Annotated in this window: 49 protein-coding genes (1 of these 49 running past the window's edge); 34 read left to right on the forward strand and 15 right to left on the reverse strand. The window is 68.0% G+C overall.

What is annotated here, in order from left to right; all coding sequences use genetic code 11:
• Positions 1-197: 197 nt before the first annotated feature.
• Positions 198-827 (reverse strand): hypothetical protein, encoded by a 630-nt coding sequence (locus DB354_RS15610; RefSeq protein ID WP_107836581.1) that lies wholly within the window; start codon positions 825-827, stop codon positions 198-200.
• A gap of 68 nt (positions 828-895) precedes the next feature.
• On the opposite strand from DB354_RS15610, the gene DB354_RS15615 reads away from it, so the two are divergent.
• Positions 896-1,891 (forward strand): WYL domain-containing protein, encoded by a 996-nt coding sequence (locus DB354_RS15615; protein ID WP_107836582.1) that lies wholly within the window; start codon positions 896-898, stop codon positions 1,889-1,891.
• Between the two features lie 294 nt (positions 1,892-2,185).
• Positions 2,186-3,100, forward strand: coding sequence for a site-2 protease family protein (locus tag DB354_RS15620; protein WP_107836583.1), 915 nt, complete (start codon positions 2,186-2,188; stop codon positions 3,098-3,100).
• A gap of 635 nt (positions 3,101-3,735) precedes the next feature.
• Here DB354_RS15620 and DB354_RS15625 read toward each other — a convergent pair.
• The 3 genes from DB354_RS15625 to DB354_RS15635 all read right to left on the reverse strand — a co-directional run bounded on the left by DB354_RS15625 (position 3,736) and on the right by DB354_RS15635 (position 7,748).
• A complete protein-coding gene (locus DB354_RS15625) occupies positions 3,736-5,337 on the reverse strand; it encodes a TolC family protein (protein WP_107836584.1) in 1,602 nt (533 codons plus the stop codon).
• A 20-nt stretch (positions 5,338-5,357) separates the two neighbouring features.
• Positions 5,358-6,023, reverse strand: coding sequence for an ABC transporter ATP-binding protein (locus tag DB354_RS15630; protein ID WP_107836585.1), 666 nt, complete (start codon positions 6,021-6,023; stop codon positions 5,358-5,360).
• Between the two features lie 294 nt (positions 6,024-6,317).
• The gene (locus tag DB354_RS15635; RefSeq protein WP_107836586.1) at positions 6,318-7,748 is read right to left on the reverse strand and encodes a mechanosensitive ion channel domain-containing protein; all 1,431 of its coding nucleotides are present in this window, start codon (positions 7,746-7,748) and stop codon (positions 6,318-6,320) included.
• A 211-nt stretch (positions 7,749-7,959) separates the two neighbouring features.
• Between DB354_RS15635 and DB354_RS15640 the strand changes: the two genes are divergently transcribed.
• The 21 genes from DB354_RS15640 to DB354_RS15735 all read left to right on the forward strand — a co-directional run bounded on the left by DB354_RS15640 (position 7,960) and on the right by DB354_RS15735 (position 30,919).
• Positions 7,960-8,472, forward strand: a complete 513-nt coding sequence (locus DB354_RS15640; RefSeq protein ID WP_107836587.1) for a hypothetical protein — start codon at positions 7,960-7,962, stop codon at positions 8,470-8,472.
• A 9-nt stretch (positions 8,473-8,481) separates the two neighbouring features.
• A complete protein-coding gene (locus DB354_RS15645) occupies positions 8,482-8,847 on the forward strand; it encodes a hypothetical protein (protein ID WP_146180279.1) in 366 nt (121 codons plus the stop codon).
• The gene (locus DB354_RS15650; protein WP_146180280.1) at positions 8,844-11,642 is read left to right on the forward strand and encodes a hypothetical protein; all 2,799 of its coding nucleotides are present in this window, start codon (positions 8,844-8,846) and stop codon (positions 11,640-11,642) included. The genes DB354_RS15645 and DB354_RS15650 overlap by 4 nt, the downstream gene beginning before the upstream one ends.
• Entirely contained in the window at positions 11,626-12,078 is a 453-nt protein-coding gene (locus DB354_RS15655; RefSeq protein WP_146180281.1) for a hypothetical protein, read from the forward strand. Before DB354_RS15650 ends, DB354_RS15655 begins: the two co-directional genes overlap by 17 nt.
• Positions 12,079-12,215: 137 nt before the next feature.
• The gene (locus DB354_RS15660; RefSeq protein WP_146180282.1) at positions 12,216-13,016 is read left to right on the forward strand and encodes a hypothetical protein; all 801 of its coding nucleotides are present in this window, start codon (positions 12,216-12,218) and stop codon (positions 13,014-13,016) included.
• Between the two features lie 25 nt (positions 13,017-13,041).
• Positions 13,042-14,427 carry a hypothetical protein gene (locus DB354_RS15665; protein WP_146180283.1) on the forward strand — a complete coding sequence of 462 codons (1,386 nt, stop codon included), beginning with the start codon at positions 13,042-13,044 and terminating at the stop codon, positions 14,425-14,427.
• 183 nt (positions 14,428-14,610) lie between these two features.
• Positions 14,611-15,864 (forward strand): efflux RND transporter periplasmic adaptor subunit, encoded by a 1,254-nt coding sequence (locus tag DB354_RS15670; protein ID WP_107836593.1) that lies wholly within the window; start codon positions 14,611-14,613, stop codon positions 15,862-15,864.
• Between the two features lie 18 nt (positions 15,865-15,882).
• Positions 15,883-16,008: a hypothetical protein gene (locus tag DB354_RS22835; RefSeq protein WP_255420793.1), complete on the forward strand. Its 126-nt coding sequence runs from the start codon at positions 15,883-15,885 to the stop codon at positions 16,006-16,008.
• Between the two features lie 62 nt (positions 16,009-16,070).
• Entirely contained in the window at positions 16,071-16,769 is a 699-nt protein-coding gene (locus DB354_RS15675; protein ID WP_107836594.1) for an ABC transporter ATP-binding protein, read from the forward strand.
• A 316-nt stretch (positions 16,770-17,085) separates the two neighbouring features.
• Positions 17,086-19,515, forward strand: coding sequence for an ABC transporter permease (locus DB354_RS15680; protein ID WP_107836595.1), 2,430 nt, complete (start codon positions 17,086-17,088; stop codon positions 19,513-19,515).
• Between the two features lie 83 nt (positions 19,516-19,598).
• Positions 19,599-22,145 (forward strand): ABC transporter permease, encoded by a 2,547-nt coding sequence (locus tag DB354_RS15685; protein WP_107836596.1) that lies wholly within the window; start codon positions 19,599-19,601, stop codon positions 22,143-22,145.
• Between the two features lie 445 nt (positions 22,146-22,590).
• Positions 22,591-23,130, forward strand: coding sequence for a hypothetical protein (locus DB354_RS15690; protein ID WP_107836597.1), 540 nt, complete (start codon positions 22,591-22,593; stop codon positions 23,128-23,130).
• A 28-nt stretch (positions 23,131-23,158) separates the two neighbouring features.
• Positions 23,159-24,268: an AAA family ATPase gene (locus DB354_RS15695; protein WP_107836598.1), complete on the forward strand. Its 1,110-nt coding sequence runs from the start codon at positions 23,159-23,161 to the stop codon at positions 24,266-24,268.
• Positions 24,234-24,794 (forward strand): hypothetical protein, encoded by a 561-nt coding sequence (locus tag DB354_RS15700; protein ID WP_107836599.1) that lies wholly within the window; start codon positions 24,234-24,236, stop codon positions 24,792-24,794. Before DB354_RS15695 ends, DB354_RS15700 begins: the two co-directional genes overlap by 35 nt.
• Positions 24,795-24,823: 29 nt before the next feature.
• Positions 24,824-25,534, forward strand: a complete 711-nt coding sequence (locus DB354_RS15705; RefSeq protein ID WP_146180284.1) for a hypothetical protein — start codon at positions 24,824-24,826, stop codon at positions 25,532-25,534.
• On the forward strand, positions 25,531-26,562 hold the full coding sequence (locus DB354_RS15710) for a hypothetical protein (protein ID WP_107836601.1): 1,032 nt from the start codon (positions 25,531-25,533) through the stop codon (positions 26,560-26,562). Before DB354_RS15705 ends, DB354_RS15710 begins: the two co-directional genes overlap by 4 nt.
• Complete coding sequence (locus DB354_RS15715; RefSeq protein WP_107836602.1) at positions 26,559-27,764, forward strand: TrbI/VirB10 family protein; 1,206 nt, start codon at positions 26,559-26,561, stop codon at positions 27,762-27,764. The genes DB354_RS15710 and DB354_RS15715 overlap by 4 nt, the downstream gene beginning before the upstream one ends.
• Positions 27,761-28,363 (forward strand): hypothetical protein, encoded by a 603-nt coding sequence (locus DB354_RS15720; RefSeq protein WP_107836603.1) that lies wholly within the window; start codon positions 27,761-27,763, stop codon positions 28,361-28,363. Before DB354_RS15715 ends, DB354_RS15720 begins: the two co-directional genes overlap by 4 nt.
• 110 nt (positions 28,364-28,473) lie before the next feature.
• The gene (locus DB354_RS15725; protein WP_107836604.1) at positions 28,474-29,757 is read left to right on the forward strand and encodes a hypothetical protein; all 1,284 of its coding nucleotides are present in this window, start codon (positions 28,474-28,476) and stop codon (positions 29,755-29,757) included.
• Positions 29,758-29,792: 35 nt separating this feature from the next.
• Positions 29,793-30,344, forward strand: coding sequence for a hypothetical protein (locus DB354_RS15730; RefSeq protein ID WP_107836605.1), 552 nt, complete (start codon positions 29,793-29,795; stop codon positions 30,342-30,344).
• Complete coding sequence (locus tag DB354_RS15735; protein ID WP_107836606.1) at positions 30,341-30,919, forward strand: hypothetical protein; 579 nt, start codon at positions 30,341-30,343, stop codon at positions 30,917-30,919. The genes DB354_RS15730 and DB354_RS15735 overlap by 4 nt, the downstream gene beginning before the upstream one ends.
• 17 nt (positions 30,920-30,936) lie before the next feature.
• Here the strand turns inward: DB354_RS15735 and DB354_RS15740 are convergent, their stop codons facing one another.
• Positions 30,937-31,944: a type II asparaginase gene (locus DB354_RS15740; RefSeq protein ID WP_107836607.1), complete on the reverse strand. Its 1,008-nt coding sequence runs from the start codon at positions 31,942-31,944 to the stop codon at positions 30,937-30,939.
• A 338-nt stretch (positions 31,945-32,282) separates the two neighbouring features.
• On the opposite strand from DB354_RS15740, the gene DB354_RS15745 reads away from it, so the two are divergent.
• On the forward strand, positions 32,283-33,293 hold the full coding sequence (locus DB354_RS15745) for a threonine/serine dehydratase (RefSeq protein WP_107836608.1): 1,011 nt from the start codon (positions 32,283-32,285) through the stop codon (positions 33,291-33,293).
• Positions 33,294-33,308: 15 nt separating this feature from the next.
• Here the strand turns inward: DB354_RS15745 and DB354_RS15750 are convergent, their stop codons facing one another.
• The 7 genes from DB354_RS15750 to DB354_RS15780 all read right to left on the reverse strand — a co-directional run bounded on the left by DB354_RS15750 (position 33,309) and on the right by DB354_RS15780 (position 41,637).
• Positions 33,309-35,789, reverse strand: a complete 2,481-nt coding sequence (locus DB354_RS15750; protein WP_146180285.1) for a LysM peptidoglycan-binding domain-containing protein — start codon at positions 35,787-35,789, stop codon at positions 33,309-33,311.
• 68 nt (positions 35,790-35,857) lie between these two features.
• Complete coding sequence (locus DB354_RS15755) at positions 35,858-36,757, reverse strand: energy transducer TonB (protein ID WP_107836610.1); 900 nt, start codon at positions 36,755-36,757, stop codon at positions 35,858-35,860.
• 40 nt (positions 36,758-36,797) lie between these two features.
• Positions 36,798-37,661, reverse strand: coding sequence for an energy transducer TonB (locus DB354_RS15760; protein WP_107836611.1), 864 nt, complete (start codon positions 37,659-37,661; stop codon positions 36,798-36,800).
• Between the two features lie 86 nt (positions 37,662-37,747).
• Positions 37,748-38,662, reverse strand: coding sequence for an A24 family peptidase (locus tag DB354_RS15765; RefSeq protein WP_107836612.1), 915 nt, complete (start codon positions 38,660-38,662; stop codon positions 37,748-37,750).
• Between the two features lie 58 nt (positions 38,663-38,720).
• The gene (aroE, locus tag DB354_RS15770; protein WP_107836613.1) at positions 38,721-39,728 is read right to left on the reverse strand and encodes a shikimate dehydrogenase; all 1,008 of its coding nucleotides are present in this window, start codon (positions 39,726-39,728) and stop codon (positions 38,721-38,723) included.
• A 92-nt stretch (positions 39,729-39,820) separates the two neighbouring features.
• The gene (locus DB354_RS15775; RefSeq protein WP_158277564.1) at positions 39,821-40,690 is read right to left on the reverse strand and encodes a transglutaminase-like domain-containing protein; all 870 of its coding nucleotides are present in this window, start codon (positions 40,688-40,690) and stop codon (positions 39,821-39,823) included.
• Positions 40,691-40,905: 215 nt separating this feature from the next.
• Positions 40,906-41,637: a YggS family pyridoxal phosphate-dependent enzyme gene (locus DB354_RS15780; protein ID WP_255420796.1), complete on the reverse strand. Its 732-nt coding sequence runs from the start codon at positions 41,635-41,637 to the stop codon at positions 40,906-40,908.
• A gap of 73 nt (positions 41,638-41,710) precedes the next feature.
• Between DB354_RS15780 and DB354_RS15785 the strand changes: the two genes are divergently transcribed.
• Both DB354_RS15785 and DB354_RS15790 read left to right on the forward strand, forming a co-directional pair.
• Positions 41,711-42,610, forward strand: coding sequence for a LysR family transcriptional regulator (locus DB354_RS15785; RefSeq protein ID WP_107836615.1), 900 nt, complete (start codon positions 41,711-41,713; stop codon positions 42,608-42,610).
• A gap of 106 nt (positions 42,611-42,716) precedes the next feature.
• Complete coding sequence (locus DB354_RS15790; protein ID WP_107836616.1) at positions 42,717-43,349, forward strand: TlpA disulfide reductase family protein; 633 nt, start codon at positions 42,717-42,719, stop codon at positions 43,347-43,349.
• Positions 43,350-43,399: 50 nt separating this feature from the next.
• On the opposite strand, the gene DB354_RS15795 is transcribed toward DB354_RS15790, so the two are convergent.
• Positions 43,400-44,347 carry an AEC family transporter gene (locus tag DB354_RS15795; RefSeq protein WP_107836617.1) on the reverse strand — a complete coding sequence of 316 codons (948 nt, stop codon included), beginning with the start codon at positions 44,345-44,347 and terminating at the stop codon, positions 43,400-43,402.
• Positions 44,348-44,511: 164 nt separating this feature from the next.
• Between DB354_RS15795 and DB354_RS15800 the strand changes: the two genes are divergently transcribed.
• Together DB354_RS15800 and DB354_RS15805 are read left to right on the forward strand one after the other, a co-directional pair.
• Positions 44,512-45,081, forward strand: coding sequence for a glycerol-3-phosphate acyltransferase (locus tag DB354_RS15800; RefSeq protein WP_107836618.1), 570 nt, complete (start codon positions 44,512-44,514; stop codon positions 45,079-45,081).
• A 13-nt stretch (positions 45,082-45,094) separates the two neighbouring features.
• A complete protein-coding gene (locus DB354_RS15805; protein ID WP_107836619.1) occupies positions 45,095-46,753 on the forward strand; it encodes a GNAT family N-acetyltransferase in 1,659 nt (552 codons plus the stop codon).
• Positions 46,754-46,810: 57 nt separating this feature from the next.
• On the opposite strand, the gene DB354_RS15810 is transcribed toward DB354_RS15805, so the two are convergent.
• Positions 46,811-48,082 carry an NAD(P)/FAD-dependent oxidoreductase gene (locus DB354_RS15810; protein ID WP_107836620.1) on the reverse strand — a complete coding sequence of 424 codons (1,272 nt, stop codon included), beginning with the start codon at positions 48,080-48,082 and terminating at the stop codon, positions 46,811-46,813.
• A gap of 171 nt (positions 48,083-48,253) precedes the next feature.
• Here DB354_RS15810 and DB354_RS15815 point away from each other — a divergent pair, with 171 nt between their 5' ends.
• The 6 genes from DB354_RS15815 to DB354_RS15840 all read left to right on the forward strand — a co-directional run bounded on the left by DB354_RS15815 (position 48,254) and on the right by DB354_RS15840 (position 55,630).
• Complete coding sequence (locus DB354_RS15815) at positions 48,254-48,643, forward strand: hypothetical protein (protein ID WP_107836621.1); 390 nt, start codon at positions 48,254-48,256, stop codon at positions 48,641-48,643.
• A gap of 114 nt (positions 48,644-48,757) precedes the next feature.
• Positions 48,758-50,029 (forward strand): TolC family protein, encoded by a 1,272-nt coding sequence (locus tag DB354_RS15820; protein WP_107836622.1) that lies wholly within the window; start codon positions 48,758-48,760, stop codon positions 50,027-50,029.
• Positions 50,030-50,046: 17 nt separating this feature from the next.
• A complete protein-coding gene (locus DB354_RS15825; protein WP_107836623.1) occupies positions 50,047-50,787 on the forward strand; it encodes a hypothetical protein in 741 nt (246 codons plus the stop codon).
• The gene (locus tag DB354_RS15830) at positions 50,784-53,954 is read left to right on the forward strand and encodes a CusA/CzcA family heavy metal efflux RND transporter (RefSeq protein WP_107836624.1); all 3,171 of its coding nucleotides are present in this window, start codon (positions 50,784-50,786) and stop codon (positions 53,952-53,954) included. The genes DB354_RS15825 and DB354_RS15830 overlap by 4 nt, the downstream gene beginning before the upstream one ends.
• A 33-nt stretch (positions 53,955-53,987) precedes the next feature.
• The gene (locus tag DB354_RS15835) at positions 53,988-54,425 is read left to right on the forward strand and encodes a hypothetical protein (RefSeq protein ID WP_107836625.1); all 438 of its coding nucleotides are present in this window, start codon (positions 53,988-53,990) and stop codon (positions 54,423-54,425) included.
• 83 nt (positions 54,426-54,508) lie between these two features.
• A complete protein-coding gene (locus DB354_RS15840; protein WP_107836626.1) occupies positions 54,509-55,630 on the forward strand; it encodes a four-carbon acid sugar kinase family protein in 1,122 nt (373 codons plus the stop codon).
• A gap of 279 nt (positions 55,631-55,909) precedes the next feature.
• Here DB354_RS15840 and DB354_RS15845 read toward each other — a convergent pair whose 3' ends face one another.
• Positions 55,910-57,671, reverse strand: partial view of a carbon starvation CstA family protein gene (locus DB354_RS15845; protein WP_107836627.1) — the 3' portion only. 335 nt of this gene lie beyond the right edge of the window; 1,762 of the gene's 2,097 nt are visible here — the last part of the coding sequence; its start codon lies off the right edge, out of view — the gene reads right to left on this strand; its stop codon occupies positions 55,910-55,912.

Consider the following 57,671-nt stretch of genomic DNA (forward strand, 5'->3'; position numbering starts at 1 on the left):
GCCCCCGAACGGTTAATTTTCATCCTCGCTCCTCGGTTTTCGAGAACCACATCCCTTCACGAAAAGAACGCGAAAACCGGAGGTGGCCCGCGCCTGGCCCACAGTCGGATCACGGTGGTCGGTCTCCCCGGACTTTCGCGTCATTTCGCGTAAGTTCGCGGTTCCCTCCTCTCCGGGACCTGTCGCTTCGCGGTTTCTCACGCGGCCAGGCGGTGGCAGTGGCGGGCGAGGTCGAGGTCGGTGACGACGGGGGTCTGCTCCAGGCGGCTGGCAAGCGAGGCGTCCCAGAGCAGGGTGCGGAGCGGAGCGAGGAAACGCCGCGGCACTTCGGGGTCGGCGAGGTTGCGCAACGCGGCGAGGGCGTGGCGGGTGGCGGGAAGGCCAAGCCACTCCAGAACGCCGAAGAGTCCGGCGCGCTCGAAGATGGCGGCAATTTCGTCCCAGCCGGGCCGCTCGGCGCCACGGAGCGCGACATGCGCCGCCACAAACACGGTGAGCGCGGGCACTTCGGAGAGAACGGGCAGCAGCTCCGGGCAACGGGAGATCACCTGCAGCGCCTCGAGTCGGCTGAACCGAAAGCCGGCGACGAAGGCGCGCTCGGTCGCGGGCATGAACTCAAGGTAACGGCGCCACATCGGCTCGCGGACGTAGGCGGCGGCGGCGGCAAACGCGCCTTCGGTCGGCTGCTCGGGCAGCCACGCGTCGCCACAGCGGCGCTGGAAGGCGACTTCGGGCCAGGCGGTGACGCGCCAGGCGATGCCCGCGTGGGACCAGCTGATTTCAACCGCGGCGGTTTCGGTCGGACGGCGACGACGGAGCGTTTTCATGAATGAAAGCTTAGCAGGACCCCTGAGACATTCCTTGTCCCACGGGCGAAAAAAGCCTTCCTTTCGGCATGACCTCACGCGTCCAGCTCTCCCGTCCCCCGCTCGAGCGCATGCTGCGGATTCACGACGAGCTCCGGCGCGGAACGCTCACGAACTGCAGCAAGCTCGTGAAGATCCTGAGCGTTTGCCGGAAGACGGTGTTGCGCGACCTGGCCTTCATGCGCGACCGGCTCGACCTGCCGATCGAGTTCGACCCGCTGATCCAGGCGTATCGCTACACGCATCCCGTGAGCGCGTTTCCGACGGTGCACGTGACGGAGGGTGAGTTGCTGGCGCTGCTGGTGGCGCAGCGGGCGCTGGAGCAGTACCGCGGGACGCCCTTTCATCGCTCGCTGGAGATCGCGTTCGAGAAGCTCGCGGGCGGGCTGCGGGACAAGATCTCGTTTTCGCCGGCGGACGAACTGAAGGCGGTGTCCTTCAAGAACGTCGGCCTCGGCAAGACGGACCTCGCGATCTTCAATGCGCTGAGCGGCGCGGTGCTGCGGCAGGAGGAGGTGGAGTTCGACTACCGCAAGCCGGGAGAGTCCGCGCGCTCACACCGGCGCGTGCGGCCCTACCACCTGGCGCACCGGGAGAACCTCTGGTACCTCGTGGCGTTCGATGTGGAGCGCGGCGGGTTGCGGACCTTCGCGGTACCGCGCATCGCGGGCGTGCAGGTGCTGAAGCAGAAGTTCGAGAAACCGGCGGACTTCTCGCCCGATGCCTTCTTTGCCGATGCGCTCGGCGTGCTTGGCGGGCGCGGCGATGCACACGACGTCGTGATCCGGTTCGCCGCCGGAGCGGCGGATCGCGTGCGCGAGCGCGAGTGGCATGAATCGCAAGAGCTGCGTGACCTGCCGGATGGCCGGGTGGAATTGAAGCTGAAGCTCGGCGCGTTGCCGGAAGTCGAGCGCTGGGTGCTCGGCTGGGGCGCGGCCGCAGAGGTCATCGGCCCGAGGGAGCTCCGGCAACGCGTGGCCGAGACGGCAGCGAGCATCGCGGCGAAGTATGGAAAAAGGGAATGAGGGAGTAAGGGGACAAAGGCGTGCGCCAGATTTCACGTGGCACCGGTAAGCGCTCTGGTCTCCAGAGGGCGCCGGCCTCTCAAAACACCGTCGGTCCCTCGTCCCTTCACCCCTGTCGTTCCGCCCCTCCGACCTCGCCCCGTCCTTTTCTTCCGCGTCATTCCGTCCACTCATTCCCTCACTCCCCCACTCCCTTACTCCCTTTTCATTCCCTTGCCGGCGGGGCGCTTTGCGGATTCGTTGGCCGGTTCCTGCGCTTCGGCGCGTCACAACTCACTTGCCGTTCACGTCTCCATGATTGCGACCCACTCGGGATCGATCCGCCTCTTCCGGTTTTCGGGCATCCAGGTCTTCCTGCACTGGTCCTGGTTCCTCGTGGCCATGATCGAGCTCTCGTTGCGGCGCGGAAGCTACAACTCACTCGGGTGGAACATCGCGGAGTACGTGATGCTGTTTGTCATCGTGACCCTGCACGAGTTTGGTCACGCGCTCGCGTGCCGGCAGACCGGAGGGCAGGCCCACGAAATCGTGCTGTGGCCGCTGGGTGGCATTGCCTTCGTTTCCCCGCCGCAGCGTCCGGGCGCGACGCTCTGGAGCATCGCGGCGGGTCCGCTCGTCAACGTGGTGCTTGTGCCCATCCTGGGCGGACTTCTGCTCGGTGCGGACTATCTCGAGTGGCTCGAGGGAAATCCCGACCTCGCGCACTTCCTGCTGGCGGTGAACGTCCTCAACGGCGTGCTGCTGGTGTTCAACCTGCTGCCAGTTTACCCCCTCGATGGCGGGCAGATCCTCCGCTCGGTGCTCTGGTACGGACTCGGCCGGGCGCGCAGCCTGCAAGTTGCGTCCTACATCGGCCTGGCGGGCATCGCGGCGGGCGTTGCGTGGCGCGTCATCACGGCCCGCAGCACCGAGACGCTGTTGTGGACTGGGCTCATGGCGCTGTTCCTTGTGCAGCGCTGCTGGATCGGCCTGAAGGAAGCGAAGTACCTCATGGCGATCGAGCGACTGCCGCGGCACACGGGCGTGCGTTGTCCCTCGTGCCACGCGGCGCCTCCCGGCGGTCCGCTCTACCTCTGCGTGCAGTGCCGCCAGCCGATGGACCCCTTTTCAACGCGGGCGGTGTGCCCGCACTGCCAGGCAACGCAGCCCGCGCTCCCGTGCGTGTACTGCGGCGTCGCGAGTCCGATCGAGCGCTGGGAAACGCGGTGATGGCGACCGCGGCCGCAAGCGGCCGCCGCGGTGTTCGAGTCCATTCGTGGTTAACCCCTGCCTGAGTCTGACCGATCGCAGCAGGTGAAACCGCGAACGGCGCGAACACACGCGAAAGTTCCGGGTGATCGACCGCTGAGATTCGACGGTGGCCCCGGGCGGCGAGCACTGCGGATTTTCGCGCTCCCTTCGCGGCTTTCGCGGTTCCTTCGGTTCGGCGATCGGTGTCTGTCCCCGTTTCGCGGACTCCGGACTTGAGTTTGACCGATCGCAGCAGGTGAAACCGCGAACGGCGCGAACACACGCGAAAGTTCCGGGTGATCGACGGCTGGGATTCGACGGTGGCCCCGGGCGGCGAGCACCGCGGATTTTCGCGCTCCCTTCGCGGCTTTCGCGGTTCCTTCGGTTCGGCGATCGGGGTCTGTCCCCGTTCCGCGGACTCTCGTGGTTAACCCCTGCCTGAGTCTGACCGATCGCAGCAGGTGAAACCGCGAACGGCGCGAACACACGCGAAAGTTCCGGGTGATCGACCGCTGAGATTCGACGGTGGCCTCGGGCGGCGAGCACTGCGGATTGTCGCGCGCCCTTCGCGGTTCCCTCGGTTCGGGGATCGGGGTCTGTCCCCGATTCGCGGACTACTCCACGGTCAGGTTATGCGCGGCGAGCGTGGTGCCCGTCTCGCGTTCGTAGTTGGCGACGGCGTTGCGCTGGTCGGCGATGGCACGGACGCGGTAGGTCTCGGCGGAGATCAGGCGCTCCTGCCATTGGATGAGATTGAGGGTGGAGCTGGCGCCGGTGCGGAAACGCTTTTCCTCGGAGTTGAGTACCTGCTGCGCGAGCTCGTAGGCGCGGGTGGTGGCCTCGACGCGCTGCGTGGTGGTTTCGAGCTGGCCGATGGCGGCGGCGACGCTCACGGCGATGTCAGTTTCGAGGCGCTTCAAGTCGGCCTCGGATTTCAGGAGGGAAAGCTTGGCGGCGCGGGCGAGCCCGCGGCCCTCGGCGAACGTGAGCGGGACGGAGACAAAGACGCCGGCGGAGTAGTCGCGGTGGTCCTGGTCGCGGACCTGGGCGCGGGAGGCGGCGAATTCGGACGCGATGCCGTTGTAGCCGAAGCGGCCGACGAAATTGACCTTGGGGAGGAGCTGGTTGCGGGCGTAGGCGCGATTGGCGCGGCGGATGGTGATGCCCTGCTTGGCGGCCTGGAAGTCGGGGCGGAGCTCGAGCGCGCGATTGAAGTCGGCGGCGCCGTCGGCGGTGAGCGGGGCGGCGGGGACGAGCGGATCGATCGTGAGATCGGGGCCGTTGGCGGCGAACTGGGTTTCGCCAATCAGGACGCGGAGCTGGTTCTCGAGGTCCTTCACGGCGCGGACGTAGAACAGGATGTTCTCCTCGCGGGTGGCGACCTGCGCGCGGGCCTGGGTGACGTCGAAATCGGAGATCTTGCCGACCTGGTTGCGGCGCTCGACGTCGCGGGCGAGCTGGGCGGCGAGTTCGCGGGAGCGGCGGGCGATGCGCAGCATCTCGCGCGCTTCGGCGAGGCCGGTGTAGGTCTGCATCACGCTGGTAACCGTATCGATGACGGTCTGGCGGTGATCCCAATCGCTGATGGCGCGATTGGCCTTGGCGATGCGGAGATCGGCGAGGTTGGCGCCGAAGCCGAAACCGCGGAGGAGCGGCTGGGTGACGGTGACGCCGGCGAACGAGACGTACTGATCGGAATACTGGTTGCTGGTGCCGCGTTCGTTGCTGGCCGAGCCGCCGATCTGGTACGAGAGACCCCACGGGGTGAGCCCGTCGAGGGACAGCGCGTACTCGTCGGTCTTGGTGATTTGCGAGGCGAGCGGGGTGGTGCCGACGGGGAATTCGCTCTCGGCGTAGGAGCGGCGGAAGGTGATCGCGGGATCGAAACGGCCGTAGGCGGTCAGGACGTTCGCGCGGGCGATGCCGCGGTTGAAGGAGCTGACTTTGACGCGCTGGTTGTTGCGCAACGCGAGGGCGATGGCGTCGGTCAGCGTGAGGCTGACCGGGCCGGAGGCGGCGGGAGCCGCCGTCGGAGCGACCATCGGAGCCGCAAGCGCAGGTGAAACGGGTGCGGCGCTGGCCGCCATGGGGACCGATGCGGCCGGGGCCGGCTCCTCCTGCGCGACGGCGAGTCGCGGCGCCGCGATGGCAGCACCCAGGGCGGCGGCGCAAAGCAGCGCGTGGAAGGAGCGGACGGAAAGAAGCGGGAATTTCATGCGCGAAGTCAGGGGGCGGCTCAGGCGGCCAGCATGCCGTCGGCGAGCCGGACGACGCTCGTGCCGAAGGAGGCGTTATCTTTGGAGTGGGTGACCTGGATGATGGTGACGCCGTCCTCCTGGTTGAGCTTGCGGAAGAGCTCCATGATTTCGCGGCCCTGGTCGGAGTGCAGGTTGCCGGTGGGCTCGTCGGCGAGGAGGAGGGCGGGCTTGGCGACGAGGGCGCGGGCGACGCCGACGAGCTGCTGCTGACCGCCGGAGAGCTGGCTCGGGTAGAGGTCCTTTTTCCCGACGATGTGAAAGCGATCGAGGGCGTCGCAAACGATGCTCTCGCGCTCCTTGCGCGGGATGTTGCGGTAGGAGAGGGGGATCTCGAGGTTCTCGTAGACGGTGAGGTCGTCGAGCAGGTGGTAGCTCTGGAAGACGAAGCCGATGTTCTGCTTCTGGAGATCGAAGCGCTTCTTCTTGTCCAGCTTGTGGACCGGTTGGCCGAGGAGCTCGTATTCGCCCTCCCAGCCGGCGTCGTGCAGGCCGAGAATATGCAGGAGGGTGGACTTGCCGGCGCCGGAGGGCCCCATGATCGAGAGAAAATCTCCCGCCTTCACCTCGAGGTTGATGTTGCGGAGGGCGTAATACGGGCCGCCTTTGAGCGGATAGACACGGTCGACGTGGCGCAGGGTGATCATGGTCGGAGCGCGAAAGCGCAAGTGGACCTTAGCAACGCGTGTGCCGCGGGTCGCGAACAAACTTAAGTTGCTTATTTATAACGGCTAGAAAATCACCGACGCATGGCGCGCGGGCGCGGTGCCGCCCAGTTGTGGAATTAGGCCGTCCCAAAACCGGGAACGGTGAAACGGGGCTGGCCGGGCGCGTGGTGGGACCGGCCGGCGGACGCGAAGTGGCGGGGCGAGCTTGCGTCCGGCGTGCGGGTGAAAGGGCGCGCCGCGCGGGGCGAAGTGGCACGGGGCAAACGAGCTGCGTCAGGGCGTCGGCTTGGGGGACGAGCCGTCGGGACCGGGAGCGGTGGTGCAGGGCGCGTGGGCGAGCGGGTGGTCGAGACGATCGACGTTGCGATCGCCATCGCGGGAAGTGCGGGCGGCGGTCGGCGACTCGATCCGATGTTGTTCCTGGCGGATGCGCGGGAGGGCGTCCGGATGGTGCTCGCGAACATAGTCGATGGCCTTTTCGCGGAGCTCGCACTGCAGGTTGAAGGAGGCGCCGGAGTCGGGCGCGCTGGCGAGGACGCGGACCTCCATCGTGCGGTCGTCGGCGTTGGTGACCTGGATGCCGAACACCTTGCCGTCCCAGAATTCTGATTTCTTCACCTCGGCGGCGAGGTACCGGCGGAGATCCTCGAGGGGCAGGGAGAAATCCACGCGCAGGGTGAGGGGCGACAGCATGTTGCTGGCGACGCGCGTCCAGTTCTGGAACGGCTTTTCGATGAAGTAACTGATCGGCAGGACGATTCGACGCTGGTCCCAGACGCGCACCACCACGTAGGTGAGCGTGATCTCCTCGATGTTGCCGACGTCACCCTCGACGAGCACCTGGTCGCCGAGGCGGATGGGTTGCGTCACCGCGATCTGAATACCGGCAAGGATGTTGCCCAGGCTGCGCTGGGCGGCGATGCCGAGCACGATGCCGGCGATACCGGCGGAGGCGAGGATGCTGCGGCCGACATCGCGCACCTCGTCGAAGAGCATGAGCACGGCGGAAAAGGCGAAGACCCCGATGAGCACCAGGGCGACGCGCCGCAGCATACGCACGCGGGTGAAGAGCGCGCGGTGGTCGGAGGCGGTGCTGGCCAGTTCGCCGGTGCCGAGGATGGCGGCGTCCACGAGCAGGACGGCGCGGCGGAGTGTCCACGCGACGGCGGCGATCAGCGCGATGCCGAGGAGCTTGCGCACGACGGTCATCGCGTCCTCGGAAACCGGCCAGAGCCGGAGCAGCGCGAAGGCGGCGAGGATCGGGACGGTGACGCGGAGCGCGGTGCCGAGCAGCGGGAAGAAGACATCGTCGAACCTGCCCGGGGTGCGCGCGGCGGCGCGGCGCAGCCGGTGATCAACCGCGACGGTGGCGGTATAGAAATACCAGAGCCCGGCGGCAAAGAAGCCCAGCGTGCGGAAATGACCGAGGATGGGGTTGGCCCAGCCCAGGTCGTCGGGCACCCAGTCGCTGCGCGCGACCACGTGGGCGACCGCGTAGAGCGCGTAGTAGCAGGCGAGGAAGCTCAGCGGGCCGACCGCGCGGTGCACCAGTTCGGCGAGGAGGTGGCGTTCCTCGTCGGGCGCGTGCTGGTGCAGGCGGTGGCTGACGCGCCGCAGCACCCGACGCACAAGAACGAGCGAGAGCCCGGTGATGAGGACGAGCCCGGCGATGAGCTGTGCCTGAGAGTCGCGCACGAGGTTCATGGCCCAAGTTTCCCGGATCGCGGCGGGGGCAGGTATCGGGAGCCGCCTCGATTGACCCTCGCGGATTCTTCGGAGGCACCCAGAGGACGGCGTCCGGCAGGCGGGCAACCCAGGGCGGGTCTTGCGGGAGGGGAGCAGCGCGGCGGTAATGGTTAAAATGAATTGACGTACGACAATTCATGTTTACTAACACCATCAACCCACGACAACCATGACTCTGTCTCACGCGCTGGTGCTCGGCTTCACGATGCCGGAAAAATTCAAGGACAACCTCGCCTATGGACTCATGGTGATCATCGCGGTGGCGGCGGTGTTCTGCATCATCAAGTGCATCCAGGGGGCCGACATGCTGGACCGCGGGGAGGACGGGAAGAAGAAGATCTATTCCGGTATCGCGATCGGCGTCGCCCCCTGGCTGGCCATGGCGGCCTTCGAGGCGACGGGGTTGTGGGACACATTGGGTCTCTCGCTTGTCCCAGGCGCGGTCAAACCCCTGCCGCCGGAGCTCGTCGACGTGATCCAGCTGGCGTGTTGGGCCGTGATCGGGATTTCGGCCATCTGGTGCGTGATCAAGTGCATCGCAGGCGCCAACCAGCTGGAGAGGGGCGAGGACGGAAAAAAGAAGATCTTCTCGGGGCTCGCGATCGCCGCCGCACCGTGGGTCGCGATCGTGGCGATGAATCTCGCGGGCTTCTGGGACGCGCTGGGGCTGTCGCTGGTTTGAGATATGCGCGTGACGTCCACCAACAGTGGTCCCGACTCGAAGGGCGTGGTGCGCTTCGGCAACTGGGAGCTGGAGGGCGAGGCCTACCTCTTCGTGGTCGTGGGGGCGGTGGGCACGCTGCTGGTGTTCATCATGAGCGCCTCGCTGGCCGCAGTGCCGCGGGCGGTCGTCTCGCTCCTGCCCATCATCCTGGCGGTCGGGTGGGTGAAGTTCTTCCTGGTTGGAAGGCCGCCCCATTTCACCGGCGACTTTATGGAGAAGCTGGCGGTGGGGCGGCATTTCAACCTCCGGCCGCAGGTGTGGGCGCAGTGGCCGCACCCGCGCGGTCACCGACCGCGCCCGCCGCTGACGGCCGGGAAGGGAGGCCCGCGATGATTCGTCGCTGGTTGAGTGAGGCCCTGGAGACGCGGCCGCCGGACGGGTGGTTCGAGGGCGACGTGCTTTGGTTTGATTCGAGCCTGACGCCCTCGACGGTGCTGGCGCGGGGGGCCGGCCTCGAGTTGCCGGACCTGAAGAGCGCGGACCAGGCGACGCGCGACGCGTATTACGAAGCGCTGGGGACGTTTTTCTGCCAGCTCGGCGAGGACGAGGCGGTGCAGTTCCAGTGGCGCGTCGACGCCGACTACCAGGCGGAACTGGAGCTTTATCGTCGCCGGACCGCCGAAAGCGGGGCGGAGGGCTGGTGCCGGATGACGCGGGAGGAGCGGTATGCGCGCTACTGCGAGCGCCAGGCGGCGGGCCGGCTCCGGCGGGAGCGACTGGAGGTGTTCCTCTCGCGGCGGTGTACGTCGGTGCCGCGGGGCGGGTTCCGGACGGCGGAGCAGATCGACCGCTATGTGGAGCAGACGGCGAAGAACATGCAGGACCGCCTGCGCAACCTCGCCGGACGCCTCCCGGGGGCGCATCTCACGCCGTACGGCAATCGCGAGCACTTCGCGGCGTGGCGGGCCTTCTGCCAGCCCTCGCTTCGACTGCTGGGCGAGGAGCGCTATGCCGGCTTCGACCCGCGCGGCACGATCCTGGAGAACAGCTGGCCGGGAGGCGGGGTGACGACGCGGGACAGCGAGGGGCATGTGTTCTTCCGCATGGACGGCCAGTACCACACCCTGCTCGTGCTACGGCGCTGGCCGATGGAGACGCACCTCGGGATCATCTGGTCGCTGACGAGCGCCCTGGCGGGGAACTATTGCTACACGCTCAGCTGCTATCCGCTGAACGCGCCGCACGAGGTGGAGAAGACCGAGCAGGAGTTGCGGAAGCTGAAAGGGCATCGCGCCAACGAGGACAAGGTGTCGCTCGACACCGTGATCGCCCGCAAACGGGCGAAAGTGGCGGCGCTTCAGGGCGGTTTTGCCCGACCGTACGCGGCGCTGCCCGTGGTGCGGGTCTGGGGCAGTACGCTCGAGCGCTGTCTGCAGGGCGCGCAGGCGCTGCGCGAGGCGATCACGACAATGGGTGGAGCCCAGTGCATGCTGGTGGACGACGAGGTGCAGGCGAAGTGCCTCTTTTACGAGACACTGCCCGGGTGGACGGGCGGGCGCTACCGGGACTGGGATCTCTTCGCGCTCGCGGGCCGCGATCCGGCGGTGTGCTTCCTGCAGGACATGGTGCCGCTTTCGTGCTCGTACACGGGGCATCTCGAGGAGGCGGAGGCGATCTACGACGGCGAGGAAGGCGCGCTCTTCGGCGTGAGGACCTTTGCCAACGGGGTGCCGCAGCATGCGGTGATGACCGGCACGACGCGGGTTGGAAAATCGAGCCAGACCATCGACCTGCTTTCCCAGACCGACTGCTTCTTCGCCTTCCGCGGCATCGTGGAGGAAGGCCTCAGCTACGGAACGTTTGTCCAGCTCGTGGGCGGGGAGTCGATCATCCTGCACCCGGACGGAGAGCTGACGCTGAACTATCTCGACACCCAGGGCGTGCCGCTGACGCGCATGCAGCTTTCGGCTGCGACGGGACTGCTTTCGGTGATGGCCGGCAAGGCGCAGGACCCGGAGGTGAACGTCGCGCGGTCCGCACTGTACGGGGAGTATGTCGAGCAGTTGTACACGGACACATGGAACGATATTCGCCGGCGGGACCCGCGGCGGGAGATGGAGGCCGCGCGTTGGGCCCTGGCGATCGATCAGGCGCAGCGCCGCGGGCGGGGACAATTGCAGATGCCCACGCGGCTGGAGTTGTTTGCCGACCTGCGAGAGATGGAGACGGCGGACCCCACGCGCTGGCAGGAGGTGCTGGGTGGTTTTGCGGACGCGGAGCTGATGGGCTTTGCGCGGCAGCCACAGACTGGCCGGCTGGTGCGGGATGTCGGGCTGGCGTTCCTGCATCCGGAGGAATTTCCGACGCACACGGCGCTGGTGGAGATGATGCTCTACAACCGGATCCCGCACCACGAACGGGAGCTGGTGAACCGCCTGGCCTCCCGCCTCGCGGCCTGGCAGCGCAACGGCGCTCACGGGCGATTGTTCGATGGCGTGACGAACCGCCCGCTGACGAAGCGGGTGGTCCATTTCGAGCTTGGCCAGCTGCCCGGGGCGAGCGGGCAGATGAAGGAGGCGGCGATGTACCTCATCGCGAACCGGCTGCGGCAGCGGGTGATCACGATGCCGCGCGGGCGGCGCAAGCAGTTCATCTTCGAGGAGCCTTCGCGGTACATCGAAGTGGGCGGCGTGGAGCAGTTGTTCGGCGAGTTCTACGCGCAGATGGGAAAGTTCGCCTGCCACATCATGCCGGTGACCCAGCAGTATGCGCAGCTCTCCAAGTCCGCGTTGCGCTCGGTGATCTTCGGCAACTCAAAGCAGTTCTTCCTCTTCAAACAGAACGATCGGCACGACCTCGACGAGCAGGGCGACGCGATCGGGCTCCCCGAATCGGCGCGCGCGGCGATCCGCAGCTTCACCGCTCCCGAGTACCAGACGGGAAGCGCCCGGTTTTCGCAGATGGCGGTGTTTACCCAGGAAGGGGAGCACACCCAGTGCGGCGTGGTGCGCAATATCGTGACGCCGGAGATGCTGTACGTCTCGGACTCCTCCGGGGACCGGTACGACGAGCGGAGCCGGGCGATGGCGACGTACGCGGATCCGGTCGAAGGCGTGCTCGCCGAGACGGCGCGGGAACGCGACCAGGCACGGCGGCGGCGCAAGGACTCCCATGACGAACGAACTTAGGCGTGTGTATGCGGTGTGCCTGCTGGCGGCAGCGTGGGCTGCCGCCAGCTCCGGCTGCACAAACGTGAGTTCCACGGCCCGCCGCACGGGCGTGGTCGCCGTCGGCTCCGCAGCCGGCGCCGCGGCGGGCTACCTGGTGAGTGATGGAGGCGCGGGCCCCACGGCCGTCGGGGCAGTGGCGGGCGGGGCGATCACCCAGCTTGCGCTGGGCGAGGACGCGTCGGTCCGCCAGGACGGCTTCGACCAAGGCTACGTCCAGGGGCAGAGTGACGCGATCAAGCGGCAGTATTTCCTGCGCCTTGCCCTCGAGCGAAAGCCGGCCGACGACGCCAAGGCGGCGGGCGAACCGGTGTACTACCTGGTGCCGGGCCCCGAGGTGACGGCCGATGGCCGCAAACTCGCGCCGCACCAGGTGGCGATCCGCGTGGTGGAGTAAATCGAGGCCAGCTTATGCACCCAAAAAACCAGTTGGATTGGCGTAGACGCGTCGCAGCATGGCTGTTGTCCCTTCCGGACGGCTGGCGGGCAGCGAGGCTTGGTTCAAATCGAGCCGATTGGTGGCGGATGGGTTCAGTGGCGCTGGCGGCTCTGCTGGCGGCGCCTGCGGCCCACGCGATCTCCGGCGTGCTCGACACCGTCGTCATCATGCAGGACGTGACCGACAGCTACAAATGGCCGCGCGAGCAACTGGAGTGGAACCGCGTCGTGGCCCAACTGCAGGAGCAGGTTCACACCACCGAACGTCTCGTGCAGCGCGCGGATCGAATGATCGAGCTGATGGGCACGGCGGAGAATGCCGCTGATTTCAGCGCGCCGCCGAGCGTCATGACGCCCGTGAACCAGGCCGTGCGGCTCGAAACGACGAAGCATGCGATCGAATCGAGCCGCAACCTGTTCCGGCTCGGGAGCAAGACCCGGTCGACCTACAACCCGGCGAACGAAGTAAAGGCCACGTTCGAGGTGGCGGGTGCGACCGAAACCCGCGACGAGAATCGTTACGCGCATTTCGCCATGCAGGAGGCGATGTACGCGCGATACCGGACGGCCGCGACGCACGAGGAAGAGGTGCAGGGCGCCGAGACGGCGCTGCAGGAGGAGACGCTGCGTCGGCTGAAGCAGGTGAAGACGGAAGCGCAGATCGCGGTGCTCACTGCCAGCCTGGCGGCGTCGAAACAACGCCAGGACCTGGCGCACCAGAAGACGGTGCAGGCGAAGGCGGACCTCGATGCGTTTCGCGCGCAGCTCACCACCGAGGAGGCGCGGAAGCAGGAGGCCGACCGTGAGTGGTCGGAGACCGTGGTCAAACGGATGCGCGACAAGGCGCTCACGGCGTATCGCCGCCAGTTCCGCGCCGTCGGTTCCGAGTCCAACTGAGCCGCGCATCCGCGGCTCCCCTCCGATGCGCTCCGCCCTTCGCCGCCGCCGGGCTTCGCTCATTTTCTGGTGTGTCCGGCTGCTGGGGGCGGCAGGCGCCGCGCTTTTCCTATCCGCGTCACCGGTCCATGCGGCCGAGCCCATGGACTTCGCCCCGTTTCAGCAGCGGGCGGGCGCCCTCTTCGATCCTGGTGCCGCCACGGCAAAGGAGTCTCCGCTGCGCGTTGCCTGCGGCCATGTCCTGCTCCTGGCGCAGGCAGGCTCGGTCTGCCTCATTGTGGCGGGGTTGATCAGCCGGATGCGGCGGGACGACGCCCAGATGGAGAGCATCGCGGGCACGATGCTGAAGGTGGCGTTTATCGCGACGGTTGCCCAATGGCGGGCTCTGGCGTGGGAAACGGCTGATCTCGCGGCCGGGGCGATCGGCTACCAGCCGGCGGTGGTGGAGGGCAGGCCGTCGCCGCTGTTGGCCGCCAGCTGGAAGCTGCTCGAGCAGTGGGCGCCGCCGGGATCGCCGTATCTGGATACGCTGGAGGCGAGCGCCACCCCGGCGCCGGCATCGGGCCAGGAACAGGAATGGAGCCTACGGGCCTGGAACTGGGCTCGCGGGATGGGGGCGGCGACAACGAACGTGGCCGACGGCACCTGGCAGGCGGCGAGCGGGGGATTGCGCGCCGCGGCCGTCTTCGTCTGTTGCGGCGCAATGTCCATCCTGGTGGCGCTCACGCTTCTGCTCGCCCTCAGCGCCGAGTTGGTGCGCGTGCTCTGCTTTGAGATCGGCTGCGCCGTGCTGCCGATCGGCATCGCCGGGCTTGGCATCGAACTCCTGCGGGGTGCCTCGCTCAAGTTCCTGCTGCGGCTGGTCGTGGTCGCCGCGTGGCCGCTGGGCTGGGCGTTGGCGGCGCTCGTGACGCTTCCGCTGGTGGAGGGAGGCACAGCGTGGATGCGGGAGATCTCTGCCGCGGCGCTGGGTGAGCAGGGCGCCGCGCCCTCGTCGCTCGCGGTCGCCGCCCCCTATCTCGGGTGGGGAACGGTCTTCTTCTGCGTCGCGATGACGGTGGCGCTGTGTCTCTGGCTTGCGCTCACCGTCGTGGGCATGCCGCTCCTGCTGAGTCGCGGTGCCGTCGCCGGCTTTGCGGCGGTCCACGGCTCAAGCGCGCGGGAGGTTGCGACAGCGCGCATCGTGGAGGGGGCGGCGGTGTTGCCCCAACTCATGGCGTCCGAGAGCGAAACGAGGTGCGCGGTTGGGCGCGAGCGGCCGGCCGGCAGTGGTCTGGAGTCGCGTGGGTCTCTCGTGAGCGTCGAATCTGTCCAGGCCAGTCGACGGACCTCGACGCCCGCCGCTGAGCCTGAGCCGGCGCGGAGGGACCGCACCGACTTCTTTCCTCCGCGGAGGCACGGGGCATCGTGAGTCAGGGCGCGGGCCCTGTTCGCACCACGTTGGAAGTATCCCAGTTTTGGGACAAAAACGTCCCAGTTGCGATGCCTAGGCGAGCGACGCTGTGCGGTCGCACATTTTTATCGTGCTATCAGATAGATATCTACGTTACTGGCAACGCCCCCGGCACATCGGCTGCAAACGGAGGTGCGTAGCATGGACATTCCTCGCCCAGACCAGAGCAAAGCGAAGCGCAAGAAGCGGATCCTTTACGGATCGATCACCGGCTTGGTGCTGGTCGGGATCACGGTGCTGCTCGCGCAGTTGAAGCCGGCGGCTCCGACCGTCGACCGCAACCTCGTGTGGATCGACACGGTGAAGCGTGGAGAGATGCGGCGCGAAGTGCGCGGTCTCGGCACGCTGGTGCCCGAGGAGATTCGATGGATCGCGGCGCGTACCCAGGGCCGGGTTGACCGCATCGTCCTTCGGCCCGGTGCCGTCGTGACGCCCGACAGCATCATTCTCCATCTCGCCAATCCGGACGTGGAGCAGGCCGCGGCGAACGCCGATTCCCAATTCAAGGCGGCGGAGGCCGAACTGCTGAACCTCCGCGTCACGCTGCAAAGCGGCGTGCTCGCCGCCGAGTCTGATGCGGCGAACGCGAAGGCGCTCTTTGAGCAGACCAAACTGCAGCTCGAGGTGAACGAACAGCTCTACAAGGACGGGCTGGTGTCGGCCCTCGACCTGCGGCTGTCCCGCGTGACGGCCGAGCAGGCCCAGACGCGGAACGGCATTGAGCAGAAGCGATACGCGTTCGCGAAGGACTCCATCGCCCCGCAACTCGCGGTGAAGGAGGCCGAGGTCGACCGGCTGCGCGCCCAGGCAAAATTGCGCCATGACGAACTTGATGCCCTGGCGGTCCGCGCCGGAATGAGCGGGGTTCTCCAGTTGCTGCCGGTGGAAGTGGGCGCCCAGGTTCAACCGGGCGGCAATCTGGCCCGCGTGGCCGATCCGACCCGCCTGAAGGCCGAAATCCGCATCGCGGAAACACAGGCCAAGGACATCCAGATCGGCCAGAGCGCGACCATCGACACCCGCAACGGCGTGGTGGCCGGCAAAGTGGCGCGCGTCGATCCGTCAGTGCAGAACGGCACCGTCACGGTCGATGTGGTGCTGCCGGGTGAGCTGCCTCACGGCGCGCGCCCCGATCTCTCCGTCGATGGGACCATCGAACTCGAACGCCTTGAGAATGTGGTCTTTGTCGGCCGCCCGGCGTTCGGCCAGGAGAAGAGCAAGGTGAATATCTTCAAACTCGACCCGTCCGGCACGTACGCCGTGCGCTCCCCGGTCACCCTCGGCCGTAGTTCGGTCAACACCATCGAGGTGATCGAAGGCCTGCAGCCGGGCGAGCGGGTCATCCTCTCCGACATGTCCCAGTGGGACGCCAACGAGCGGATCAAACTGAATTAACCTCGCGCCGGCCCCGCCGTGCAGAATTTCCGTAACTCCTGCGTTCCCGCCGTGTTCTCCCGGCATCCCATCATGATCCCCGTTGTTGTCGTTCTCGTCGCACTTGTCTCGCTGGTGGCCACCGACGCCACCGGAGAGAACTGATGTCGCGTCCGAGCGCGCCGTTTGTTCCCACCCGCCCCCAACCCTAGACTCGTACCAATCACATGGAATCGCTCATCAAACTCGAAGGCGTCACCAAGGTATTCCTCACCGATGAGGTCGAAACCCACGCGCTGTCGGGCATCCACCTCGACATCCAGCAAGGGGAGTACGTCTCGATCGCCGGCCCTTCGGGCTGTGGCAAGTCCACCCTGCTTTCGATCCTGGGCCTGCTCGATTCGCCGAGCGATGGTACGTACCTGCTCAACGGCCGTCCCGTGCAGGGGCTTTCGCTGCCTGAGCGGGCCCGGATCCGCAACCGTGAGATCGGGTTCATCTTCCAGTCGTTCAATCTGATCGGTGACCTGACCGTCTATGAAAACGTCGAGTTGCCGCTGACCTACCGCGGGATGCCGGCGGCCGAGCGGAAGCTGGCCGTCACGCAGGCTCTGGAAAAGGTAGGCATGGCCCATCGCGCGAAACATCTGCCGTCCCAGTTGTCCGGCGGTCAGCAGCAGCGCGTCGCGGTCGCCCGTGCGCTCGCGGGCAAGCCCGCGGTCCTGCTCGCCGACGAGCCGACCGGCAACCTCGATTCGAAGAACGGCGAGTCCGTGATGCAGCTGCTCGAGGAGCTCCACAAGGCGGGCGCCACGATCGTCATGGTCACCCACGATTCGCGGTTCGCGCGGCACGCCGGCCGCACGATTCACATTTTCGACGGGCGTGTCGTCCAAGAGCAGGTCGAAAGCGACCCGACGAAATAGCCAGGCGAGGCAAGGTGCGCGGATCGGGGGGCGCGTTCGGGTTGGAGCGCGTTCTTGGTTGGTTTGATCCGGCACCTTGCCTCCCAAGGCTGTGGTTCCGACCGCGGCCCATTGTCGCGACGCGCCGGCCCGAGCCCGGACGTCTTTTCGGTCTCACCAGTTCGGGCCAGTCAAAGCTGCCGCGGCGCCGCCCTGGCAGGCGCTGACAATCGCGACCGCTGGGCACTTCCCATCCCGGCCGGGATCCGCCCTTTTTTCACCACACCCCGCTGTCGGGCTCCGTTCCCGCCCGACGCGCCACTTTCCCCACACGCCCATGCTCTCGGATCTTCGCTTTGCGCTCCGGCTGCTCGCCAAGCAGCCCGGCTTCACCCTGCTTGCCGTGCTCACGATGGCCGTGGCCATCGGTGCCAACACCGCTCTGTTCAGCGTCCTGAACAGCGTCGTGCTGCGGCCGATCGATTACCCGGCACCGGACCAGCTCGTGCGGCTCTGGGTGGTCAACAAGCCGAGGAATATCGAATTTCCGGCCATCTCCTGGCCCCGGTACGCCCAGTTTCGCGACCACGCGACGATGTTCAGCGGACTCGCGATTACCGCGGGCAACTCCGTGACGCTCACCGAGCGGGGCGAGGCGGAACAGGTGCCGAGCCTGCAGGCGAGTGCGAACTTTCTCTCCACGCTGGGGCTGGCGCCACAGCTGGGCCGTGGATTCACGGCGGCGGAGGATGAGGCGGGCGGTCCCAATGTCGCTCTGATCAGCGATCGCATCTGGCAGACCCGCTTCGGCGGCACGCCGGACGTTCTGGGCAAGGTGGTGACGATCGACGGCGTGCCTTACACCGTCGTCGGGGTGCTGCCGAAGGCGATGCCGGTGCCGTTTCACCAAGTGGAAATCGTGAACCCCCGGCCACTGGAGATCCCGTACGTCCCCGCGCAGGCGCGTGACGGCGGTGCGGTCGTGTGGCAGGTGACGGGGCGGCTGAAGCCGGGCGTCACCCGGGAAGCGGCGGAGAAGCAGCTCCTTCAGCTCGACGCTGCGCTCCGGGAGCAGCGGCCGCAGCTGATTGATGCCGACAACGCGCTGCAGCTCCGACCTTTTGCGGACGAAATCATTCCGGCGCAGGTGCGGTTGGGCACGTGGGTGCTGGGCGCGGCGGTGGTGGCGATTCTCCTGATCGCGTGCGCCAACATTGCGAATCTGTCGCTGGCGCGGCTCGCGTCCCGCACGAAGGAGATCGCGGTGCGGACCTCGCTCGGCGCGGGTCGTGGTGCCATCGTGCGCCAGTTCCTCGTCGAGAGCCTGCTGATTGCCGCGACGGGAGGCGCCTTGGGCGTGCTGTTCGCGGCGTGGAGCCTGGATGGCATCCGGTTGTTTGCCGGAGACCAGATTCCCCGGATCGATCGCGTGGCGGTCGATGGCGCCACGCTGCTGTTCGCCATGCTGGCCACGGGAGCGGCCGCGCTGCTCGTGGGCCTCTATCCGGCATGGCAGGCGACGCGGACTGACGTGCAGGTGGTGTTGAAGGACACCGGCCGCGGGACCGCGGGCAGCCATGCGAACAAGCTCTTCCGCAGTTCGCTGGTGGTGGCGGAAATCGCGCTTTCGCTGGTACTGCTGATCGGCGCCTCGCTGCTGCTGTACAGCTTCTCGCGGCTGCAGCGGACCCGGCTCGGCGTGGTGCCCGACGGAGTGGCGGTGGCGCAGGTCAATCTGCCGGAGCGGGACTACGACACGGGCGCCAAGCAGCGGGAGTTTGTGCGGGTGCTCCAGCAGAAGCTGGACACGGCGCCGGAGCTGGCGGCCGGGGGGGCCGGTTTCGGTGTGCCGCTGACGGATTCGCAGGCGGTCACTCCGTACTCGGTCGGGGGCAGGCCACCGCTGCCGGTGCACCAGCGCAGTCTGGTTTCGTTGCGGCAGGTGACGCCGGGCTTCTTTCGCGCGCTCGGGATGCGGTTGAAAGAGGGGCGGTTGCTGACGGATGCCGATCGCGCGGGCAATCCGCTCGTGGGGGTGATTGGCGAGAGTTTTGCGCGCAAGCTGTTTCCGGAAGGGTCAGCGATCGGGCAGTCGCTGGTTTTCGGGCGAAATGGAGAAACCCGCTGCGAGATTGTCGGTGTGATCGAGGACGTGAAGTCGGCCGGTTTGGCGGCGCCGGTACCCGACGAGATCTATTGGGCCCATGCGCAGCGCGGGAACGGAATCTTTCACGTGGTGGGCAAGGCGCAGCCGGGGCTGGCAGCGGGGGCGGTTCTTCCGGTCCTGCGGCGGCTGGTGCGGGAGATTGACCCGAATGTGGCGCTCGCGACGCCCCGCACGATGGACGAACTTGTGGCGGCGAACGTGGCCACGACGAAAGGCGTTTCGATGCTCCTCACGGTCTTCGCCGGGCTGGCCGCGCTGCTGGCGACGGTGGGGATCTACGGCGTGATGGCGTACAATGTGAGCCAGCGCACGGCGGAGATCGGCGTTCGCATGGCCCTCGGCGCCACGGCGGGCAGCATCTTTCACTTGGTGTTGCGGAATGCCGGCCTGCTGGTCGGGCTGGGTCTCGCGATTGGACTGGGCATATCCCTGGCGGCCAGCCGGGTCCTGCAGCAGCTCCTCTACGAGGTGAAGCCCTTTGACCCGATCGTGTTTGCGGCGGTGGCCACCGTCCTGGCCTCGGTGGGCCTGCTGGCCGCTTTGATTCCGGCGCGTCGGGCCATGCTGCTGGATCCGCTGACGGCATTGCGCGCCGAGTAAGGGGCTTGCCCGCTCCCGCCGGCAAGCGGGTGGGCGGGCGTGCCGTGCCTTGACGAACTCTTTCCCACTCACCCAACCCACCCATGCTCGTTCAAAACTTCGTCCAGGACGCCCGTGTAGGCGTGCGGATGCTCCTCAAGGAGAAATCCTTTTCCGTGCTCGCGGTGCTCGTGCTGGCGCTCGGTATCGGCGGCGTCGCGACGACGTTCAGTGTCGTCAATGCCGTGATGTTGCGCGGGTTCTCGTATCCGAACGCCGACCGGCTGGCGGGCGTGCAGGTGATCAATGTCACCGATCCGACCCAGCGCGTGGCGAATCTGAACGGGTTTGGCAGCCAGATCTTCCCGCTCGATTTCGAGGAGATGGTCGCGCAGCAGCGCTCGTTCGAGCGACTCGCCGCGTACATCTCCGGCTCGACCGTGAATATGACGATCGACGGCACGGCGTGGCGTTTCACGGGGGCGTACGTGACCCAGGACTTTTTCCGGGCACTGGGCGTGGCCCCGATCCTGGGGCGGAATTTCACCGCCGAGGACAACAAGCCCGGGGCGGAGAAGGTCGCCCTCCTCAGCCACGAGCTGTGGCAGAGTCATTTCGCGGCGGCGCCGACGGTCGTGGGCAAGGCGGTGCGCATCAATGGTCGGGCGGCGACGGTGATCGGGGTGATGCCGCCGGGCTTTCGGTTTCCAGTCAACGAGCAGCTGTGGGTGCCGCTCTACGCGGAGTTTCCGCCCGCGGCGCGCAACTCGCAGACGGCGCGTGTGCAGGGCGTTTCGGTGCTGGGCGCCCTGGGGCGAGGTGTTGCCTTTGAGCAGGCGCAGGCGGAATTCACCGGGATTGCCCGGCGGCTGGCGGCGGAGTTTCCCGACACGAACAAGGGTTACGAGACCGCGGCCATCCGGCCATTGATCAAGTCGTTCCTTTCGCCGGCGCTTTCGGGCCAGCTCCTGACGATGCTGGGGTTCTGCCTGATCATCCTGCTGATCGCTTGCGTGAACGTGATGAACATGCAGTTCGCCCGCGCGGCGCTGCGGGCGAAGGAGTTGGCGGTGCGTTCATCGCTGGGCGCGACGCGCTCCCGGTTGATCCGGCAGATGCTTACCGAGAGCCTGATTGTGGCGCTGATCGGGGCGGTGTTTGGGGTGGGCGTGGCGGCGTATGCGACCGGCTTCCTGCAGGACGTGACCCACAACCTGGCCAACCCGTTGCCGGACTACATCGTGTTCAACGTCGATGGCCGGGTGCTCGCGATCGCCGTGGTCGCGGCCATGATGTCGGCGGTGGTGTCGGGGTTCGTGCCGGCCTGGGTGTCATCGCGGGCGTCGGCCGTGGAGGCGTTGAAGGAGTCGGGGCGCGGCAACACGAGCCGGAGCATCACGCTCATCACCCGGGGGCTAGTGGCCATGCAGATTCTCCTGAGTTGCATCCTGCTCATCGGCGCCCTGCTGGAGGTACAGTCGGTGGTGCGGCAGCAACGGATCGACTACGGCTATGATACCCAGGCGGTGCTCGTGGGCCGCATGGGGCTGATGGACGCGGCCTATCCGACAGGTGAGTCCAGGAAGCTGTTTTTCGACCGGCTGCTGCGGGAATTGAGGAATCATCCGGAATTTGAGCAGGCGGCGCTGACCAATCGGTTTCGAATGACGTTTTCGGGCGCGGCGAAGATCGAGATCGAAGGTCGCGCCTACCGCGCCGACGATTCCGATCGGCCGCTCACGAACTTTGAGCAGGTCTCGGATGGCTACTTCGAGACCCTGGGGGTGAAGCGGGTCGAAGGCCGGGATTTCGCGGCCGACGACGAGGATCGCAAGTTGCCGGTCGCCATCGTGAACGCGGCCTTCGCGCGGAAGTATTTTGGGCAGGAGAGCGCGGTGGGCAGGCGCTTCCGGACGGTGGTCAACAACGGACAGCTCTTCGGCCCCTGGCGCACCATTGTCGGCGTCGTGCAGACGACGCGGATGGTCGGCCCCTTCAACAATCCCAATCTCGACGAAGCCGGTTTCTACGTGCCGTACTTCGGGGCGCCGACCGGCCCTCTCCTCGAAGGCCCATTCCCGCACCAATTTGCGACAATCGTGGTCCGGCCCCGCGGGGGTGCGTCGCGGGTGCACGCGCTCGCTCCGGCGCTGCAGCGCGAGGTCAATCGGGTCGATCCGGATCTCCCCTTGTACTTTGTGGGCAGTGCCCAGGAGAACCAGGCGACGTTCATTGCGCCGAACCGGATTATCGCGGGCATGTTCACCTTGTTTGGCGCGGTTGCCGTCCTCCTTGCCTCGGTCGGCCTATATGGCGTGACCAGCTTCTCGGTTAACCAGCGCACCCAGGAGTTTGGAATTCGCATGGCCCTGGGCGCGGACCGGAGGCGGATTCTGACCCTGGTTCTCAGGCAGGGGGCCTACCAGTACGTGATCGGCGCGGTTCTGGGCCTCGGTTTGACGCTGACGATCGCGCTGATCGCCCGGCAGGCGATCGTGCAAAGTGCCCTCCTCTTCGAAGTGAGCCCGGCGGATCCGGCCACGTACCTGGGCGTGGCGGCACTGCTGGGCCTGGTGGCTCTCGTGGCGACGATCATTCCCGCCCGGCGAGCGACGCGGGTTGACCCGATGGTCGCGCTGCGGGCGGAGTAGGCCCCGGCTGGGGCGCGAAAAGGCCCCTGTGGAAATACCAGTGGCAAACGGTTGGCGTTCATAAAACCGTTGTGGTTCGCCCGTGCCCGGGCAGGGGCTGGCGACGTCAAACTCTGTCGTTCCCACGGGGCCCGCCGTTGGCCGGGCCCGCGAGGAGGGCGGGACCCCATGCGCGCCGCCCGAGGGCGGTCTGCCGCTGATGACACTGGAATCTAACACGAAAAGGTGCATACCGAGAGGCGCGGCGCTACGAAGGGCTGCAGAAAGTGAACATTGGAGAAACTAACCCCGACAAATCGCGTCCATGCCCCTGAATCCCCGGGCTCAATGGTCACCCGCAAACAATACGCAAGCATCGCAGTTGCGCGTGCGCAGCACCTGCTGCTACGGTGTGTTTACCCGGTTTTGATTTTGACTAACTAAATTTCGCACATCTCTTCAACCCATGGGCAACGCAACACAACAAAAGTACGGGCAGTTCGTTACGAAGCAGTCTCCCATCCTCTACGCGAAGCAGGAGATCGGCGGCATCATGGTGCGCCCGGATTCGCGGGCCGTGATGCGCAAGGCGATCGAAGGCCATCCCGTCGAGGTCGGTTCAGGCAACGACTACATCAATTTGTATCATGTGTTTGAGCGCATGGTCGAAGGCGACCGCCGGCTCGGGAAGCTGAAGCTCATCCGCAAGCAGATTGGACACTCGCGCTGGCTCATCTTCGTCGTGCCGGAGAACGCCGCCGCCCCCGAAGTCCCGCTCGTCGACGGCTACGATCCGAAGCGCGGCCGCTACAAGCGGTATGCCGAGCAACTGGCCGCCGGCAATGCCGTGCAGCTGCCCAGCAAGGTCGAGGCGGTCAAGGCGCGGCGCGCCTGGCAGCTCTACGTGCCGGCGGAAAAACGCCGCCAGCTGCGCTCCACGATCCGGAAGGTGCCGCGGACCGGTCGCTTCCTTGTCGCGGTGCTCCCGCGGGAAAAGTCAAAATAGAATTGACGGGGTAAAAGTATTTGGCTGAATGCCAGGTGTGGCGCACCTGGCCCAGCTTGAAGCGTACCTGAATCACCGCCTGCTCGGGCAGCCGGAGGCGGTGGCCGAGTTTTCCTCCGCGATCGTGCGCGCCGAATGTGGTCCGGCGCGGCCGGGGCGCACGCGGGCGTTCCTCCTCCTGCTCGGGCCCACCGGCACGGGGAAGACCGAGATGGTGCATCTCACCGCGCGGTTTCTCTACGGCGCCGCGGCGGCGCAGCGCCTCGAGCGGTTCGACATGGGGGAGTATCAGCACCCCGATTCCGTGGTGCGGCTCCTCGGCTCACCGGCCCAGCCGCCGTTGCTTGGTCGGGCCATCGACCGGCTGAACGCCGCCGGTGGTGGCATCCTGCTGCTGGACGAGATCGAAAAGGCGTTTCCGGATCTGCTCACGGCGCTCCTGTCGTTTGATTCCGCGCGGTCCACGATGTTCGACGGGACGACGCGCGACCTGACCCGGCTGGTCGTGGTCCTGACCTCGAATCTGGGTGCCGCCGAGGCCGCGCGCATGGAAAACAGCGGCTACAGTGCCATCTGCCGCAAGCTGCGGCACGCGGCGGAGGAGCGCTTCCGCAAGGAAGGGGTGGCGCGGTTCACCTCGGTGAACTGCATGAACGTCCTGACGTATCCCGTCCAGGAGCAGATCACCCGCAACCTCGTGGCCGCGGAGCTCGAACTGCAGAGCCAGCACCTGCGCCGCGTGATTTCGGCTGAATCCGAGGTTGTCACCTTTCTTGTCGGCAAAGGATTTTCGCCCGACCTGGGGGCGCGGCATATCCGCAACTGCGTGGAGCGCCATGTCGGGAATGCCCTCCGGGCCTTTGCCTTGGCCGGTGCGGATGATCCACCTGCGCGGGCCACGCGCGCGCCCCTGGCCGACCGCTGGTCGGATGCGCTGCTGCTCACGGTCGAGGCGGACGAACTCGTCGCCCGGCCTGCCGAACGCAGTGCCGCGCTCCGGGGAGTGCTCACCCGGCAGGTGCCGGCACCGGCGGCCGAGCCCCGGACGCGCCAGCCGTTCGCGGACCGGGCCGCGTCACGCTTTAGCCAACCCCAAACCAGCGATGCTCCCCGAACCTCCCCTGTCTGCCCCGCGTGAGAAAACTCTGATTGATGTCGAAGTGCTCGATTTCGGTCCGCTCTACGAGCAGGCCGTCGAGCACTACCTTTCGCTGCAACCCGAGCGCCGCGGCTGGTCGGCGGAAAAGCGCGGCCGCCTGGTTATTCGCACCGAATGCCGCTGGGGGCGCATCAACCTCGAGGACCACTCTTTGTACGTGCTGAACGAGACCGGCGAGGGGCCGCGGGAGCCGCTCTCCGCCACGACCAAGGCCTACGTGGCGCTCTTTGCCGAAATGCCCCCGCTGGGGAATGACCCCGGGTTCTTCGAGGCCAAGCCGTTCTGCAAGGTTCCCCTCGACGTGCACCTCGCCACCGCCCTGCGGGCCATTGGCATCGTGGCGCTGGAGGACTTCATCCGGGCGAAGATTCCAGAGATGGAGGCCGCCTATCAGGAGTGGCGCACGGTCCTCCAGCAGGCGCGCGCGCGGATTCTCGCCGCCCGGGCCCGCCAACCGAGCGGCGCGGCCACGAAGGCCGATACCCACACGCGTTTGCGCGGCTGATCCGGCCGGCCCTCCCTACGCCCAGCGCCATGAATGCCGCAGTGTCGCCAGCGGCCGGTGGCACCCCGCCCAGTGAGATCGCCCGGCCTACGCCCCGGCCGGGCGACCACGACATGCCCGTTCCGCGCCACACCCCCAGCGTGATCGCGGTGGCGGAGCGCAGGCGAGCCGAGTGGTGGAAGACCAGTGCGCTCCTCGTGAGCTTGGCCGCCCTCGCCCTGGCATACCTGACCATCCGGGCGGGACGGTCCATCGAGCGGATTTATGTCATGGATCCGCTGGGCAATGTGCACGCCGGGCCGGTCGAGCCGATGGCCGACTCGCGCCGGTTCTTCCACGTCACGGCCATCTACGCGACGAATGCCGCGCTGCAGCGCTCTCCCATGGGCTTCGACTTGGCGGAAGTCCTGAAACTCTACTACACGCCCCGCGCCGTGGCGAAACTGCAGGAGGATCACAAGCGCCGCGAAAACGACGTCCGCCGGCGCAATCTGCAGTGGAAACCCATCATCGATCAGATCAGCGATCCGGTTCCCGCCGGAGCGAACCGGCTCATCGAGGTCCGGGGGCGGATCATCATGGCCGGTGCCTACGCCAATCGCTCGTTCTATGACGAACGTCCATTCACCCTGGCGCTGACGCTCGGCCGCAACCCTGACCTTGGCCAGGCGGGAGCCTATCCCTGGGTGTGTCAGGACGTGGATCTCCGCGTCACGGAGGCAGAAAGGAAGACGCCGTGAGCCTGCGCACGCTGCTGCTCCTTGTGGTGTTGGTGGTGGTGCGGTCCCTCGCGGCGGCGCCCGAATCCAGCGGGGCCATCCAGACCGTAGAGCTCGATCCGCAGCGGCCCTACTACATCCCGTGCCATCCGCGGGTGACCACCACCATCCGGTTTCCGGGCCCCATCGGCGCACCGGAAGGCGCGGTCAACGTCTTCACCGAAGATGCCAGCCGCCAGCCGGCGGAGTACCTGGTGGCATGGCAGGCGGGGGATGCGCATTTCACCATCACGCCCTTCAAGGACGCCCAGCTGGCCAACCTCAATGTCCCGCATGACGGGCTCACGTTCGTGTTCTATCTCTACCTGGTGGCCGAGCCATTGCGGGCGGTCGCCTCCGTCAACATCGTGCGGCCGGGGGCCGGGCCGACGCGCCTGCTTCCAGCGGGCGACGCCGCCGGCAAGATCGAGCGGACCACCAAGATGCCCGCCTCCGAGTACGTGCCCGCCACACCCGCCCGGCTCCTGGGATTCCTGGATCGCCTCAAGCTCCTGCATGCCACCCCGCCCGGACCTACGCTGGACGAAATGACCCGGGCCATGCGGGTCGAAGTGGCGGCGACCTCCGAAGCGCTGACATCGCGCGTTGGAGGCGCGCCGCATGGACCCATCCGCCAGGGACTCGTCGCCGCGTTGGGCTCGGGCCTCAACGACGCCGGGGTCTTTCAGTTGATCCTGCTGCGGACGGTCCGGGATCTTCGCACCGGTTGCATCGGTTTCATCTGCCTGCTGCGCAACACCTCAACCCAGGTGCTGGCATTCGATGTGAACAGTTTCGGTGCGCGGGCGGGCGCGGAATACCTGGGCCAGCGGATCAGCGATGCGACTCCCATCCTGAAACCTGGCGAGCAGAGTCCGGCCTACTTCATCGTGCAACCGCCGGCGGCACGCCCCCTCCTGGCGGACAACCCCTGGCGACTGACGGTCGATCTGGTGAGCCCCCGGCTCGACGCGGCGGCGGCACTCGCGGGCAAGGAGGCCAAGCCATGAAGGCCTTCCTGCGTTCCCGGATGGGTGTGATCTCGATCATCGGTTTCATCGCGTTGATGGGCTTCGCCCTCCATCGCGTCATGGCGCGGCGTACGGCCCGCGCGGCAGTGCCCGGGGCCGCGCTTGCCGCCCCGCCCACCCCTGCCTCCAGCGCGACGCCGCCCGGACCAGTCGCGCCGGTGCCGGCGGCATCCAAGCCCATGGATCCCGTGGCGGAGAACGCCGCGTATCTGGAGCGCTATTACGAGCTCGACCAGCGCATCCGGGAGGACCGCGACGCGGCAGGGGTGCCGGTCACGCGGCGGGAGAATGCGGCGACGCCGAGCGGGGCGGGGCGCGTGTCCGTCATCGATGACGCGCCCGTACCCCCGGCGCAGGGCACCGGCCGAAGTTCGCTCCGCCTGCTGGGGCAGGGGGGGCGAACTCCCTCCCACTCGCCAACCGTTCCGGCAGAGAACGCCACCGCCGTCCCGGTGACCGTCGCCGCGAAAACGCCGGATCCGACTGCGGACGAGGGAGAGGCCGCTGCCGACCGGCCGCGCTCCCGACGGTTCAATCCCTATGGGCGCGTCTTGAAGTGTGAGTTGGTCTTCACCCTCGATTCGACGACGGAGGAGACCCCGCTGGTGGGACTCGTGATGGAGCCGGTGTACAACAACGGCCTGCTCGTGATCCCCGCGGGCACCGAGTTGCACGGTGTCGCGCGTCCGGACCGGCTGCGGGACCGACTCTTCTCCGGTCCCGAGTGGATCTTCGTCTTCCCGCGTGAGGCGGGGCGCCCGAATGGCCGGCAGCTGAATGTTCGTGGCGTCGCCCTCGATCGCGTCGAGCCCGACGCCAACGGCATGACCTGGGGCATCACCGATGGCTCGTATGGCCTGGCCGGCCGGGTGATCCGCTCGCTCGATCGCCTCGAGATCAAACGCTTCGTCGCCAACTTCCTCGCCGCCGGCTCGGTGGCGCTGCAGGAGCGGAAATCCGACCGGCTCGGACAGGATACGGTCCAAAACACGCCGCAGAATGCCGCCTTGCAGGGCGTGTCGGCGAACCTGCAGCAAATCGCCGAGGACGTGGCCAAGGAGATCGAGGAGCACGGCGTCTTCATCCGCGTTCCGGCGGGCCACCAATTCTACTTTTACCCGATGCAGGTCATCGACCCGGACGTGGCCGATATTTCGTCGGACATCGCGATCGTCAAATGAACCTCCCTGCCTTCCTGACTCTTGGTTCTCTCGTCCTGACCGCGGCTGGCTGCGCTTCGAGTCCGGCGTCGCCGGCGGCGCGCGGGCCCGATGTGAAACCCGGCTTGATCATCCTCACGGCCCAACAGGCGGAGCAGCGAGGCCTGCGCGTGATTGGCCCGGCCGACGCCGCATCCGCGGGCCCACCGGCGGTCGGCGCCGCCGCAGTTGCCACCCCTGCCTCGCTCAAGGCCTACACGATCAATCGTGCCGTCGACGCCGGCGATCCGGACCTGATGCACGAGGAACACGTGGTCTATCGTCGCGAGACGGCTCCACAGTGGCGTCTCGATGTGGGCGCGGACCAGAAGATCCTCGTTGGCCCGCGATTGACCGATGGGCGGCAGGACCTGCAGCCGCTGCTGAGCAAAGAGCTGGTGGGTTACCTCAACGACCAGCGGCGGGCGGTGGAGGCGAACGACAAGGCCATCGCCACCCTGATTGAAGCGGTCGAGTCGCTCACGCGCAGCCAGCAGGCACTCATCCGCGAACGACAGGCAGCTGAGGAGGACGAAGACGCCGAGGAACTCGGCGACGAAACCGACGCTGGCACTGGATGAACTCTCTCATGAAGCACATCACATCGTTACTCTGCCGCCGGGGGCGCCCTGGCCGGTCCTGCGCCGACCGCGCGGCCAGTGACGGCTGGCTCCGTTTCCTGTTCCCGTGCATGACGGTGGCCCTCGTGCTGTCGGCCGGACGACCTCTGAACGCGGCCGAGCCGCCGGCGGAGTCCGGTTGGTCGGCGGAACTGCTGCAGCAGATCCTCCAGGCGGAACCGACAAGTGCCGAGTCCTTGCGCGCGCCGGTTCCGGCCCGGGAGATGTCGCTTCGCAGCTATAACTTTTCTCACCTGCGGGTGGGCGAGGCCGGCCGCACGCGGAACGTGCTCGCGATCCTGCAGCAATTGCTGCCGCCCGGGAGTTCGGTGAAGCCGGATGTGGCGGCAAACAGCATCCACGTCCTGACCACGACGACGGCCCAGCAGGCGGTGTGGGACTACCTGTCGGCGGTGGATATCGCGGAGGGTCCACCCGAGCCCGCTGCTGGTGTGCCGGCCGACGTGCTTGCGGCGCTGCGGAAGCTCGCCGAGACGGGCGACCAGTCGGCCAAGGTCCTGACCGCGGTCCGATCGCTCGGCACCGACGTGGCGCACCACATGGCCGAGATCGATCAGCGGCAGCACCGCCAGACCGTAAAGCTGGTCGGCGGGGGCGCAGCGCTGGTCGTGTTCATGATCGGGCTGCTGCTCTGGATGATGCGCCGGTCGCCGGCGGTCCCCGAGGCGGCCCGCGAAGGGGCGGGCTCGGTCGCGCTGGCGCTTCGCTCCGACCAGCTCGCCTCGGCACTGACGCCGGTGCACGACAAGATGCGCACGGAAATGCTGGGCATGCTCAACGAGGTCGCGATCAAGCTGCAGGCCCAGCACAACGAGCAGCAGAAGCTCGTGCAGGAACAGCAGCAGCGATTCGAGGACGCCCGGGTTGCCCTCGCGGAGGAGCGAAAGCAGTTCATCGACCAGGCGGGAACGATGGTCGTCGAGGCGGTCGAGCGGGTGGATGCCACCACCGCCAAGCTGGTGAAGCAGCAGGACAAGGTGTCCGACTTGGTGGAGGAGCTCCAGTCGACCGTCCGCGAACTGGATCACACAAAGGACGAACTCCGGACCAAGGAGATCGAATTGGAGCAGGAACGGGCGAAAATCGCCGCGCTCTCGCTCCTGTTGGAGGAAGGCTCGCCCCTACCGCCCATCGGCCGGCCGACCAACGGACACCAGGCCGGTATCACGGCGAATGGCCGCACTCCAGGCAACGGTTCGTCCACACCCCATTTCCCATGCATGACCCAACTCCCGACTCCCTCCCTTCTTTCGCCGACGCTGGGCCAGTCCCGACTGGAACCGCCGGCAGCGCCTCGGTTCACCTTCCTGCCGCCCGATCATCCGGAGACCTGACCGTCCTGGAGCGCCTGGAGGCGTTTCAGGAGCTGATGCGCCAGGGCAACGCCCTGCTGGGCGAGGCCGTCGCGCATTGCCGCGAGGCCGACCTCGCGCTCGCCCAGGTCGCCGCCGAACGGCAGGACATCGAGCGCGTGCGTGCGGAACTCGACCGGGCGAGGGATCGCGCGGAGGCGGAAGCCGGGGTGGCACGTTCGGCCATGGCCCAACTCGAAACCCAGCGGGCGCAACTCAGTGCCATGCGGGATGAACTCCTGAAGGCCCGGGGCGACCTCGAGGGGTTCCAGCGCGCGCAACATGCCAGTGAGGAATCGCTGCAGCAGCGCCTGACGGAGGCCCGTGAACAGCAACAGCACCTCGAAGCCGAACTCGAGCGACTGCGCCGGCAGGGTGAGGCCTCGCGCACGCTGAACACCACGCTCGGCCAGCTCGACCTGCTCGAAGGCAAATTGCGCGTAACGGAGCGCGAACTTGCCGCCACCCGCCATGCCCTCGACGAGGAGCGTGGGCGGCGCGACCGCGCGATCGCATTGATCAAGCCCCGCGCGCTTGGCGTCGAGGAGACCGCCCCCGTCGTCCCATGAAAGTGCCGCTCTGTCCCTTGGTCCTGCTGCTCGTTGTGCCGTCGTGCATTCTTGCGGGTGAAGATCCGCCGCCGCCAGCCGCGACGCTGCCTGATCCGTCGCGGGCCGACGCGTCGCCCCGACGCACCATCGAGCATGGCGGCGAGATCTTTGCGCTGGCCAGCGAGTCGCGCCGCGGCTCCATCGAAACCGCCGAATACCTCCCGGTCGGTGAGACGCTGGAGCAATGGACGCAGATGGTGACCGTGCAACGGCTCACGTTCGTCACGCGGCGAACGCCCGAGGACTTTCTCCAGTCGTTTCGGGCTCACGTCTGCCAGGACGGCGCTTCACTGGACGTGCTCAAGCAGGGCGGCAATGCCGCGGTGTTCGCGGTGCGTCTCCCTGCGTCTGAGTCGAACGATGAGCAGGTCGTGATCGGGATCGTCTTCGCGGAGGCGTCCGCTCCGACGCTCCTGAATGTCGTCCAGTACGCAATGAAGCCCACTCGCCGACCGGTGCCGCTGGTTGCGGCCCAGCTACAGGCGTGGCGCGACGCCTTTGTCCGGCAGGCGATCGCCGCGACCGGTTCGTGAGGTCGCCCAGCCGGTGTTCAGTACGTGTAGAAGAGCTCCTGCAGCGCGGCGACGTCGCGGGTCCGGGTCAGCCCGAGCATCAGCAGCACCCGCGCTTTCTGCGGATTCAGTTCGTCGGCCGTGACGAACCCGAGCCGGTCATCGTCGACTTCAATATTCCGCTCCACCACGCCACCTCCGGTGCGTGAGCTGCGCACGACGACGATGCCCTGCCGCGCCGCGTCCGCGGCGGCCCGCTGGGCGGGCGCCGCGATATTCCCATCGCCCACGCCGGCAATGACGATGCCCTCGGCTCCTCCCTCGACGGCCGCGTCGATGAGTCCCCGGCCCATGCCGGCATGAGCGTAGACGATGTCCACTCGCGGCATCCGCGTCAGGTTTTCGACCGAGAATTCGCTGCGATAGGTGTGACGGCGAACCGCCGGGGCATAAAGGTGCAGTCGCCCGCCGTTGACGAGTCCGGCCAGCCCACGATGGGTCGACCGAAAGGTTCCCACCTGGGTCGTGTTGGTCTTCGCCACCTCTCGCGCGAAGTGGATCTCGTCGTTGGCGACCACGAGCACCCCGCGCCCGCGGGCTTCGGGATACGCGGCGACCGCCACCGCATTGTACAGATTCATCGGTCCGTCGGCGCTGATCGCCGTCGCCGGCCGCATCGCGCCGACCAGCACCACCGGCTTCTCCGAACGGACGACCAGATTCAGGAAAAACGCGGTTTCCTCCATCGTGTCGGTGCCATGAGTGATCACGGCGCCATCGATCTCCGCCCGGTCGAGCGCCGCCTGGGTTCGAGCCGCGAGCTTCAACCAGGTTTCGTCGTCCATGTCTTGGCTGCCGATCGCCGCCACCTGTTCCACATCGATGCGGGCGAGCTCTGCGACCTGGGGCACTGCCGCGATCAGCGCGTCGACCGAGAACGCCGCCGCTTTGTACCCGCGAGCTCGGTCCTGGATCTGCGCGCCCGCAATCGTGCCGCCGGTGGCAAGCACGTGGACCTGAGGAACGGGTGAGCTGGTTCCAGCCATGGCGCGAACGCTGACACGCGGGTTCCCAGCTGTCGCGGTGAAAGTGGATGACGCAGATGCCAGACCGCGGGCGGACTTTGTTTAACACACTTTGTGGCAATCACATCCGTGCCCAGGGTGAGATGGCTCCAGCCTCGGCTTGAACCCCGCACTCGACAGTCGACTGTCGCGCGGCATGCTGGGCGACCTCACATGCGCCTCAGCGCCGTCATTATTGCCGCCCTCATGATTATGATTCCGAGCGAATCAGGGCGGCGGCGCGTGACTGAGTAACGACACCAACAAGTCACTTTTCCGAAGCCCTGAGCCGAACGCTCAGGGCTTTTTGCTTTTCCGCCATGAAAACCACCGCCACCGCCGCTCTCTCCCTTGAGGATTTTGCCGCTGCCCGCCGTCGCCTCGCGACCGGGCTTCGAGTGACGCCGTGCCACATTGCCCCGGCGCTCACGCAGTCGCTTGGCATGCGGATTTGGCTGAAGCGGGAGGACCTGCATCGCACCGGCTCGTTCAAGGAACGTGGCGCGCGCAACGCCCTGCTGTCCCTTTCCGAAGACCAGCGGGCGGCCGGAGTGGTGGCCGCCTCCGCCGGCAACCATGCCCTCGGACTGGCCTTTCACGGGGCCCAGTTGGGCGTGCCGGTCACCGTCGTCATGCCCTCGGGGGCGCCGGACGTGAAGATCTCCCGCTGCCGGGCGCTTGGCGCCAGTGTCCTGCTGCATGGGGCATCCTTCGACGCCTCGCAGACCCACGCCGCCGCCTTGGCGGCAAGCACGGGTGCGACGCTCGTGCATCCGTTTGACGATCCAAACGTGATCGCCGGGCAGGGCACGCTTGCCCTCGAGGTTCTCCAGCAGGTGCCGGACGTGGATACGATCGTGGTGCCCGTGGGTGGCGGTGGGCTGCTTGCCGGCGTTGCCACCGTGATCAAGGCGCTGCGTCCGCGTTGTCGCGTCATCGCCGTTGAGCCCGAACATGCGGCCGGCTTTCTCGCCGCGCAGATCTGTGGACGGCCCGTCCGCGCCGAGGTCGCTCCGACGCTCGCCGACGGCCTGGCCGTCGCCCAAGTCGGCGAACGGACCTTTGCCGCGGCGGCGCAGCGCGTGGATGACGTCGTGACGGTCTCGGAGGACGAAATCGCGCGGGCGATTGCCGCCTTGGCCCGTCAAGCCGGCGCCGTGGTTGAAGGCGCCGGTGCCAGCGCACTGGCCGCAGTCCTGGCCGGCAAGGTCCGGGGCAGGTCCGTCGTGCTGCCCCTCACCGGCCGCAACATCGACCGCCGCGTGTTCGAGCGCGTCCTGGCCGAACATCCCGAGGCTACGAGGAACCTCGACTACGCGCACGCGGCCTGAACGCGGGGCCCGCGGTCAGGGCAGCACCAGCGTCTGCCCAACCGCGAGCCGGCGTTCATCGCGCAACGTCGTGCGATTCGCCTCGAGGATCTCGGGCCAGCGATACGGATCGCCGTAATAGCGTTGAGCCAGTTGCGAGAGCGTGTCGCCCGGCATCACGACGTGCTGGCGGGGCCGCGCCACGACCGGAGCGACCGGCGCCGCCGGCTGCGTCGGGCGTGAACCCGGACGAGTCGGTGCCATGCGCGAGGGGTTCGTCGAAGCCGGCACGATCACGGAAGGCGGCGGATTTACCAGGCGTGAGGCGACCGCCGGCCGAACGGCCGCAGGGAGGGGAGTCGATGTTGTCGCCACGATTGGCGCGGGGCGAGGTGCCGGGGCACTCGTTTCGGCTGCCGCCGGGGCCGGAATCGCGGGCTCGACGGACATCGCAGGCGTCGAGGGATTGGGTGTCGACGTGCTGTCAGCGCGGGCACTGGCGCGGGCGAGTTGCTCGCGCAGCCGGTTGAGATCGGCGGCGAGGTGCTCGTTCTCAGCCGTCAATTCCGCGCTGGCGCTGGTCTTCGCTTCCGCGGCGGTGAGGCGCGTCTCGAGGTCGGCCCGCTCGGCCGTCACGCGCGCAAGTTCGGTCCGGATTTGATCGCGCTCCTGCGCGGCGGCCTGGCGCTGTTCATTAGCGGCGGTGAGTTGCTGCCGGAGGGTGGCCAGTTCGGTGGCGAGTTGTTGCTGCTCCGCGGAACCCGCAGCGGCCGACTTGGCCGCTTCCTCGAGCGAGGCGACGCGTTGCTGGAGCTCGGTGCGATCACTGGCCAGCTCGGCCACGGCCATGTTGGCCTTGCCGAGCTCCTTCTGCAGCTCAGCCACGCGGGCATCGGCCTTCTGCCCCGCTGACTCGACCGTCAGCGCGAGCTGTCCGGCAATGCTGTCGCGCTCGCGGCTGACCGCCTCGATCTTCTGGCGGGCCGCCGTGAGCTCGGCGGTGAGCTGCTCCTGCGTCAGATTGGCTTGGGCGAGAGCGGCGCGCGCGGTTTTTTCGCTTTCCGTGAGGGTCGCGAGCTTCTGCTCCATCTCGGTGCGAAGGGACGTGAGCTGGGTGAGTTCGGCTCGAAGGTGTTCGCCCTCCTGTCCCGCGGTCTGGCTGCCTTGCGCGGCGGATTCGAGCGAGCGTTCCGCAGCCGCCAGCTTGCGCTGCAACTCGGCCCGCTCGGCGGCGAGGCCGTTCAGGGCTGACGTGGTGGTGGCGAGCTCCCGCGCGAGGCTGTCGCGATTCGTGGTCAGCGCCTGCAATTGGGCGGCGGCAGCCGCAGCATCCTGGCGCGCCGCCGCCTTGGTCTCCGCGAGTTCGGTCGCGAGCCCGTCCCGGCTGCGGGTGATCTGGACAATCTGCCCCTCGGCGCGAGCGGCTTCCGCCCGCATGCGGGCGAGGTCCTGGGCACCAGCTCCACCGGCCTGGGTGGCGGCGGCCAGCTCCTGCCGCGTGGCTTCCAGCGTCGCGGCGAGGCGGTCCTTCTCCGCGGCGATGGCCGCCGCGCCCCGGGAGTTTTCCTCGAGCGTCGCGACCCGCCGCTGCAACTCATCGCGCTCGGTCGTGAGCGCGGTGAGCCGAAGATTGGCCTGGTCGATGTCGGCTTGAAGCGCGGTGGCTTGCGCCAGCTTGGTGTTCGCCTCCGCGGCCTCGGCGGTGATGGTGGCGATCTGGCGGTTCAGCGCGTCCCGTTCATGGGTGAGCTGCTGGATCTCGGAACCGAGCACCGGCTGGGAGGCGAGGCGGTCGCGCAGTTCGACGATCTCCCGGTGCGCCGCCTCGAGCTCGAGGGTGCGTCTGGTCAGCACGGCCTGCATCTCGTCGTACCGGACCCGAAGCTGGGTGAACTCCTCGCGGCTCGTACGGTCGGCCGCCTGCGTGCGCGCGGCGAGTTCGGTTGCCAGCCGGCTGCGCTCCGCCTCGGTGGCCGCGAGTTGCTGCTCAAGCGTGGCGAGACTCAGCCGGTTCTTCTCCAGGGCGACACGGGCGCCGGCGAGGTCCGACGACTGCTCACTCAGGGCGGCCTGGGCGGCTTGCAGTTGCTGCTGCAGGGCGGCAAGCGGGGCGGAGGTGGTGGTCGGCGCGGCTTCGACCGCGGGGGCTGGAACTGGCGCGGCGGGCGCGGCGGAGCCGGTAATCTTGGGGTTGGCGGCCCGGAGGGCCGCAAGGCGTTCGCGGGCGGCGGCGTACTCGGCCGCCGGCATCGTTTGCACCAGGGCATCGAGGGCCCGGGACGCCCCGCCTGTATTCGAGGCCAGCGAGAGCCAGACAAAGGCCTCCGTGGCATCAACCGGGACGGACCGGCCCTGGGCATACGCCAGCCCGAGGTTGTATTGGGCGATCGCGTTGCCGTTTTCGGCTTTGGCGCGGAGCGCGGCGATTTCGGGCGGCTCAGGATCGACTCGCGCCGGGCTGGGCGCGGCCAAGAGCAGGGCGGCAAAGGCACAAACGAGAGGACGAGCGGACGTCATGTTGAAGCCGGGCCAGACTGCGCCCGTGCCTCCGTAACTCAATGCGCGAAATGCAGTCTGGATCCTCGCTAACGCGAGGATTTGGGGTCCTTCGGTGGATTGAAGACAAACGGCATGTCGACGGCGGCAGCCACCGGTACGCCCTCTTTCACCCGCGGAAGAAAACGCCACAGGCGCGCCGCCGCGAGGGCGGTCTCTCCGAATTCTGGATGGGTCGCGCTCTTGATGGTGGGATTGAGCACGCGTCCGGTTGGGCTGACGGTGAAATGAATGATCGCCTGCGCTGCGACCCGACTCTTGCGGAGCCCAGCCGGGATATCTGGCGCCGGTCCAAGGTAGGGCTCCGGCAGGGCGTTCTCCACATCGACGACTTGGCGTCGCACCAGGTTATCCAGGGCGCCCTCGACCTCACCAAATGGCATTGCGGAGTGAAAGAGTTCCGATCCCTGCGTGAAGAGGTGGATCCGATACTTGCCCGCGCCGAGAGGAATGCCGATGGGGGCGCTGATCCCGATCGACTTGGGCTCACGGGGCTGGAGGTCGCCGATCTGGCGGGTCACGTAGAAGTGCTCTCCCGCGTCGGTGTAGAGATCGATGACCATGAAGACCTGATCGAGGGCGAAGGCGGATTCGAAGTCGGCCTGGAGCTCGAGCCGGTGATTGATCTGCGCGCCCTCGTTCATCACCTCGGTGTGGGAGGTGCGCACGATCTGGTTGCGGATCGCCACGTACATGGGGGCCCACTCCTTGGCGGGGCTCAGGGTCAACTTGCGGCCGGCGGCCGGGACCAGTTTTCCCGCGCCGTTATCAACGTACGGGACGCTCCCCTCGACCCGCATCACCAGGCGAAACATGTTTTCGTGTTCCGCATAGAGGGCGCACTGCGCGTGCGCTACCGGGGAGGCGGCGATCGCCAGGATCCCGGCTGCGAAGACTACCTGGCGAAACGGAGTGACGAAGATGCTCATGAAGGGGGACGGAGGGCGTGCGGGCCGGAGGGCGTGGCCGTCACGGGTTGAACACGAAAGGCATGTCGATGGTGGCCGGCGTGGCCCGGCCCTCTTTCACCCGCGGCAGGAATCGCCACATCCGCGCCGCGGCCAGCGCTGATTCGCCGAACGCCGGGTCGGTCGCCTCCTTGATGATCGGATCCTGCACGCGTCCGGTGGCCCCGATCGTAAGTCGAATGACCGCGCGTCCCGCGGTCTTGGCTCGCTTCAACTTTGGCGGGTATTCCGGCGTCGGACCGACATAGGGCTTGGGCTCGGCGTCGGTGACACCTTCGAGCCGGCGGCGAACCTGCTTGTCGAGCGACCGCTCGATCTGCCCGAAGGGCATCTCCGAGTGGAAGACCTCCATGCCTCGTGTGAAGAGATGCAGCTTGAACCGGCCCGGCCCGATCCGCTGCGTCAGCGGCACGGACATTTCGATCGGCTTCAAATGCCGCGGCGTCAGGTTGCCGATTTCCTGCACGTACAGGAGCTTGCCGGCATCCTCGGTCTGGAGTTCGAGCACGACAAAGACGTCTTCCAGCGGGTACGCGGACTCGAAGTCGCCCTTGAATTCGAAGCGTTTGTTCAGTTCCGCTCCCGAGCCCATCATCTCCATGCTGCGGGACATCACTTTCAGGTTTCGGATCGCAATGTAGACCGGAGCGTATTCAGGTACCGAATTCATCAGGTACCGCGACTCCGCCGCGACGAGCTTGCCGGCACCATCGTCAACGAATGGCGTCAGGTGGTGCACTTGCCGGACCAGCCGGCCTTCGCCCTTGTACTGCGCATAGAGCGCCACTTGGGCGGTTAGCGAGTTGGCGGTCAGCAGGAGCAGAAGAACGCTGAGACCCGCGAGGCGGCGAAACTGGAAGTGCATTGGGGCAGGGTAGGTTACGCCGCCATGCCCAATCAGAATTAGCCCGCGGCTCCAATCCGGATTTGCAGCCCGGTTGCCGGAGTTGCCTAAAACAGCGTCGCCACCTCGCCGAGCCACGGGTCAATCCAGCGATGCGCCACGAGGAAATACAGCGCGCCGGCAATCGCGAGCATCGGGCCAAAAGGCACGTGCGCCCCGAGCGCGAGCCCCGTCGGCTCGCCGTCCGGAGTCTCGGTAGGCGGCGCCACCTGCGCGCGCTTGCCGGTGATTTTCTCCCACAGCCACGCCACCGCGAACCAGACTGTGCCCACCAGCGCCCCGCCAAAGATTGCGACCACCGCGCCCTGCCAGCCGCAGAAGGCGCCGATCGCGCCGACAAACTTCACGTCGCCGAACCCCATCGCCTCCTTCTTGAGGACGGCTTCGGCCACCAGCGCGATCCAGAGCACGAGGCCCGAACCGACCAGCAATCCCTGGAGCGAGAGGAAACCGGAGCGCATCGCGTCGACGAGAAACATTCCGCTGTCCTGGCCATGCAGCGCCGGCACCCAGAAGGAGAGCAGGAGGCCGAGGACGCCGAGCCCGAGCGTGAACGCGTCGGGAATGATCATATGATCGAGGTCGATGAACGTCGCTGCGATCAGGGCGCTGACGAAAACGGCGCCGCAGGCTGCCACGAGCGGGGGAAGACTGTTCCAGCAGACCACGAAGAGGACGGCGGTCAGGAGCTCAATGGCGGGGTAGCGAATGGAGAACGGTCGCCCGCAGCAGCGGGCGCGGCCCCGCAGGATGATCCATGAGAGGATGGGAATGTTGTCGTACCAGCAGATGGGCTGGCCGCACGCGCAGTGCGAGCCGGGCGAAACGATCGAGGCGCCCGCCGGGACACGATAGATGACGACGTTGAGAAAGCTCCCGACGCACGCGCCGAGGACGAAGGCGACCGTGGGAAAGAACCACGGGAAAGCCGCGGAAAGTTCGGCGATGGAAGCGGAGGTCATGCCGGGAGACGGACGCCCGCCACGTTCGCGGCGCAGTCAGGCGCTGGCAAGCCTCGCGCTAGTCGTCCAGGCCGGCGTACGGCTGGGGCCGGGGCGGCCGGCGTGGGGAGGTGTCCGTTTCCTTGGGCGGAGAAACCGGCTGCGGGTTCAGCGCGGCGTGCGCGGCGGCGGCCATGGTCGGGGCGGTGCGCGTCGCGGGTACCCCCGTCCAGATTTCGAGCGCCTTGGCTCCCTGGTGCACCAGCATGCCCAGGCCGTTGGCGTGGGGCAGCCCCAGGAATGCCGCCTGCCGCAGCAACCGCGTCTCCGCGGGATTGTAGATCATGTCGAACACCGCGGCGGGCCGGGGCAGCGCCGCGAGATCGATGGGCGCCGGGTCCGATTCACGCAGGCCGGCGCTGGTGGCGTTGATGACGATCGCGTCGGCGGGCAGATCGTGCGGCGGCACGCCGGGCACAAAGCCGTGGAACGGCACATGCCGCGCCAGCGGCGAAAGCGCGTCAAACAGCAGCTGCAGGTTCTCGCGCGTGCGGTTCGCCACCCACAGCGAGGCGCACGGACGCTGGAGGCACTCGACGGCCGCGCCGCGCGCGGCTCCGCCGGCACCGAGGAGGATCACCGCAGCGCCGGTGAGGCTCCGGCCCAGGCTTTCGTGCACGCCGGTCGCGAGGCCATAGCCATCGGTGTTGAAACCGTGCCAGCCACCGGGGCTCCAGCGCAGGGTGTTGATGGCGCCGACCGGTCGGGCGGCCGCGTCGATCTCCGCCACGAGCGGGAAGGCCATCACCTTGTGCGGCACCGTGAGATTCACGCCTTGGAAACGGCGGGCGTGGAGCAGGTCCAGCGCGCGGGGCAGATCCTCGGGCGGCACGTCGAACCGCACGTAGCGCCAGGTGGCAAACGACGGCTGCGCGCGCGCGAGGTCGGCGAGCGCGGCGTTGTGCATCGCCGGACTGATCGAGTGCTTGATCGGGTGGCCGAGCACTGCCAGCCACGTGCCCGGGCGCGACCAGGATTCCAGGTCGGCGAGCGTCAGTACCTCGGAAGTGTCGGGAGTCGCGGCCACGGCAGGCTCGCAATAGGCGTGGCCGTCCTGGCTGATGTCAATCGGGCGCTGCGCCTTAACGACGCCCGCGCCCCGGTGCCTAGCGGGTCCGCTCAGGACCGCGCGTGGCGCTCGTACGTCGCTTCGAAGTCCTCGACGAACCCGGCGAACACGCGGGCCTGCTCCGGCTGGCCCGCCGCGGTGTAGTGGTTCACGAGATTCCGGCAACTGCGGCAAAGCACCTCGCGCACCGGCGTCGGCGCCAGATCGCTCGCCTTCGGGATGATGTTGTTGGCCCGGAGCAACTCGTAGATCTCGTCGGCGTCGCGGAAAACCCCGCGGTCAAAGGCGTCGATGAAGAACGGCAGATCGTCGGTGAAGCAGCCGACGATGAAGTGGCCCGGCAGGCCCACCGGCTCGAGGCTGAGGCCGAGGCGCTCGCCCACCAGGAGGTACACCACGCTGAGCGAGATCGGAATGCCCGTCCGCCGGCGCAGCACCTGGTCGATGAAGCTGTTGTGCGGATCGGTGTAGTGCTCGACGTTCCCGTGGAAACCCCACTCGTGGAACAGCACGCGGTTCATCACGCGGCACTTCTCGCGCATCGACGACGGCTCAACGATCAACGCGCGGCAACGCTCCGCGATCGCATCCAGCTCGCGGCCGCATTCCGCGACGTCGAGCTGCGGGTCGGCGGTGCGCGCCAGCAGCAGGGCGCCGGCCTCGAGATCGTAATTCTGCGCGCGGATGAAGCCGCGGAACTCGGCCACCGGATCGGAAAACTTCAGCTCCTCGAGAAACCACGTGGCGTGGCGGGCGAGGATGCGATTCGAGCCCTGCGCGATCGTCTGCAGGAACGGCACGGCGGCACTGCCCAGCTGCGTGAACCGGGACAGCAGCGCGCGACGCACCGTGGCATTGGTGTCGTCCAGCAGGCTGATCAGCGCGTCCTGTTCGGTGGGAGGGAGAGTCTGGGAGTCCACGGCGTGCAGAGGAGAATTTTCCGATCGGTCGCGCAATGGATAAACCTACTCCGCCGGCAGAAAAATGGATTGCCCGACAGAGGGTGGCCAACGCGTTCCCGTAGGAGAAAATCGGACACGATTCTGGCCGGTTAAGGCGAAACCTCGGCGGTCATCGCGTAGGCCGATGAGGGCGCGTATTTTCCGCGCGCGTTTTATGTGCCGCGGACTCCGGACTACGTCGCAGATCGCTGACCGTAGAGCGCGGTGCCGACGCGCACGATCGTGCTGCCGGCGGCCACGGCGATCTTCAGATCGCCCGTCATGCCCATCGAGAGTTCGCGCAGCGGCGCACCGAACCGCGCCGCGAGGTCATCACGCAGGGTGCGCAGGTTGCTGAAGGTGCGCCGGGCGTGCTCTTCGGTCTCGGTGGGCGTCGCGCCCAGCGGCGCAATCGTCATGAAGCCGTCGACGCGCAGGTGCGCCTTGCCGAGCGCGGCCTCGAGCAGCGCCGGCGCGTCCGCGAGGTCGGCACCGAATTTTGCCGGATCGTTGCCCGCGTTGATCTGGAGCAGGATGGGCAACGTGCGGCCGAGTTCCGCCGCGGCGCGGTCCAGATGGTTCAGCAGCTTCACGCTATCGACGCTCTGCACGCGGTCGAAGTGCTCCGCGGCCTGCCGCGCCTTGTTCGACTGCAGGTGCCCGATGAGCTCCCACATGACCTTGGCGGTCGACTGCGCGCGCTTCTCGACGCCCTCCTGCACGCGGTTTTCGCCCACGGCGCGCAGGCCATAACGCGCCGCAAATTCCACCGCCGCGGCCGGCTGCGTTTTCGTGACAGCTAGCAGATCGACTTCTGAGGGCATTCTGCCAATTTCTGCGCAGGCTTCGCCAATAGCGGCGCGGACTTTGTCAGCGCGTCGGGCAAACTCTTCGAAGTCAATCAGGAGGCCTGAAGCGGTGGTCACGGTTAGAAGTTCTACTTAGTCGTTTACGCCTCCCGGATAGCTTCTAGATTGGCTAATACAACGCCAGCTAATCATGCAGATCGAAAATTTCAAAATCTTCGCTGATCTCGTCGAAACGAAGAGCTTCTCGAAGTCCGCGAAGTTGAACGGCATCACCCAATCGGCCGTCAGCCAGCAGGCCCGCGCGATGGAGCGCCATTTCAAGACTCTGCTGATTGATCGAAGCCAGAAACAATTTCAGCTGACCCGCGAGGGCCAGCGCGTCTACGACGCGGCGAAGGAGATGCTGCACACCTACGAGAAGCTCCTCTCCGAGCTGCAGGAGATGAAGAAGGTGATCAGCGGCACAATCCGCATCTCGACCATCTACTCGATCGGGCTCCACGAATTGCCGCCGTTCATCAAGAAGTTCCTGCACGACTATCCTTCCGTGAATGTGCGCGTCGAGTACCGGCGCTCGAACCTCGTGTATGAGGATATCCTGCACAACTCGGTCGACTTCGGTCTGGTCGCGTTCCCCGTGAAGCAGCGCCAGATCGAGGTGCTGCCGTTCCGCAACGATCACCTCGTGCTGATCGCCCATCCGCAGCACCCGATCGCCAAGCGCGGCGAGATCGAGGTGAAGGATCTCGCGACCCAGAAGTTCATCGGCTTCGACCCCGACATCCCCACCCGCAAGGCGATCGATCAGATCTTCCGCGAGCACAAGCTGGAGCTCGAGCCGGTGATGGAGTTCGACAACATCGAGACGGTGAAGCGCGCGGTCGAAATCGACCACGGTATCGCGATCGTCCCCCAGGCCACTGTCATCCAGGAGCAAAAGCAGGGCACCCTCGCGGTGCTGCCGTTCAAGGACAAGCAGTTCTCCCGCCCGCTCGCCATCCTCCACCGCAAGGGTCGTGTGCTCACGCCGGCGATGAAGAAGTTCATCGAGACCCTCGGCCTGGACCTGCCCGAGTCGCACGAGAGCTGAGCCCTTCCGCGGCGTAGTCGCGCCTCGCGGCGCGCCTGCCTTCACCGTGAAAGACGCCGGCGCATTTGCGGCCGGCGTTTTCGTTTCTACGCTCCGCCCTCCCACGATGAAGACGCATCCTTTCCTCCTGGCCGGTGCCGCCTTGGCGACCCTGGCCGCCTGTTCCCCCCGCCAGAAGCCCGACCCGAAGGTCGATGCGCCGTCGCAGGCCGCCGTGGCCGCGGCAAGCGAGGGGACCGCGGCGGCCGCTCCGACCGCCGCCTTCACGCCTGGCTCGGTCACCCCGGCCGCGCCGGGCAAGGCCGCCGCGGAGGCGGCGCTGCCGGTGATCGGCCCCGCGCCCGCGTGGGAGCTGAAGGACCTCAACGGCGCCACCGTTCGGTCTGCCGATTTCAAGGGCAAGGTCGTCGTCGTAGACTTCTGGGCGACCTGGTGTCCGCCCTGCCGCGCGGAGATTCCCGGCTACGTCGAGCTGTACAAAAAGTACGGCAAGGATCGCCTCGCCATCGTGGGCGTCTCGCTCGACCAGGGCGGCGCTGACCAGGTGAAGCGCTTCGTCGAACGGTTCGGCATCACGTATCCGATCGTCATGGGCGACGAGGCCGTGCAGTCGGCCTTTGGGGGCATGGAGGCAATTCCCACCACTTTCCTCATCGATCAGCAGGGCCGCATCCGCGACAAGAAGGTCGGCGCCGAGCCGACCGAGGAGTACGAGAAGAAGATCGCCGCGCTGCTCTGAACGCCCGCTGCTGCCCGTCGGCGTCCATCGCTCCGGCGGGCACGCCGCGTTCAGACTCCGACCCACGCCAGGCCGATCCGCAGCCACAGCGGGATCACGATCAACCCGAGCATCGTCGTGGTCAGGACCACCTGGACCGCGGTCCGCGGGTGGCCGCCATAAAGCCGCGCCATGAGGATGGGAATGACCGCGGCCGGCATCGCCGCCTGCACGATCAGCACGCGCTTCAGCTCGACCGAGCAGGGCAGGTATCGCGCCAGCGCGAGGATCAGCAGCGGCAGGAGGAGGAGGCGAAGGACGCAGGCCGCGGCCGCGACCTTGGGCTGGAACAGCTCGGCCGGACGATGGAGGTAATTCGCGAGGTTCACCCCGGTCATCACCAGGCCCAGCGGAATGCCGCACACGCCGAGGCCGTGGATGATATCGGTCACCGGCTTCGGCAGCAGCGCGGCGCCGCCGGTCAGGTTTCCGGCGACCGCCAGCACGAGCGCCACCACGATTGGACTCACGAGCCGGCGCCAGCCATCGCGCAGGGACAGCCCGCTCAGGACGAGCAGTCCCACGGTCCACAGCGCGGTCTCGACGCCGACATTGTGCACGAGCAGCACACCGGTGCTCTCGACACCCCAGATGCCGGCCATGATCGGGAGCGGGAGGTAGCCGTAGTTGGGAATGCCGGCCGCGAGGGCGAAGGTGCGCATGCCGGAGCCCACCTGCAGTCCGATCAGTCGCGCGGCCACGAGACAGACGCGGATGCCGACCCACGTGACGATAAACCCGACGAGCGGCGGCAGGAGAATGTTGCTCGGCTGCCGCAGCGCCGGGTTGTTGGCGACCGATTCGAAGATGAGGCAGGGGTAACAGATGTTGACGACGAGCCGGATCAGGCCGGTCTCCGCATCGCCATCCATCCAGCCAAGACGCCGCACGCCCACGCCCACGCCGATGAGGCCGAAGACGGGCAGGACGAGGAGCATCAGTTGCCAATACGAGGGCATTGCAGCGAGCGTCGCAGCGGGGCGCGGAAGGGGGCAACCAGATCCTTTGGCTGGCCGCCCGGACCTGCCGCCAGGCGGGGGCGCGCCGGTGCGGGGAGGCGGGGTGCCACCGGAAGTTGGACAAGCGCGCCCAAAGTGACACGCTCACCGCCGTTCATCCTCCCATGCTTATCGTCGCTCTCTGCGTCGGTTACGCGCTTGGCTGTCTCTCCCCGGGCTGGCTGCTTGTGCGGCGCGCGACCGGCCAAGACCTCCGTCAGACGGGCAGTGGCGGCACCGGCGCGACCAATGCCGCCCGCGTTCTGGGGGGGCGGGCGTTTCTCCTGGTGATGGCGCTGGATGCGCTGAAAGCCGCGGCCGCGGTGCTGCTGGCGCGCTGGCTGGCGCCGGAGACGCCCTGGCACGTGCTCGCCATGCCCGCTGCCGTCGCCGGGCATATCTGGCCGGCTCCGCTCCGCTTCAAGGGCGGCAAGGGCGCGGCGCCGCTCCTCGGTGGCGCCGTGGCGCTGAATCCCTTTTTCCTGGTCGCCGCCGCGATCCCGGCCGCCATCGCGGCGGTGTTTGTCCGGCGCACCTTTGTGCTCACCACCGCGGCCGCCGCGGGCGGCATTGCCAGCGCCGCGTGGCTCCTGCCGGGTACGCCGGAGCGCGTCGCCTTCGCGGCCACCGTCGGACTCGTCCTTCTTGCCCATCGGTCGCACTTCGTGCGAGCGTCCGGCCCCGCCCCTTCCTGACCGCTGCCAAGCAATGGATACCGCCACTGTATTCAAAGTCGCCACCACGGATGCCGAGTTCGAGCAGATCCACCGGCTGAACTACCGCACGTTCGTGGAGGAGATTCCCCAGTACGCCCCCAATTCGGTGGGGCGGCACATCGACAAGTTTCACGCCGAGAACACGTACATCATCGGCGTGCGCGAGGGGCAGGTCATTGCCCAGATCGCGGTGCGGCGGCGGCGGCCGTTCTCCCTCGATGCCAAGCTGCCGGACCTCGACCGGTACCTGCCGGCCGGGCGCAACGTGGTCGAGGTGCGGCTGCTCGCGGTGGACGCCGCGCACCGCAACGGCCCGGTGCCCGCCCAGCTGATGCAGGCGGTGGCCCAGCATTGCCATGATCGCGGCGACGATGTGGCCGTCATCTCGGGCGCCGTGCGGCGGCTGCGCTTCTACCGGGCGATGGGCTTTGAACCGTTTGGGCCCGTGGTCGGCACGGCCGAGGCGCCGTACCAGCCGATGCTGCTGACGCTCGAGAAGTTCCTCGCCGCCTGCCAGCAGCGCCGCAGCCTGCAGCGCGATGGCGCGCCGGCCCTCGTCGCGGACCCGCGCAGCCTGGTCAATCTGCTTCCCGGCCCAGTCGCCGTCTCCGCCCGCGTTCTCGCGGCCGTGGGGCGCCCGCCCGTGCCGCATCGTGCACCCGAATTCATGGATACGATCGCGGCCGTGCGCCACCGGCTCGCCGCGCTGGTCAACATGCCCGACGTCCAGATCATGCCGGGCAGCGGTTCACTGGGCAACGACGTCATCGCCGCGCAGATCGCGGGGCTGGGCCAGCCCGGCATCGTGATTTCAACCGGCGAGTTCGGCGAACGGCTGGCCGATCAGGCGCGCCGCGCCCGCCTCAACTTCCATTGGGAAAAGCTCGAATGGGGTACGCCCATCACCCGCGAGCTGCTCGACCGCGCGCGGCAGTCCGCGACCGGTGCCGGCTGGCTCTGGTGCGTCCACCACGAGACGTCGACCGGCGTGCTGAATGATCTCTCGCTGCTCAAGGCCTTCGCCCGCGAGCACGGGCTCAAGCTCTGCCTCGACTGCATCAGCTCGATCGGCGCCATGGCGGTCGACCTCGATGGCGTGCACCTCGCGAGCGGCGTGAGCGGCAAGGGCCTGGCCGCGCTGCCAGGGCTGGCACTCGTGTTTCACGCCACCCGGCCCGAGCGGCGCACCGACCTGCCGCGCTATCTCGACCTGGGCCTGTGGGCCGCCTCCGACGGCGTGCCGTTCACTCATTCCTCCAACCTCGTTGGCGCGCTCGATGTCGCTCTCGCCGAGGTCGAGCGCTTGCCGGGCGGCCGCTGCGAGGCGCACGACGACGCCCGCTGGCTCCGTGCCCAACTTCGCGCCGCCGGCTTCGTCCTCGGCGCCGACGAGGAGCATGCCTCGCCGATCATCGTCACGATCAAGCTGCCGCCCGAAATCTCGGCGGAAGCGATGGGGGAGCGGCTGGAACGCCGGGGCTTTCTGACCAGCCACCGCAGCGGCTACCTCGCCGAGCGAAACTGGATCCAGTTCTGCCTCATGGCTCCGCCGCCCCGCCCGGTGCTGCAGACGCTCGTCGACGCGGTCCGCGAAGCGGCGGCTGAACTTGCCGCCAAGCCGGCCGAGGCCGTCACCAGCGGCGCGAGCTGAGCCGCGGGCCCCGGGGCGCGCCGCACCCGAACTAGCTCCTCGCAGCCACCGCGCCCCTCACGGTACGGGCGTGGCCGCCGCGGCGCCGGCCTCGCCGATCGCCGACCCCGCGATCCATCCGGTCGTCCACGCTGCCTGGAAATTGAAGCCGCCGGTCACGCCGTCGATGTCGAGCATCTCGCCCGCGAAGTGCAGGCCCGGGCAGATCCGGCTCTCCATCGTGCGAAAATCCACCTCGCTGAGCCGGACGCCCCCGCAGGTGACGAACTCGTCCTTGAAGATGCTCTTCCCCACGACGGTGAACTCCGCCACCGTGAGCTGGTCGGCGAGCACGCCGAGCGCCGCGTTGCCCACGCCCGCCCATTGCGTCGTCAGCGCGATCTTCGCGCCGCCCACCAGCCGTTCCCACAACCGGTGCGGCACGGCGACCGGGCTCCACGTGCCGATCTGCTTCCGCGGGTTGCGCTCCCGGATCGTGGTCAGCTCGCGCAACACCGACTCGCGCGTGTGCGGGGGCACGAAGTTCACCGTCAGCGGAAACTCGTAGTTGCGTCCCGCCAGCTCGCGCGCGCCCCAGGCCGAGAGTTTCAAGATCGCCGGGCCGCTCAACCCCCAGTGCGTCACCAGCAGCGCGCCCGATTCCTTCAGTTTCGTGCCGCGCACCGCCGCGGTGGCGTTCTCCACCGACACGCCGGAGATTCCGATCAGCCGCGGATCGTCGATGTGAAAGGTGAACAATGACGGCACGAGCGGCTCGATGGTGTGGCCGAGCGTGCTCGCGATTTCGAAGCCCACCGACGAGCGGTTCCCGCCGGTCGCCAGCAGCAGCCGTTCGCAGCGCAGCCCGGTGCCGTCGGTCAGCGTCACCCAGAAGCCGCTCGCTGCATCCCGCCCGGCCCGCTCCACCTTGCGCACGCCCATGCTCGTGAGCACGCGCACGTGCGCCGCCTCGGCCGCGCGCTGCAGGCACGCCACGATGGTCTCGGAATTGTCCGTGACCGGAAACATGCGGCCATCCTCCTCGGTCTTCGTCTCGACCCCCTGCTCGAGCAGCCAGGCCACCATGTCGCGCGGCTGCCAGCGGTGGAAGGCGCCGAGCAACTCGCGTCCCCCGCGCGGATACCGCTGCACCAGTTCCCGCGGCTCGAAACACGCATGCGTGACGTTGCAGCGGCCGCCGCCGGACACGCGCACCTTGGCCAGCGGGTTGGCCGTGGCCTCGTAGATGGTCACTTCGCCGGCGGCGCCGAGTTTCTCCGCGGCGGTGATCGCGCCGAAGAAACCCGCGGCGCCCCCGCCTACCACCATCACGCGTGTTGTTGCTGCCATTTCCCGCGAGCGTGCGCGCGGGCTCCCGCGAGTCGATCCGGTTTCCGCAAACCTCCGCCCCGTAAACGCGTACGCCCGCGGCGCGGAGCCGGTTTCGGCCGACGATCGGGCGCGACACGCAGCGCGGATTTGACACCGGGCGCGCCGTCCGTGAGCTTCCGCGCCCCTCTCATGCCGCGCTTTCGCACCTTGCTCGTCTGCCTGCTGGCCGCCCTCTGGCTGCCGGCGACGCTGCATTGCGCCGTGGATCGGCTCGGCGCGCTCTCCGCGGCGCCCACGTGCTGTGCGGAGAATGAGGATACGCCGGCTGGCAACTTCGATTCGTGCGACACCCGCTGCCAGTTGGCGGGCGTCGGTCTCGAGCGCGGGGCCGATCTCGCGGTGAAAGCGCTGCCGGCGCCGGCTCCGCTGCCGTGGCTGCTCGTGGCGGCGTTGACGCTGCCGCTGCCAGCCACCGAGGTGGCGCCGCCTGAGCCGCCGCAGAGTCCGCAGGAACTGCGGCGCACCTGGCATTTCGCGGCGCGCGCCGCGGTGCCATCCCGCGCGCCCACGCAGGTTTGATGACCCGCTGAACCGGCCCTGCGGCCCGCCCTGCGCGGCGGCCGTGATTGCGGCCGTTTCCCCCCAACGTCGTGCCGGTGCTCCGCGCCGGCCGGCCAACGTGTACCGTCTATCATGAACCTGCGCCGATTTCCTGTCTTCCTGCTCCTGAGTTCCTCCCTTTTCGCGGCCGAGCCGCTTCGCCCCGACCTCCTGGTCGGCGAGGTGGCGGCCCGCCATCCCGAGCTCGCGTTCTACCAGGCCGAGTTGGCCGCCGCCCGCGCCTCGCGCGTGGTCGCCGGCGCCCGACCCGATCCCGAAGTGGCCCTCGAGGTTGGTCGCAAGCGCGTGCACGACGTCGCCGGCGCCCTCGCGGGCGAGGGCACCGCCTGGTCGGTGTCGGTGGCCCAGACGTTCGAGTGGCCCGGCCGCCTCGCGTTGCGCAAGGCGATCGCCAACCAGGACGTGGCCCTGGCTGAACTCGGCGTCGCGCGATTCTCCGCCGCCCTGCGGGCGCGCGTCCTGACGCTCGCTTACGGCGTGGAGGCGGAACAGGAGAAGGCGGCGGCGCTGGCCGAGGTGGCGGAGCGCTTTCGCGCCCTGAAGGAGGTCTTTCTTGCCCGCGATCCCGCGGGCGTGACTCCCCTGCTCGAAACGCGCGTCATCGAGGCGCAGGAGCTGGCGATCCAGCGGCGCGCGACGGCGGCCGCGCTGGCCCTCCAGGCGGCTGTGACCGAGCTCAACCAACTGCGCGGCGCGGCGCTCGGCACCGCGCTCACCGTCGCCCCGGTGGGCCTCAGCTTCAGTCCCGCCCCGGCGGCCGCTGAGTTGCTGCGCGCGGCCCGCGAGAACCACTTCGATTATCAGGCGCGCCGGCTGGAGCTGGAACAGCAGGGCTTCGCCGTGCAGCTCGCCCGCCGGGAGCGGCTGCCGAATGTGACCCTGAGTCCGTATGTTGCCCAAGAGGAGGCCGGCGAGCGGGAGCGCACGATTGGCCTCGGGGTGTCGGTGCCCCTGCCGCTGGGCGCCCGCAGCCGCGGCGGGGTTGAGCTCGCCCAGGCCCGGCGCCGCCAGGCGGAGGCCGCATTGCAGGTGGCCGAACGCGAGCTCGAGCGGGAGGTCCTCGCGGCCGCCCACGCGTTCGCCGCCAGGCAGGCGGAGGTGGCGCGGTGGACGCCCGACGCCGTGACGCGCTTTCGCGAGGCGGCCGCCCTCGCCGACCGCCACTACCGGCTCGGCGCCGTGCCGCTGGCCACCTACGTGGAGCTCCAATCCGCCTATCTCGAAGCCGTCGAGGCGCTCCTCGACACCCGCCAGGAGGCGCTCACGGCGGCGCTCGAACTGCAGCGCCTGACCGGCTGGCCAACCCCGTTCGTGGCGCCGCGCGCGCCGGAGGAATCCAAATGAACTCTCGTCCTTGCATCATGAATACCCCGGTTGCGGCGCTGGTCCTTGCGGCCCTGGCCGCTACTCCCGTCCTGTTCCTCACCGGCTGCGGCCCGGCGACCCCCGCCCACGCGGCAGAGGAGGCGGGCGTGGTCGTTGGCCCGCAATACAGCGCGAGCAAGGGACTCCACGTGCCGGAGGAAACCCGCCGCGCGCTGGGTCTCACCACGGTTGAGATCGCCGAGCAGTCCGTCGCCGGCACGCTCGCCGTCCCGCTGCGCGTTTACGACGTCACCTCCGGCCGCGCCCGGGCGACCGGCCTGCTGCCGGCCGCCTCCGCCCGGCGTTTGCGCGTCGGACAGACGCTGCAGGTGCCGGCGGCGGGCGAGGCGGTGGTCACGCAGCTCACGCCCGCGGCGGGCGCCAAGGGTGGCGCCTGGGAAATCCTGGCTGAATTGCCCGCGAGCGATTCCACCGCGATGGGCGCGTTCCTCGACGCGAAGGCAGAACTGCCGGTGCAGGCCGCGGCGGTGACCGTGCCGCGTTCGGCGCTGCTCGAAGCGTTCGACGGCACGTACGTTTACACCGCGAGCGGCGAGTACTTCGTGCGCACGCCCGTCACGCCCGGCGTCGCCACGGCCGACGTGGTGGAAATCAAGGACGGCCTCTACGCCGGCGATGTGGTCGTCGCCTCGCCGGTGATGTCGCTCTGGCTCACCGAGCTGGCGGCGATCAAGGGCGGTCATTCCTGCTGCGTGGTTCCCCCGGAGGAAAAATGATCCAGACCCTCCTTGACGTTTCGCTGCGCCGCCGACCGCTGGTCTGGCTCGCGTTGCTCATCCTCATTGCCATCGGGGTTTGGTCGGCGTTGCGGCTGCCGATGGACTCGGTGCCCGACATCACCAACCCGCAGGTCCTGCTCAACACCGAGGTGCCCGCCCTCGCGCCTGAGGAGATCGAGCAGCTCGTGACGCGGCCCCTGGAGCTCCAGATGGCGGGATTGCCGGGCATGATCGAGCTGCGCTCGCTTTCGAAGTTCGGGCTCTCACAGGTGCGCATGACCTTCGAGGACGGCGTCGACCTTTACCGGATTCGACAGCTTGTGACGGAGCGGATCGGGGCCGTGCAGGCGGACCTGCCCGAGGGTATCCAGCCCAAGCTCGCGCCCATCAGCACCGCGCTGGGCGAGGTTTTCTACTACACGGTCGAATACAAACGAGGCGCCCCGGCCCCGGTGACGCGCGAGGCGCAGTTGCAGGAGCTCAAGCAGGTTCAGGAATACGTGGTGAGTCCGCTCCTGCGGGCGACGCCCGGCGTCGCCGAAGTGAACACGAGCGGCGGCTACGAGCGGCAGATCGTGGTGACGCCCGACGTGGCGCGCCTCACGAGCGTGGGGCTGACGACGGAGGAGCTCGCGGAGCGCATTCGCGCGAACACCACGAACGTCGGCGGCGGCTACGTGGAAATTGGCGGCGAGCAGGTTGTGGTTCGGGCCAACACCCGCGTGCCCGGCCTGGCGGAGATCGCGGACTTGCCGCTGAAATTTGCCGGCGCCACCGCTCCGCTGCGCGTCCAGGATGTCGCCTCCGTCGACCTCGGCTCGGCCTACCGCCTCGGCACGGCGACGGTGGACGGACGTGAGGCGGTGCTCGGGGGCGTGATGATGCTGGCCGGAGCCAACAGCCGGATCGTCGCCCGCGACGTGGCGCTCAAGGTCGAGCAGTTGCAGGCCAAGCTGCCTGCGGGCGTCGAGCTGCGGCCGCTGTACAACCGCTCCGACCTCGTGAACCGCACGCTGCACACCGTCGAGAAGAGCCTGTTCGAAGGTGCGATCCTCGTGATCGCGGTGCTGCTGGCCCTGCTCGGCAACCTTCGCGCCGCGTTGATCGTCGCGCTGGCGATCCCGCTCTCGATGCTCTTTGCGGTGACCGGGATGGTCGGCAGTCGTGTCTCCGGCAACCTGATGAGCCTGGGCGCGATCGACTTCGGCCTGATCATCGACGGCGCGGTGGTGATGGTGGAGAACATCCTGCGCCACCTCGGCCTCCGTCAGCGCGAGCTGGGCCGGGGGCTCAGCGGCGACGAGCGGCTCAAGGTGGTGCGACACGCCGCCCGCGAGGTGGCGAACCCGATGTTCTTCGGCGTGCTGATCATCGCGGTCGTTTATGTGCCCATCCTCGCGCTCACGGGCATCGAGGGGAAAATGTTCCGGCCGATGGCGCTCACCGTCATCTTCGCGCTGCTCGGCTCGCTGGTCCTCGCGCTCACGGTGATGCCGGTGTTGTGCTCGCATTTCCTGCGCGGGCGCGTGCACGAGGAGGACAACGTGCTCGTGCGCGGCTTCAAGGCGCTCTACACGCGCGTGCTCGCGGCGGCCCTGCGCGCGCGGACGCTTGTGGTCCTCGGGGCGGTGCTGCTGTTTGCGGGCTCGGTTGCGCTCTTCACCCGTCTCGGCGCGGAGTTCATCCCGCAACTTGAGGAGGGAACCATGCTGCTCCAGTTCGTCCGCAGCGGCAGTGCCGGGCTCGAGGTGTCCGCCGAACTGCAAACCCGCTCCGAGCGCCGGCTGCTGGCGCAGTTTCCCGAGATCGACCGCATCTTCGGCCTGACCGGCACGGCCGAGATCGCCGTCGATCCCATGGGCCCGAACCTCACCGACGCGTACGTCGAGTTCAAACCCGAGGCCACGTGGCGAAAGGTCGACGGCCGCCCGATCACAAAGGCGGAGCTGATCGACCTGATGCGCCGCGACCTCGCCGTGTTCGCCCCGGGGCAGACGTTCCTTTTCACCCAACCGATCCAGATGCGGTTCAATGAAATGATGGCGGGCGTGCGCGCCGACATCGCGGTCAAGCTCTACGGCGACGACTTCGCCGAGCTCGACCGGCTCGCCACCCAGATTCGAGACGTGCTGCGCGCCATCCCCGGCGGCGGTGACGTCGAGTTCGATGCCTTCGGACGCACGCCCATGCTGGAGATCCGCTCGAACCGGGCCGCCCTGCAGCGGTACAATCTCTCGTCTGATGAGTTGAACCACGCGATCCGCGCCGCGCTCGCCGGCGAGGAGGTCGGCACGTTGTTCGAGGGCAACCGCGCCTTCCCCATCGTGGTGCGTCTGCCGGAGACGGCGCGGCGCGACCTGGAGCAGCTCCGGCAGGTGCCGGTGCGGGCCGAGGGTGGCGGCCTGCTGACGCTTGGCCAGGTCGCCACGTTCGAGCGGCTCGAGCAGGTCAGCGCGATCACGCGCGAGTCCGGCCAGCGCCGCGCCGCGATCCTGGTGAACCTGCGTGGGCGCGACACCGCCGGCTTTGTCCGCGAGGCGATGGCGCGCCTCCAGCGCGACGTGAAGCTGCCCCCGGGTTACACGTACGAGTTCGGCGGGCAGTTCGAGAACCTGCAGCAGGCGCGGGTGCGGTTGGCGGTCATCGTGCCCGCCGCGCTCGTGTTCATCTTCTTCCTCATCCTGATGAGCTTCGGCCGGGTGCGGCAGGCGGCCCTCATCTTTGCCTCGGTGCCGCTCGCCGTCACCGGCGGCGTCTTCGCCCTGTGGCTGCGTGGCCTCCCGTTCACCATCAGCGCGGGCGTCGGGTTCATCGCCCTCAGCGGCATCGCCGTGCTGAACGGCATCATGCTCATCAGCTTCATCAACCAGCTCCGGCGCGAGGGGCACGATGTGCGCACCGCCGTTGTCGAGGGCACGCTCACACGGCTGCGGCCCAAGCTTCTTACCGCCCTGGTGGCCTCGCTCGGCTTCGTGCCGATGGCGCTGGCCACGGGCGCCGGCGCCGAGGTCCAGCGCCCGCTCGCGACCGTCGTCATCGGCGGGATCATCACCTCGACCTTCCTTACCCTGGTCGTCCTGCCCATCCTGTACGACTGGGTGGAGGGCGGGGCGAAGGCGGCGCCCCGCGCCTCTTCGGCGCCGATTCCCAGTCCCCACGCCTGACGCTCCGCGTCCGGTCCCAGCCTTCCTTTCCGCATGAAATCCATCCGACTCATTCCCTTGTTCCTCCTCGCGCTGGCGGCTCCGGCCCTCGTGGCCGCCGAGCAGGTCGCGGCCGGCCCGAAGGGCGGTCGCCTGCTCACGCGTTCGCCCGAAGCCGTCGAGTTCTTCGTCAACGCCGAGCGTCGCGTCGAAGTCGCCTTCTACGACGCGGCGCTGAAGCCGCTGCCGCCGGGCGACCGTGAGGTCACCGTGCTGGCGGAGCCCGCGAGCGGTCGCGTGCCCGTGGCGCTCGAAAAGCACGCCGAGGGCTTTGTGTCCGCCGCCGCGCTGCCGGCGGGCGAACCGTACCGCGTGGTGGTGCAGGTGCGGGAGAAGGCCGGCGCCCGCCCGCAGAATTTCCGGCTGCAGCTCAACCTCGCCAACTGCGCCGAGTGCAGTCACCCGGAGTACGCGTGCGTTTGCGGGCACTGAGCGGCCGCCGCGGGGCGCCGGCGGCGCACGCGGCCGCACGATAGGCTCGAACGCCGCTGCGGGACGTGTTCTGCTGCGGCGCCATGCCCGATTTCTTCCTGGCTGACGACTTAAGCGGCGCGCTCGACGCGGGTGCCGCGTTCCTGCGCGTCGGGCGCCGGGTGCGCATCGTGCTGCGCCCTGGCGCGTGGGAGCGGCGTACGCCCGAGGAGGTCCTCGGCATCACGACCGAGACGCGCAACGCGAGCCCGACGGCCGCGGCCTCGGTGGTGCGCGCCACGCTCGGGATCGCGGCGGCACGCGGGGAGAAGCTCGTGTACAAGAAGATCGATTCGACCCTGCGCGGGCCGGTGGCGGCCGAGATCGAGGCGGTGAAGGCGATGATGCCTCTCGTGCGGGTCCTGTTCGCCCCGGCCAATCCACGCGTGGGCCGCACGGTGCAGAACGGCCGTCTGCTGGTGAAGGGCGTGCCGGTGGCGGAGACCGACTTTGGCCGTGATCCGGCGAGCCCGCTGCGCGCAAGCGCGGTGCGGGAGATTCTCGGCCGTGCCGCGGATGTCGATGTGGCGATTCCGGATACGCTGCAGGAATCCGACCTGGCCGAGGCGGTGCGCCGGATGGATGCGGACGGTGCGCCGTGGCTGCCAGTCGGATCCGGCGCGCTGGCGGTGCCCGTGGCGGCGCGACTGGCGGACCGGGGCGCGCCCACGCCGGCGCCGACCTGGCCGCCGGTGCCGGCCTCGCCGGTGCTGATGCTCGGCGGCAGCGCCCATCCCTTGAACCAGGAGCAGGCCGCCGCCCTCGAGCGAGAGTACGGCGTGGCGCGGCTCACGCTCTCGCTGGAGCAGCCCGCCCAGGCGATCCTCGGGGCCGCGGATCAACTCCGCCGCGTGGGCGGTGCGATCTTGCATGGACCCGCCGCGCGCATCAGCCCCGCCGCGGCCTTGCGCGCGGTGGTCGACGCCAGCGTGGCGCTGATCGACGGCGGCGGCGTGCGCCGGATCTTTGCGACCGGCGGCGAAACGGCCCACGCGCTGTGCGAGCGGCTCGACATTCGCTCGCTGGAGCTCTGCGAGGAAATCGAGCCCGGCCTGTGCCTCTCGGTCGGGGAATCGCCCCGCGGCGCCTACCTGTTGGCGGTCAAACCGGGCGGCTTCGGCGACACCCAGACGTGGATCCGCGCATTCGAGCGGCTGAAGGAGTGAAGAGAACGGGAACGCCTTCGGAGCGAAGGTGAGAGTGAGAGTGGGGCGATGGAGGGTCCGAGGTGTTGGGGCGCGGGACGTCTTACTCTTACTCGTACTCTTTCTCTCGATCCGAGTGCATGCACTCAATCCCTCCAAGGCAGGACACAGAGGGCACGGAGATCGGAGGAGGGGCACAGAGCGACGATTCGGTTGGGCCGGTTTTCCTCCGTGTCCTCCTCCGGCCTCCGTGCCCTCTGTGACGAGGACGAGCGGCCGGGCTGGGACAGGTAGAGACTTTCAACCTGCAACCTTCGAACCTGCGACTTCGGTCGGCGATTCGTCCGCGGGAACGAATCTGTCCTCGTGGAGCTCGGGGGGGCGGCGGCGGGTGAGGAGCTGCCACCAGAGTCGGGCGTTGGCGGTGACGACCACCGCGACGAGGATCAGGAAGGTGCCCGTCACGGCGGCATCGATCCGGTTGTTGAGCACCTGGGCGTGCCAGGTCGCCAGTTCGCGCGCGGTGCCGCCGGCGGCGATCTTGGCCTCCAATCCGCGGGCGAGATCGAGGAAGCCGATGGGCGCACGGCTGAATATCTTCATCCAGCCCGCGCTCATCGTCACCGCCAGCAGCCACGCCAGCGGCGCGAGCGTGACCCAGATGTACCGCGTGCGGTTCATCTTGATGAGGACGGTGGTGCCCAGCGCGAGAGCCACGACCGCGAGGAGCTGGTTGGCGATGCCGAAGATGGGCCAGAGCGAGTTGATGCCGCCGAGCGGGTCGACCACGCCCTGGTACAGGAAGTAGCCCCAGGCGCCGACGAACAGGAGCGTCGCGACCACGCCGCCGAGCCGCGAGTGGGTGTGGCCCAGCGGGCGCCACACGGTGCCGAGCGCGTCCTGCACGATGAAGCGGCCAATCCGCGTGCCGGCATCGATCGTCGTGAGGATGAACAGCGCCTCGAACATGATCGCGAAGTGGTACCAGAGCGCGAGGGCGGTCTTGCTGCCCAGCACCCCGGCAAACATGTGCGCCATGCCGACAGCGAACGTCGGCGCTCCGCCCGTGCGCCCGACCATGGTCTTCTCGCCCACGCTGTCCGCCAGCGCCTGCATGTCCGATACCGTCACCGGGTAGCCCAACTGCGTCACCTTCGCGGTCACGACCTCCGGCGCGCCCGCCATGTTGATGGCGAAATACTGGCCCGGCTCCATCGCGCACGCGGCGATCAGCGCCATGACGCCGACGCACATCTCCGTGACCATCGCCCCGTAGCCGACGACGCGGATGTCGCGTTCCTGTGCGAGCAGCTTGGGCGTCGTGCCCGAGGCGACGATCGAGTGGAAGCCGGACACCGCGGCGCAGGCGATGGTGATGAAGCAGAAGGGGAAGACCGGTCCGGCAAACACGGGCCCGGTGCCGTCGATGAACGTGGTCAGCGCGGGCATCTTCAGCGTCGGCGCGAGCGCGATGACGGCCAGGGCGAGCGCCGCCACCGTGCCGAGTTTCATGAACGTGCTGAGGTAATCGCGCGGCGCGAGGAGCAGCCAGACGGGCAGGATCGAGGCGAGCACGCCGTAGGCCATGATCCACCAGGCCAGCGTCGTTTGCCGCAGCGTGAGCAGGCCCTCGAGCGGCGTGCCCGGCAGGAACTTGCCCAGCCACACCGCCGCGAGCAGCGCGATCACGCCGGCGCCGCTGATCGTCATGAGCCCGCGGCTGGCGAACCGCGTGGCCTTCATGCCGAGTCCCATGGCGATCGCGATCGGGACGGTCAGCGCGATCGTGAAAAGGCCCCAGGGGCTCTCGGCGAGCGCCTTCACCACGACGAGCGCCAGCACCGCGAGCAGGATGACCATGATGGCGAGGATGCTCACGAGCGCCGCGCCGCCGGCGAACGGTCCGACCTCCTCCCGCACCATCTGGCCGAGCGAGCGGCCGCCGCGCCGGATCGAGCAGAAGAGGATCACGCTGTCGTGCACCGCCCCGCCCAGCGTTGCGCCCACCAGCATCCATAGCAGGCCCGGCAGGTAGCCGAACTGCGCCGCGAGGACGGGTCCC

This window comes from Opitutus sp. ER46 (assembly GCF_003054705.1).
In the GTDB taxonomy this organism is placed as follows: Bacteria; Verrucomicrobiota; Verrucomicrobiia; order Opitutales; family Opitutaceae; genus ER46.

Coding starts and splice junctions, on each gene's coding strand:
- DB354_RS15610 (WP_107836581.1), bottom strand. CDS start 827: ATGAAAACGCTCCGTCGTCGCCGTCCGACCGAAACCGCCGCGGTTGAA.
- DB354_RS15615 (WP_107836582.1), top strand. CDS start 896: ATGACCTCACGCGTCCAGCTCTCCCGTCCCCCGCTCGAGCGCATGCTG.
- DB354_RS15620 (WP_107836583.1), top strand. CDS start 2,186: ATGATTGCGACCCACTCGGGATCGATCCGCCTCTTCCGGTTTTCGGGC.
- DB354_RS15625 (WP_107836584.1), bottom strand. CDS start 5,337: ATGAAATTCCCGCTTCTTTCCGTCCGCTCCTTCCACGCGCTGCTTTGC.
- DB354_RS15630 (WP_107836585.1), bottom strand. CDS start 6,023: ATGATCACCCTGCGCCACGTCGACCGTGTCTATCCGCTCAAAGGCGGC.
- DB354_RS15635 (WP_107836586.1), bottom strand. CDS start 7,748: ATGAACCTCGTGCGCGACTCTCAGGCACAGCTCATCGCCGGGCTCGTC.
- DB354_RS15640 (WP_107836587.1), top strand. CDS start 7,960: ATGACTCTGTCTCACGCGCTGGTGCTCGGCTTCACGATGCCGGAAAAA.
- DB354_RS15650 (WP_146180280.1), top strand. CDS start 8,844: ATGATTCGTCGCTGGTTGAGTGAGGCCCTGGAGACGCGGCCGCCGGAC.
- DB354_RS15655 (WP_146180281.1), top strand. CDS start 11,626: ATGACGAACGAACTTAGGCGTGTGTATGCGGTGTGCCTGCTGGCGGCA.
- DB354_RS15665 (WP_146180283.1), top strand. CDS start 13,042: ATGCGCTCCGCCCTTCGCCGCCGCCGGGCTTCGCTCATTTTCTGGTGT.
- DB354_RS15670 (WP_107836593.1), top strand. CDS start 14,611: ATGGACATTCCTCGCCCAGACCAGAGCAAAGCGAAGCGCAAGAAGCGG.
- DB354_RS15675 (WP_107836594.1), top strand. CDS start 16,071: ATGGAATCGCTCATCAAACTCGAAGGCGTCACCAAGGTATTCCTCACC.
- DB354_RS15680 (WP_107836595.1), top strand. CDS start 17,086: ATGCTCTCGGATCTTCGCTTTGCGCTCCGGCTGCTCGCCAAGCAGCCC.
- DB354_RS15685 (WP_107836596.1), top strand. CDS start 19,599: ATGCTCGTTCAAAACTTCGTCCAGGACGCCCGTGTAGGCGTGCGGATG.
- DB354_RS15690 (WP_107836597.1), top strand. CDS start 22,591: ATGGGCAACGCAACACAACAAAAGTACGGGCAGTTCGTTACGAAGCAG.
- DB354_RS15695 (WP_107836598.1), top strand. CDS start 23,159: ATGCCAGGTGTGGCGCACCTGGCCCAGCTTGAAGCGTACCTGAATCAC.
- DB354_RS15700 (WP_107836599.1), top strand. CDS start 24,234: ATGCTCCCCGAACCTCCCCTGTCTGCCCCGCGTGAGAAAACTCTGATT.
- DB354_RS15705 (WP_146180284.1), top strand. CDS start 24,824: ATGAATGCCGCAGTGTCGCCAGCGGCCGGTGGCACCCCGCCCAGTGAG.
- DB354_RS15715 (WP_107836602.1), top strand. CDS start 26,559: ATGAAGGCCTTCCTGCGTTCCCGGATGGGTGTGATCTCGATCATCGGT.
- DB354_RS15720 (WP_107836603.1), top strand. CDS start 27,761: ATGAACCTCCCTGCCTTCCTGACTCTTGGTTCTCTCGTCCTGACCGCG.
- DB354_RS15725 (WP_107836604.1), top strand. CDS start 28,474: ATGACGGTGGCCCTCGTGCTGTCGGCCGGACGACCTCTGAACGCGGCC.
- DB354_RS15730 (WP_107836605.1), top strand. CDS start 29,793: ATGCGCCAGGGCAACGCCCTGCTGGGCGAGGCCGTCGCGCATTGCCGC.
- DB354_RS15735 (WP_107836606.1), top strand. CDS start 30,341: ATGAAAGTGCCGCTCTGTCCCTTGGTCCTGCTGCTCGTTGTGCCGTCG.
- DB354_RS15740 (WP_107836607.1), bottom strand. CDS start 31,944: ATGGCTGGAACCAGCTCACCCGTTCCTCAGGTCCACGTGCTTGCCACC.
- DB354_RS15745 (WP_107836608.1), top strand. CDS start 32,283: ATGAAAACCACCGCCACCGCCGCTCTCTCCCTTGAGGATTTTGCCGCT.
- DB354_RS15750 (WP_146180285.1), bottom strand. CDS start 35,789: ATGACGTCCGCTCGTCCTCTCGTTTGTGCCTTTGCCGCCCTGCTCTTG.
- DB354_RS15755 (WP_107836610.1), bottom strand. CDS start 36,757: ATGAGCATCTTCGTCACTCCGTTTCGCCAGGTAGTCTTCGCAGCCGGG.
- DB354_RS15760 (WP_107836611.1), bottom strand. CDS start 37,661: ATGCACTTCCAGTTTCGCCGCCTCGCGGGTCTCAGCGTTCTTCTGCTC.
- DB354_RS15765 (WP_107836612.1), bottom strand. CDS start 38,662: ATGACCTCCGCTTCCATCGCCGAACTTTCCGCGGCTTTCCCGTGGTTC.
- DB354_RS15785 (WP_107836615.1), top strand. CDS start 41,711: ATGCAGATCGAAAATTTCAAAATCTTCGCTGATCTCGTCGAAACGAAG.
- DB354_RS15790 (WP_107836616.1), top strand. CDS start 42,717: ATGAAGACGCATCCTTTCCTCCTGGCCGGTGCCGCCTTGGCGACCCTG.
- DB354_RS15795 (WP_107836617.1), bottom strand. CDS start 44,347: ATGCCCTCGTATTGGCAACTGATGCTCCTCGTCCTGCCCGTCTTCGGC.
- DB354_RS15800 (WP_107836618.1), top strand. CDS start 44,512: ATGCTTATCGTCGCTCTCTGCGTCGGTTACGCGCTTGGCTGTCTCTCC.
- DB354_RS15805 (WP_107836619.1), top strand. CDS start 45,095: ATGGATACCGCCACTGTATTCAAAGTCGCCACCACGGATGCCGAGTTC.
- DB354_RS15810 (WP_107836620.1), bottom strand. CDS start 48,082: ATGGCAGCAACAACACGCGTGATGGTGGTAGGCGGGGGCGCCGCGGGT.
- DB354_RS15815 (WP_107836621.1), top strand. CDS start 48,254: ATGCCGCGCTTTCGCACCTTGCTCGTCTGCCTGCTGGCCGCCCTCTGG.
- DB354_RS15820 (WP_107836622.1), top strand. CDS start 48,758: ATGAACCTGCGCCGATTTCCTGTCTTCCTGCTCCTGAGTTCCTCCCTT.
- DB354_RS15825 (WP_107836623.1), top strand. CDS start 50,047: ATGAATACCCCGGTTGCGGCGCTGGTCCTTGCGGCCCTGGCCGCTACT.
- DB354_RS15830 (WP_107836624.1), top strand. CDS start 50,784: ATGATCCAGACCCTCCTTGACGTTTCGCTGCGCCGCCGACCGCTGGTC.
- DB354_RS15835 (WP_107836625.1), top strand. CDS start 53,988: ATGAAATCCATCCGACTCATTCCCTTGTTCCTCCTCGCGCTGGCGGCT.
- DB354_RS15840 (WP_107836626.1), top strand. CDS start 54,509: ATGCCCGATTTCTTCCTGGCTGACGACTTAAGCGGCGCGCTCGACGCG.